This is a genomic window from Variovorax sp. CCNWLW186 (genome assembly GCF_037203865.1).
Lineage (GTDB): Bacteria > Pseudomonadota > Gammaproteobacteria > Burkholderiales > Burkholderiaceae_C > Variovorax.
In genome coordinates this window covers 1-57,671 of record NZ_JBBCBO010000003.1, presented here as the reverse complement: position 1 = coordinate 57,671, position 57,671 = coordinate 1, and the positions used below count along the sequence as shown (strand labels likewise).

The window sequence follows — 57,671 nt, the reverse complement described above, 5'->3', positions numbered from 1 at the left end:
GAAGCGCGGTGTCGATCTCGAACAGGTCGCCCTCGCGCGTCTTCACCGTGAGCCAGTTGATCAGCTTGCGCACATAGGCCGCATACACCTCGCCGGCGCGCTCGTCGTCATCGTCGTAGACGAAAACGATGTCCAGGTCGCTCCCGTAGCCCAACTCTTTGCCGCCCAGCTTGCCGTAGCCGATGATGGCGAACTGCGGCGCTTCGCGGTGGCGGTTGCGCACATGCGGCCAGCACCAGCGGGCGGTCACGCGCAGCGTGGTGTCGGCCAGCGCGCTCAGGTCGTCGGCCACCTGCTCCACGGTAATGCGGCCGTCCACGTCGCGCGCCAGCGTGCGGAACACCTCGGCGTGGTGGGCATGGCGCAGCAGGTTCAGCAGACGCTCTTCGTCCGCTTCGCCGGTGCGGCTGAGCGAGGCGTGGCGTGCTTCCAGTTCGCGTTCGAACTCGGCCGCCACGAAGCGGCCCGAGAGCATTTCGTCGCTCGCGAGTTCGTCGATCACGCCCGGGTGCTGCATCAGGTAGCGCGCCGGCCACTTCGCGGCGCCCAGCAGCCGCAGCAGCCGCTCCTGCACCGCGGGGCGCTCGACCAGCAGCGCCAGGTAGCTCTCGCGCCGAAGCAGCGGCTCGATCCAGTCGGCCCAGCGCAATGCGGCGTCCGCATGGCGCGGCGTCTGCCCCGGGCCGTCGCCGTCGGGCTCTTTCAGCCACTGTCCGGTGCGCTGCACCAGCTGGCGCAGCCGGGCCCGGGTCTCTTCGCGCAGGGCAAGCACGCGGGGCTGTTCGCACCAGTTGCGAATGCGATCCGCAAACGCCGGCGGCAGGTCGTCGAGCAGATCGGCCAGGTCGGCGGGCGCGGCGGCCTTCTTGCCGCTGCACTTGCCGTTGCAGGGCTTCTCGCCGCCGAGCAGCTTGTCGAACTCCTGCGCCACCAGTTCGCGGTGCGTATCGAGCTGCTCGAGAAAGGGGCAGCAGTTGGCGTAGCCCATGGTCTGGGCAATCCAGCGCAGGTCGTCATCGCCCACCGGCAGCATGTGGGTCTGCTGGTCGTCCAGGTACTGGATGCGGTGCTCCACGCGGCGCAAAAACTCGTAGGCCGAGGCCAGCGCATCGGCGGTTTCCTGCGGCATCAGGCCGGCGCGCGCCAGGCGCTGCAGCGCGTCGAGCGTGGGCCGGGTGCGCAGCTCGGGGAACTGACCGCCACGCACCACCTGCAGCAGTTGCACGGTGAATTCGATCTCGCGGATGCCCCCGCGCGACAGCTTGACGTCGTTCGCGCGCTCGGGTCGGCCCGCGCTGCGGCGTGCCGACTGCTCGCGAATCTGCCGGTGCAGCGTACGCAGCGAATCGAACACGCTGTAGTCCAGATAGCGGCGGAACACGAAGGGCAGCACCGTGGCGCGCAGGCCTTGCGCATGGCCTTCGGACACGATGTCGCGCGGCGCCACCACCCGACTCTTCATCCAGGCAAAGCGCTCCCACTCGCGGCCCTGCACCTGGAAATATTCTTCCAGCGCGTCGAGCGAGACCACGCTCGGCCCCGAATTGCCATTGGGCCGCAGCGCCAGGTCGACGCGAAACACGAAGCCGTGCTCGGTGGTGTCGCCCACCAGCGCGTAGATGCGCTTCACCGCGCGCGAAAAATACTCCTGGTTCGACAACCGGCCGCGGCCGTCGGCATCGCCGCGGGTTTCGCCGTCCAGGTCGTACAGGTAGATCAGGTCGATGTCGCTCGACACGTTGAGCTCGCGCGCGCCGAGCTTGCCCATGCCCACCACCCAGAGCTGCGCGCGCTGGCCTTCGGGACCGAGCGGCGCGCCATGCAGCGCGTCGAGCTCCTGGCAGGCGTCGCGGCACGCGATGTCGAGCGCGAACTCCGCGAGCTCGGTCACGGCGGTGGTTACCACGGCGAGCGGTGCCTGGGCATCGCAATCGAGCGTTACAAGCCGTTCCATCACGAGCTGCCGCACAATGCGCAGCGCATCGCCGACGCTGTCGCCGCGCCCGCGCAAAGCCTCGTAGGCCTTGGATATCGACTCGCGCAGCGGCGCGCCGGGAGGAAGCAATGCAAGTTCGGCCGCATACCTGCGGCGCAGGCGCTGCACGAAGCGCGAATAGGAAGAAAACGCGAGCTCGATCGCGATAGGTGGCGTGGGCGTGGTTGGCAACTGGTTCACACTGATATTGGTTTCCGTGGAACCCCTCTGATGGCTGGCGGTCATAATTCCCGACACAGCGCGATCCTCAATGAACGACACGGCGTCTCCCCCTTCACGTCTGCTCAAGATCACCGCTGCGACGGCGCGCTGGCTGCTGGGTTTACTGATCGCTGCATGGCTTCTGCTTGCACTGTCAGTGGTTGTCCTACACGCGTGGATTGTGCCGCGAATCGGCGATTACCGTGGTGCCCTGGAGGCACAAGCCAGCAAGGCCATCGGGGTACCTGTGCGCATCGGGTCGATCACCGCCCGTTCGGATAGTCTGTTTCCTGCCTTCGAGCTGCGCGACGTGGTGCTGCATGATGCCAGCCAACGCGAAGCCCTGCGCCTTGTGCGGGTGGTGGCGAGCGTGTCGCCGCGCTCCTTGTGGCGCCTCAATTTCGAGCAGCTCTACATCGAGGGGCCGCAGGTCGACGTGCGCCGCGACGTGCTGGGCAAGCTGCACGTGGCCGGCCTGCACATGTCCAACGACACCACCGGAGAGACCCGCGCCGCCGACTGGTTTTTCGCCCAGCGCGAACTGGTGGTCGAAGGCGGCACCGTCCGCTGGACCGACGAGCAGCGCCAGGCCGAGCCCCTGTTGCTGACCGATGTGCGTTTTGTGGCCCGCAACGGTGGCCGCCGCCACGGGCTGCGGCTCGACGCCACTCCGCCGGCCGGCTGGGGCGAGCGCTTCACCCTGCGCGGCCAGTTCCGCCAGCCTCTGCTCTCAGTGCGCTCGGGCCGCTGGCAGACGTGGGACGGCCAGCTTTACGCCGACCTGCCCTACATGGACGTGACCCGCCTCGGCCGCTACGTCTCCATCGACGCGCGCATCCGCGAAGGCAGCGGCGCGCTGCGCGTCTGGGCCGACGTGAAGGACGGGCAGATCGTGGGCGGCGCCGCCGACCTGGGGCTCAACCGCGTCGATGCCTCGCTGGGACGGGGATTGCAGCCGCTGGTGCTGCGCTCGGTCACCGGCCGGCTTGCCGGCCAACTCAATGAAGAGAACTTCGAATTCTCGACCGCCGCGCTGCAGTTCGACACCGCCGACGGCATGCGCTGGCCCGGCGGCAACCTGTGGATGCAGCACTCGCCCGCGCGCGGCCGCACGCCGGAGCACGGCGCCTTGCGCGCCGACCGGCTCGACCTGGCCGCGCTGGCCCTCATTGCCGACCGCCTGCCGCTGGGCGAGGCCACGCACCGTGTGCTCGATGCCTATGCGCCGCGTGGGCTGGTCGAGCGCATCGACCTGAACTGGCAGGGTTCTTTGGGTGCGCCCGAGCGCTACCAGGCCAAGGGGCGCGTCAGCGGCCTGCGGGTCGCGTCGCAACCCGCCCCGCCCGTGGTTTCCGCAGCTCCCAAGGCCGGCGCCCCGGCCCCCCCCCACGCGCACGCCGGCTCGCCCGGCTTGAGCGGCGCCACCATCGATTTCGACGCCACCCACAACGGCGGCACCGCCGCGCTGTCCATGGCGCAGGGCACGCTCGAGTTTCCGGGCGTTTTCGAGGAGCCCGTCATTCCCATCGACCGGCTGGCGGCCCAGCTCCAGTGGAAGCTCGACAAGGGCCATGCGCAGTTGCAGGTATCCAAGCTGCGCTTCGCCAACGCCGATGCCGAGGGCGAGGCCGAAGCCAGCTGGCGCACCAGCGATCCCGCCATTTCCGCCGGCCAGTCGCTCTACCCCGGTGTGCTCGACCTGCAGGGCAAGCTGACCCGCGCCGACGGCACGCGCGTGTTCCGCTACCTGCCGCTCGACATTCCCCAGCACACGCGCGACTACGTGCGCCAGGCGGTCACCAAGGGCACGGCCAGCAGCGTCGACTTCCGCGTGCGCGGCGACCTGCACGACATGCCCTTCATGGACCCGAAGCAGGGCGAGTTCCGCATCGTGGCCAAGGTGGCCGATGTCAACTACGCCTACGTGCCGCCGGCTTCCGCCACCGCGGCGTCCACCGCCTCCAGGGCCGCTGCTTCGGCCCGGCCCGGTACGCCCGCGGCGGTCTGGCCCGCCCTGACCGGCGTCTCGGGCGAGCTGGTGTTCGAGCGCGCGGGCATGCTGGTGCGCAACGCGCGCGGCCGGCTGGCGGGGGCCACCGGCATCGAGGTCACCAAGGCCGAGGCGCAGATTGCCGACATGTCGCACCATGCCTCGCTGCTGCGCGTCGATGCCCAGGCCAAGGGGCCGCTCGGCGAACTGCTGCGCGTGGGCGCGCCGCTGGCCGGCGAAACCGGCGAGGTGCTGTCGCGTGCGCGCGCCACCGGCACGGCCGACTACCGGCTGCACCTCGAACTGCCACTCGAGGACATGGACGCGGCCAAGGTCCAGGCCAGCATTGCGCTGTCGGACAACGAGCTGCAGCTGGCGCCCGAGGCGCCGTCGTTCACGCACGCGAAGGGCGTCGTCGGCTTTACCGAAACCAACTTTTCGCTGGCCGGCCTCAACGCCAGGCTGCTGGGCGGCGACGTCCGCATCGAGGGCCGCGGCCGCTTTGCCGGCGCCAACCGCGAAGTAACACTCAAAGCGCAGGGCACCGCAACCGCCGAAGGCCTTCGCAGTGCGCGCGAGGCCGAGTGGCTGACCCGCATCGCGGCCAAGGCTACGGGCAGCACGCCTTACGCGGTCACTTTCTCGATGCGAGACGGCGCGCCGGAGTTCCTGCTCACCAGCACCCTGCAGGGCCTGGCGCTGCAATTGCCCGCCCCGCTCGTGAAGACGGCGGACGAGCAGATGCCGCTGCGCATCGAAAAGAAAGTGCTTCAGCGCGAAACCCGCGCGGGCGCCGGCATTGCGGTGCAAGACCAGCTTTCGTTGGAGCTCGGCCGCATCGGCAGCGCCCAATATGTGCGCGACATCTCGGGCGCCGACGCGCGCGTGCTGCGCGGAAGCATCGGCATTGGCCTGGCGCCTGGCGAAACGGCCAGCGTGCCCGACAGGGGCGTGCTGGCCAACGTGAACGTCGCCAAGCTCGACATGCCTGCGTGGAAAGCCCTGGTCGGCGACACCGCAACCAATGCGGCTGAAGCGGGTGGCGCCGAGCGACCCGAAGACGCGGCCATGGGCTACCTTCCCACGCGCATTGCCGTGCGCGCGCAGGAGCTCGGCATTGCGGGCCGCACGCTGCACAACGTGGTGCTGGGCGGCACGCGCGACGGCTCGCTCTGGCGCGCCAACATCGACGCCACCGAGCTCAGCGGCTATGCCGAGTACAGCCACTCGCAGGCCGGGCGGCTCCATGCGCGGCTCGCGCGGCTCAAGATCGCGCCAACCGAGGCGACGCAGGTCGAGACGCTGCTCGACGAACAGCCCGGCACGTTGCCCGCGCTCGACATCGTCATCGACGACTTCGAGTTGCTCGGCAAGCGGCTCGGCCGCGCCGAGATCGATGCGGTCAACCGCGGCGGCGCCGGCCGCGAATGGCTGCTCAACAAGCTGAGCTTCACCATGCCCGAGGCGAGCTTCGCGGCCAAGGGCACCTGGGCTGCCGTGCCGGGCGGCAGGGCCGGACGCGTCGAGCAGCGCCGCACCGCCATGACCTTCAGGCTCGACATTGCAGATGCCGGCGACCTGCTTGCGCGCTTCGGCATGCCCGGCGTGCTGCGGCGCGGCAGCGGGCGGCTCGAGGGCGACGTCAACTGGCGCGGTTCGCCGTTCTCGCTCGACTACCCCAGCCTGGGCGGGCAGCTGCAGGTCAACGTGGGATCGGGCCAGTTCCTCAAGGCCGACCCCGGCCTTGCCAAGCTGCTTGGCGTGCTGAGCCTGCAGGCGTTGCCGCGCCGGCTCACGCTCGACTTCCGCGATGTGTTCAGCCAGGGCTTCGCCTTCGACTTCATCCGCGGCGACGCGAAGATCACGAACGGCATTGCGAGCACCAACAACCTGCAGATGAAGGGCGTCAACGCCGCCGCGCTCATGGACGGCTCGGCGGACATCGTGCGCGAAACCCAGGACCTGCGCGTGGTGGTGGTGCCCGAAATCAATGCCGGCACGGCCGCGCTGGTGGCCACCGCCATCAACCCCGCCATCGGGCTGGGCACCTTCCTGGCCCAATGGGTGCTGAGCAAGCCGCTCGCAGCCGCCGCCACGCAGGAGTTTCACATCGAAGGCACCTGGGCCGACCCCAAGATAGCCAAGGTGCCGCGGTCCATCCTGCCCAATCCCCTGAATCTTCCCGCGCCGGCGCCCGCCGCCGAAGGCCGGAAAACGGAGACCACGCAATGAAAGTCGCAGCCATCCAGATGGTGTCGGCCATCGCCCGCGAAGCGAACCTCGCACGCGCCCACGACCTGCTCGCGCAAGCCGCGGCGGACGGCGCCGAGCTGGCGGTGCTGCCCGAGTATTTCTGCATGATGGGCGCGCGAGACACCGACAAGCTGGGCCTGCGCGAAACCGCCGGCGCCGGCACGGTGCAGGGCTTTCTTGCCGATGCGGCGCGCGAGTTCGGCCTGTGGATCGTCGGCGGCACGCTGCCCATCGAAAGCAACGATGCGGAGCACGTGTTCAACAGCTCGCTGTGCTACTCGCCTGATGGCCAGTGCGTGGCGCGCTACGACAAGATCCACCTGTTCTACTTCGACAACGGCACCGAGCGCTACGACGAGCGCCGCGTCATCGCACCGGGCGCCAAGCCCGTGGTGTTCGACCTGCCCTCGCGTGACGGCCACCGCTGGCGCGTGGGCATGAGCGTTTGCTACGACCTGCGCTTTCCGGAGCTGTACCGCGCGCTTGCCAAGCAGGGCGCCGACCTGCTGCTGGTGCCCAGCGCCTTCACCCGCACCACCGGTGCCGCGCATTGGGAGGTGCTGCTGCGCGCGCGCGCCATCGAAAACCTGGCCTGGGTGGTCGCGCCTGCGCAGGGCGGCACGCACGAGAACGGCCGCCATACGTGGGGCCAATCGATGGTGGTCGACCCGTGGGGCACCGTGGTTGCGCAGCAGGCCCTCGAAGAAGGCGTGGTGCTGGTCGACATCGATGCCGGGCAGACCGGGCGCATGCGCGCGCAGCTGCCGGTGCTCTCGCACTGCGTGCTCTAGATGCAGGATGTGCTGACCGCCGCGTCGCCACGGTGGGCGCTGTTGGCGTTCGCGCGCCTGCGCTCGCTGTGGAAGCGCTGGTTTCTTTGGCTCATTCTGGCCGTGCTGGTGTCCGCACTGCTCGTTACCGTGGTGTGGCTCGCGGGGCGGCATGAAGTGGAGCAGGTGCAGGCGGCGCTCGACCGCGACACGGCCGATGCGGTGTCCGACCTTCGCATCGGCTTGCAGCGCAATGCGCAGAGCCTGCGCGCCACGCAGGCTTCGGGCCTGGACCGCACGCATTGGCCCGAGGCCGCGGCCACCTTGCTGAGGGAGCATCGCGAGTGGCTTCGCCTCGAGTGGCGCGACGCCGCGCTGCGTCCGCTGGAGTCGGCCAACACGCCCTACCGCATGCGCCTTATCGACGAGGAAAGCCGCGGTGCCGACCAGACCGACGTGGCGCTGGCCTGCACCGCCGCGCGCAAGCTCGGTGCGCCCGCCTATTCGCCGAGCCACTTCGTGCCGGTGCTCGGCGGAGGCGGCGTCGAGGTGATGGAGCTCTGCGTGCCCATCGACGCGGGCGGTTTCCTGGTCGCGAGCTACTCGCTGCGCGACACGCTCATCGAACTGGTCGGCCCCACGCTCACGCGCGGGCAAGAGGTGGCTTTTACCGAAACCGACGGCACGCGGCTGGTGGCGCTCGGCACCTCGCGCCGCACGGGAACGCGCGTTTTCACCTCGCAGCAACTCATCGACTTGCCCGGTGCCGCGCTGATGCTGCGCGTCGACGGCTGGCGCGCGGCGCCCGATCTTTTTCCGAACGTGCTGACGGCGCTGGTCACCGGCATTTCGATCGCGCTGGTGTCGGTGCTGGTGCTGCTGGCGCGCGACACGCGCCGGCGCCTGCGCGCCGAACGCGACCTGGCCGATGCGCTCGCCTTTCGCAAGGCGATGGAAGATTCCGTCATTACCGGGCTGCGCGCACGCGACCTGCAGGGGCGCATTACCTACGTCAATCCCGCGTTCTGCGAGATGGTCGGCTTCAGCCCCGAAGAGCTGATGGCCGGCAGCGGCGAATCGTCCGAGGTGCCCTACTGGCCCACCGAGCTGGCGCACGAATACCAGCAGCGGCAAGCCAGGCGCCTGGCCGGCGGCATGCCGCCGCGCGAGGGCTTCGAGTCGGTCTTCATGCGCAAGGACGGCACGCGCTTTCCGGTGCTCATCTTCGAGGCCCCGCTCATCAACGCGCAGCGCGTGCAGACCGGCTGGATGAGCGCGTTCATCGACATCAGCGAGCAGCGCCGCATCGAAGAACTCTCGCGTGCCAGCCAGGAGCGCCTGCAGGCCAGCGCACGGCTTGCCACGGTGGGCGAAATGGCATCGCTGTTGAGCCATGAGCTCACGCAGCCGCTGGCCGCGATTGCCAGCTATGCCACCGGCTCGCTCAACATGCTCGGCCCCCATGCCAAGGGCGAGCAGGCCGAAGTGGCCATGGCTGTGCGGCGCATTGCCGAGCAGGCCGACCGCGCCGGCCAGGTGATTCGCAGCGTGCACGACTTCGTGCGCCGGCGCGACCGCACGCGCGAGGCCGTGGCGCCCCAGGCACTTGTCGATGCGGTGCTGCCGCTGGTGCGGCTGCAGGCGCGCAAGCTCGGCGTGATCATCGAGGTGCTGCTCGAAGACCGCCTGCCGCAGGCCATGTGCGACCGCACACTGGTCGAGCAGGTGCTGCTCAACCTGGCGCGCAACGCCATGCAGGCCATGGACACGCCGGACAATGCCGGAGAACGGGTGCTGCGGCTGCGCGTGGCGCGCGCCGTGGCGGTAGGCGGCACGGGCGTGGAAGACGCGCGGCGCTGGCTCGAGTTCTCGGTGGCCGACCTCGGCAGCGGCATCAGCGAAGAGGTGGCGAGCCGCCTGTTCACGCCCTTCTTCACCACGCGCGCCGACGGCATGGGGCTTGGCCTCAGCCTGTGCCGCACCGTGGTGGAGCAGCACGGCGGCGTGCTGATGTTCGAGCCCAACCAGCCCCGAGGCACGGTGTTCCGCTTTACCCTGCCGGCGGCATGACCCTTGCAGGTTTGCCGCGGCCACATTTTTGAAACGACTGATATGCAACCGCTGATCGACGGCCTCATCTTCATCGTGGACGACGACGCCAGCGTGCGCGAGGCATTGGCCTGGCTGCTGCGCTCGCGCCGACTGGAGAGCGAGCACTTTGCAAGCGCCGAGGCCTTCGAGCAGCGCCTGGCCGAAGGGCCGCTGCCTCAGCAGCCGTTGTGCCTGCTGCTGGATGTGCGCATGCCTGGCACCAGCGGGCTGGTGCTGTTCGACCGGCTTGCGGAGCGAGGCCTGCTTGATGCCATGCCCGTGATCTTTCTGACCGGCCACGCCGATGTGCCGACCGCGGTGGACGCAGTGAAGCGCGGTGCCTTCGATTTTTGCGAGAAACCGTTCTCGGACAACGCGCTGGTCGACCGCATCGAGCAGGCGCTGGGTGCTTCGCTTCGGGCGCTCGAGGTGCAGCGCGTGCGGCGCAGCCTGGCCGGCCGCATTGCCGAACTCACCGAGCGCGAGCGCGACGTGATGCGGCTCGTGGTCGAAGGCCTGCCGAACAAGCTGATTGCCGACCAGCTCGCGATCAGCGTGCGCACGGTGGAGGTCCACCGCGCGCGCGTGTTCGAAAAGATGGAAGTGAAGTCAGCGGTTGAGCTGGCCAACCGCTTGAGAGATCTCTAAGAGATCAGCTTTTTTCCGCGACGAAGATTTCGACGCGGCGATTCTGCGCACGGCCGGTGGCGGTGCCGTTGTCGGCCAGGGGCTCGCGCGAGCCGCGGCCATCGGTGGTGATGGCGGTGGTCGAAACGCCGCGCGCCACCAAGTGGTTGCGCACGCTGTCGGCGCGGCTCACGGAGAGGCGCTCGTTGCCTTCTTCGCTGCCGGTGTTGTCGGTGTGGCCCACCACGCGCACGCTGGCTGCGGTGGCGCTGCGCAGGCCTTCGGCGACCTTGTCGAGCACCTGGGCGAGGTTGCGCTTCACGTTGGAGCGGCCCACGTCGAACGAAAGCTCGTTGGGAACCACAAGGTGCAGCTGGTTGTCCGCGGTCTGCTCGATCGCCACGCCCGTGCCCTTGGTGGAATTTTCCAGCTCGGTCTTGAGCGACGCCAGGCGCGCGGTCCAGCTGTTGGACGGCGCGGCCGACTGGGCATCCGGTGCGGTTGCAGCACCCGGCGCAGGCGATTGCGAAGCGCAGCCCGCAATGAACAATGCGGCCGCAGCCGCACCCGAAACAACAAACTTCCTCATGAGTTTTCCCTCTGGATTGACATTGAAACGATAACGATGGGCGCCGGCCGCTCCCGCCCGGCCGGCTTTTTTCTTCTTGTCTGGCTTACTTACTTATTTTTCTATCTACTGGCGAGTTCAGCCTCGCGGTGCGCGCTCGCCCACAAAGATTTCGACGCGGCGGTTCTGGGCCCGGCCGGCATCGCTGTTGTTGTCGGCAATCGGCTCACGCGAGCCGTGGCCTTCGATGCGGAAGGCCGCGGCACTCACGCCGCGTGCCACCAGGTAGTCGCGCGTGCTGGCGGCACGGTCGACCGACAGCGGGTTGTTGATGGCGTCCGAGCCGGTGTTGTCGGTGTGGCCGATGATGCGCACCTCGGCGTTCGGGTTGTTGCGCAGGCCGCTTGCGAACTGGTCGAGCACGGGCGCGAAGTTCGACTTGATGTTGGAGCGGCCCACGTCGAACGACACATCGCTCGGAATCTGGAGCTTGAGCTCGTTGTTCGGGGTTTGCGTGACCGCAATGCCGGTGCCTTGTGTGGCGGCTTCCATCTGGCGCTTCTGGTTTTCCATGCGCTGCGACCACAGGTAGCCGCCGAGCGCGCCGGCTGCGGCACCCACAACGGCACCGGTGCCGATGGCACCGCGGTTGCCGCCGGTGGCGGAGCCGATGGCCGCACCGCCCAAGGCGCCGATGCCGGCACCGATGCCGGTGTTGCGTTGGGTGTCGGTCATGCCGCCGGCACAGCCGGACAGGACGAGGGCGGCGGCGGAGGTGGCGAGAACGAATTTTTTCATGGCTTTCCCTTTCAAGGATGAATCAGGCGGGCCACAGCTTAGCTTCGGCAAGCATGCGATGGTACGGCCTTAGCGATCCGCCGAAAACAGGAAAACCTTTCGCCGCGTCCGATGAATGCTAGGATGATTGCTACTAAAGTAATAGCTAATGGGTTCTTCTCCGACATTTCCCTGCGACTTGCGGCTACGCAAGAAATTCACGCTTCTGGGGGGCGGCCCTGCTTGGAGGACTCGTTGTCATCGGCGGTCTCATCTTCTTCGTGCAGCTCACCCTTCTTTCGACCGGAAAACATGGTCCACCAGACGATCAATATGAGCACGAGCCCTGCCCCGAGGGCTTCAAGCAAAATCAATCCCATGAGAAATGGACTCCAGTGGCTGGTAGGGCTCGCGATCGTAGCAACGATGGCGGGCTGCTCGCTCAGCCCGCGCGCACCGGAAACCCCGGCGCGCCCCACCGTAACGCCCCCGCGCGACCTCGGCCCCCTGACCGGCTCGCTGGCGCATCCCAAGAGCCGATGGGTGCCCGTCGGCTGGTCGGAGCTTCCGGGTTTCAGCGACGATCCGCTGCACGAAGCCTGGATTGCGTTGCTTGCCAACTGCGCGCGCCCCAATGCCGCCTTTGCACCGCTGTGCCGCGACGTGCGCCAGCTGGCCATTGCGACGCCCGAAGAGCAGCGCCAGTGGATGACCGACCGGCTGCAGCCCTACCGGGTCGAGTCGCTCGCGGGCTCCAGCGAAGGCAAGCTCACGAGCTACTACGAGCCGGTGTACGACGCCTCGCGCGTGCCCACCGCCACCTTCAACGTTCCGATCTACCAGGCGCCGGAAGGCCTGGTGCCGCGCCGCCCCTGGTACACCCGGCAAGAGATCGAAACCCTGCCCGAGGCTCAGGCGGCGCTGCGCGGCCGCGAGATCGCGTGGATGGCCGACCCCATCGATGCGCTCATGCTGCACATCCAGGGCTCGGGGCGCCTTCGCATCACCGAAGCCAACGGCGTGCAGCGCACCGTGCGCGTGGCGTTTGCGGCCACCAACGAGCAGCCTTACAAGAGCGTGCAGCAATGGCTGATGTCGCAAGGCGTGTCGAAGGTCGGCAAATGGCCTGACGACACCAAGGCATGGGCCGCGCAGAACCCGCAGCGCGTGTCGCAATTGCTGTGGAGCAATCCGCGCTATGTGTTCTTCCGCGAAGAGACGATGAGCGAGCTGGACGCTTCGTTCGGCCCCCGCGGCGCGCAGGGCGTGCCGCTCACGGCGGGGCGCTCGATCGCGGTCGACCGCGAAAGCATTCCGTACGGCACGCCGGTGTGGCTCGCCTCGAGCGGCCCCGCCGCACAGCTGCAGAAGCTCGTGGTCGCGCAGGACACCGGCAGCGCCATCGTCGGCGCCGTGCGCGCGGACTACTTTGCCGGCACCGGTGCCGATGCCGGCCGGCTGGCTGCGAGCATGAACCAGCCGCTGCGCTTGTGGGCGCTGTGGCCCAAGCAGTAAGACATAGGACGTAAGCGAGCTGTCATTTCGGATTCACGGCGATGTCACGGGGGCTTCCTAGCATGGGGTGTTTTTTTCCACCACCCCACGAATTCCTCCAATGTCAGACCGCATCGACTTCAACGACGAAGACTCCAATCGTTCCGCCAACCCCACCTTCGACAGCGTACTGGCCAACCGGCTCAACCGCCGTGGCCTGCTGCTGGGCGGCGTTAGCGCTGCCGTACTGACCGCCTGCGGCGGCGGTAGCGGGGGCGGTGGCGTGGGGTTTCCGATTCTTCCTCCGGCACCCGCACCGGCCCCGGCACCCGCGCCAGCTCCCGGCCCGGCCCCTGGCCCGGTCGAAAAGCTGCTGGGCTTCGGCGCCGTGGCGAAGAGCCTGGCCGACAACGTCGTCATTCCCGTCGGCTACAGCGCCAGCGTCATCTACGCCCTCGGCGATCCGTTGTCCGGCACCACGCCGGCCTATGCGAACGACGGCACCGATACCGACTTTGAAAACCGCGGCGGCGACCACCACGACGGCATGGAGTGGTTTGGCCTGGGCGCCGACGGCAAGCGCTCCGACTCGAGCATCGACCGCGGCCTGCTCGGGGTGAACCATGAGGCGACGACCGACGAAACGCTGGCCTCGTTCTTCCTGCACGCCAACGGAGGCACCACCACGCTGCCCCGCCCGGCCGCGGAAGTGGACAAGGAAGTCGCCGTCCACGGCATCGCAGTGCTCGAGGTGCGCAAGGACGGCGCCGGCAAGTGGAGCTACGTCCAGGATTCGGCATTCAACCACCGCGTGACGCCGCTGACCGAGATCGACATCGCAGGCCCCGCCAAGGGCGACGCGCTGATGAAGACGAAGTACTCGCCCACCGGCGTCAAGACGCGCGGCACGCTCAACAACTGCGGCACCGGCAAGACGCCGTGGGGCACCTTCCTCACCGGCGAAGAAAACTGGGTGAACTACTTCACCCGCGCAGCGGGCGATGACACCGCACGCGGCAACGACAAGAGCGTGACCTCGCTCAAGCGCTATGGCCGCACCGCAGGCACCGCGAGCCGCCACGGCTGGGAATCCGCCGGCGCGGACGACAAGTACCAGCGCTGGAACATCAGCAAGACCGGCGCTTCCACCGACGGTACCGACGACTACCGCAACGAGATGAACGGCATGGGCTTCGTCGTCGAGTTCGACCCGTACAACAAGTCGAAGCTCGGCGTGAAGCGCACCGCCCTGGGCCGCTACGCACACGAGAGCATTGCGTTCAGCAAGCCGGTCGTGGGCCAGAAGGTGGCCTGCTACATGGGCGACGACGCGCGCAACGAATACTTCTACAAGTTCGTTTCCGATGCGGTCTGGTCAGAGGCCGATGCCAACCCGGTCGATCCGCTCGCCACCGGTGCCAAGTACCTCGACCAGGGCACGCTCTACGTGGCGCGCTTCGATGCCGACGGTGCGGGCACCTGGCAGGAGCTGTCGCTCTCGAACCCCGCGGTGGCAGGCTTTGCCGGCTATTCGTTTGCCAACCTGGCCGATGTGGTGGTCAACGCGCGCCTTGCGGCCGATGCCGTCGGCGCCACCAAGATGGACCGCCCCGAGTGGTGCGCCACCAACCCGGCCAACGGCGAGGTGTACCTCACGCTGACCAACAACAGCAACCGCCGCATCGAGCCGGCCTCGTCTTCGCAGCTGGCTCCCGATCCGGCCAACCCGCGCGTCTACACCGACATGAAGGGCGCGACCGCGCAGTCCGGCAACCCGAACGGCCACATCCTGCGCATGGCCGATGCCGGCGGCAATCCGGCGAGCACCAGCTTCCGTTGGGACGTGTACGCCTTCGGTGCCGAGTCGGGCGCCAATGCCGATACGGTGAACCTCTCGAAGCTCACCGGCGACCAGGACTTCTCCAGCCCCGACGGCCTGGTGTTCAGCCGTTCGACCGGTATCTGCTGGATCCAGACCGATGACGGCGCCTACACCGACGTGACCAACTGCATGATGTTGGCCGCCCTGCCGGGCCAGGTCGGCGACGGCGCCAAGAAGACCCTGACCTACCAGCGCGCGGACAGCACGCAGTACACGGTCGACACCATGATCGGCAAGCAACCGACGGCGGACACGCTCAAGCGCTTCCTGGTCGGCCCTTCGGGCTGCGAGCTCACCGGCCTGTGCGAAACGCCGGACGGCAAGGCGATCTTCGTCAACATCCAGCACCCCGGCGAAAGCACCAAGCAAGCCAACCTGGCGGACCCGTCGAAGTACACCAGCCAGTGGCCTTCCAACGCAGGCTACGGTGCAGGCAAGCGCCCGCGTTCGGCAACCATCGTCATCACCAAGGACGACGGCGGACGCGTCGGCAGCTGAGGACGGCCGGCCGTGAGCCAGCCACCCATGCGGGTGGGTGGCTTACCCTTTGAACTTAAGCGGCGCTACCGGCAACGGCAGCGCCGTTTTGTATCTGACCTGCTTGAGCGCAAAGCTCGAGCGGATCTTCTCGATGCCCGGAATCGGCGTGAGCTGTTCCAGGATGAATTTCTCCAGCGCCGCCATGTCCGCCACTGCGATGCGGATCAGGTAGTCGCTGTCGCCCGTCATCAGGTAGCACTCCATCACTTCGTCGTGCTCCGCAATGCGCTGCTCGAAGTCGGCGAGCGACTGCTTGCTTTGCGTGGTGAGGCTGATCGAGATGAACACATTGAGCCCGAGGCCCAGCGCCTTCGCATTCGCGAGCGCCACATAACGGTCGATCACGCCGCCGGCTTCCAGCGCCTTCACGCGCGCGAGGCAAGGCGAGGGCGACAGCTGAACGCGGCGCGCGAGCTCCACGTTCGACAAGCCGCCGTCGCGTTGCAGCTCGTCGAGGATGCGCAGGTCAATGGTGTCGAGTTGCACGAAATGCGGCGTTCGGTTGGTTTTCAGGAATTTTATGCTGCGCTGGTGCCATGGGTATGCCCAGGCCGGTAGCTAATTCTTGCCGTTGCGGCCTAAAGTGCCGGCATGAATGCCCCGATTTCATCCGACCAGATGCGCGAGCTGCTGCTCGACACGCCGCTTTCGCACGACCCCGACCCTGCCGAGACCGCCGAATGGCGCGACGCGTTCCTGGCGCTGGCGCAAACGCATGGCCCGCAGCGCGCACGGCAGTTGCTGGTGGAGCTTGCCCGGCTTGCGCGGCAGCAACGCATCGGATGGCAGCCCGAACTCGCAACGCCCTACGTCAACACCATTGCGGTGGAAGACCAGCCGCCGTTTCCGGGCGACCTGGCCGTCGAGGAGCGCTTGGCGTCGCTCATGCGTTGGAACGCGCTTGCAATGGTGGCGAAGGCCAACCAGGCGTACGGCGAACTGGGAGGCCACATTGCCAGCTATGCCAGTGCGGCCGATTTGTTCGAGACCGGCTTCAATCACTTCTTTCATGCGCGCGATGAAAAGCATCGAGGCGACCTGGTGTTCTTCCAGCCGCACAGCGCACCCGGCGTCTACGCACGCGCGTACCTCGAAGGCCGCCTCAGCGAAGAAGACCTGAAGCACTATCGCCAGGAACTGACTGCGCCCGCTTTCACCCAAGGCAGCGGCGCACGCGGCTTGAGCAGCTACCCGCATCCCTATCTGATGCCGGATTTCTGGCAGTTTCCGACTGGCTCGATGGGCATCGGCCCGATCAGCTCGATCTATCACGCGCGCTTCATGCGCTACCTCACGCACCGCAACCTGCTCGACTGCGAGGGCCGCAAAGTGTGGGGCGTGTTCGGCGACGGCGAAATGGACGAGCCCGAATCGATGAGCGCGCTGACGCTCGCCGCGCGCGAGAAGCTCGACAACCTCGTGTGGGTCGTCAACTGCAACCTGCAGCGCCTCGACGGCCCGGTGCGCGGCAACGGCCGCATCATCGACGAGCTTGAAAAGCTCTTTGCCGGCGCGGGCTGGAACGTCATCAAGCTCGTGTGGGGCAGCGACTGGGACGGCCTCTTCGCGCAGGACGTGAGCGGCGCGCTCGCGCGCGTGTTCGCCCACACCGTTGACGGCCAGATGCAGACCTTTGCGGCCAAGGACGGCCGCTTCAACCGCGACAACTTCTTCGGCCAGAACCCCGAACTCGCGCGCCTGGCCGAAGGCATGACCGACGAGCAGATCGACCGCCTGAAGCGCGGCGGCCATGACTTGGTGAAGATCTACGCCGCCTATGCCGCCGCGGCCGCGCACAAGGGCCAGCCCACCGTGATCCTCGCCCACACCAAGAAGGGCTACGGCATGGGCAGCGCCGCGCAGGGCAAGATGACCACGCACTCGCACAAGAAGATGGGCGACGTCGACCTGCTCGAATTCCGCGACCGCTTCAACCTGCCGCTGACCGATGCGCAGGCCATTGCGATGGACTTCTATCGCCCGCCCGAAGACAGCGCCGAGATGCAGTACCTGCGCAGCCACCGCGCCGCGCTCGGCGGCGCCATGCCCCGCCGAGAGACCGCATGCGACGTGGTGCCAAAGCCCGACATCGCAAGCTATGCGCAGTTTGCGACAGCAGCAGCAGGCAAGGAAATGAGCACCACCATGGCCTTCGTGCGCATGCTGGGCAACCTCATGAAGGACAAGGCGCTCGGCCCGCGCATCGTGCCCATCGTGGCCGACGAGGCGCGCACCTTCGGCATGGCCAACCTGTTCAAGCAGGTCGGCATCTATTCGAGCGTGGGCCAGCGCTATGCGCCTGAAGACATCGGCTCGGTGCTGAGCTATCGCGAAGCCACCGACGGCCAGATCCTGGAAGAAGGCATCAGCGAAGCCGGTGCCATTGCCAGCTGGACGGCAGCCGCCACCAGCTACAGCGTGCACGGCCTGGCGATGTTGCCCTTCTACATCTACTACTCGATGTTCGGCTTCCAGCGCGTGGGCGACGCCATCTGGGCCGCGGCCGACCAGCGTGCGCGCGGCTTTTTGCTGGGTGCTACCTCGGGCCGCACCACCCTCGGCGGCGAAGGGCTTCAGCACCAGGACGGCAGCAGCCACCTCGTGGCCGCGACCATTCCCAACTGCAAGGCCTATGACCCCGCCTACGCCGGCGAGATGGCGGTCATCGTCGACGCGGGCATCCGCGAAATGATGGTCGAGCAGAAGGACGTGTTCTATTACGTCACGCTCATGAACGAGAACTACGCGCAGCCTGATGTGCCGGAGGGCGCAGAGGCGGGCATCCTGCGCGGCTGCTATCGCTTCGGCGTGTATGCGCCGGCTTCAGGCAAGGCGAAAACGAAGAAGGTCGTCACGCTCATGGGGTCGGGCGCCATCCTCACCGAGGTTATCAAGGCTGCGCAGCTGCTGGCCGATGAAGGCATCGAGGCCGAAGTGTTCAGCGTGACGAGCTGGAGCGAGCTTGCGCGCGATGGCCTGGCTTGCGAGCAGCGCGCGATTGCGGGCGAGAAAGAAGCCGGCGTGCCGTTCGTCGCGCAGAAGCTTGGCGCCGGAAAGGGCCCGATCATCGCCGCCACCGACTACGTGCGTGCCGTGCCCGAGAGCGTGCGCGCCTATTTGCCCGAAGGCCGCCGCTATCTCACCCTGGGAACGGATGGGTTCGGCCGCAGCGATACGCGTGCGGCGCTGCGGGAGTTCTTTGGGGTGGATGCGGGGAGCATTGCGCGGGCGGCGCGGTATGCGTTGGGGTGAGCGGATCGACTGCTGCTATTCCTGCTTGGGAAAGTCGTTGTTCATCACCCGCCCGACGGTGGCGAACAGCTCCTGGCGCACGCCCTCGTAGGCTGCCTTGTTTTCCTTGAGCAAGGTGTCATACGCAAAGTAGGTGGGACCGCCTCGGTTTGACATGACGGAGTTCCACGTGATGGGCTGCAGCTTGTCGTCGCGCAGTGCGTACTCCACCGAGATGATCGGCCGGAAGTCCGCGGTCAAGCTGGGCGCTCCGTAGCCGGCGGTGATGCGCAGCAGCATCACCTCATAGCCAGGCGTAGCCGTCAGACCCGCGAGTTCCATTTTTCGCGCAGCGCCCGTGGCGCGATCACTTGGTGTGAGCTTGACCTCGCGACCTGTCGCGCGCATGGCTTCGGCCAGGCGTTCGGCGTATTCCCGATGAAGCGTCAACTCGCCCTGGCTTTCTTCTATCGCCTGCTGAAAGCGTTTGCTTCGGCTCGCGACCTGGTCCATCGAGTTGCTGCGGCTGGCAACGTCAGCGCCAATCGCCACCAGCACTCCCACAGGCCCGAGCAAACCACCGAGCCCGACTGTCGGCGTCGCGCCGGTATCCAGAACAGCTAGTTCGGACTTGGCGTTGTAGACGATCTCGACCCGGGGGTGTGACAGTGGCTCGGGCTCTTCATTGGTCGCTTGCTTGGACCGACCGGCGCAAGCGACAAGCATGACTGCGATGGTGCAGACGGTGATGATGCGTTTCATGGCGCTCCCTCTCATTTGAAATTTTGGAATTTTTAAGGCGGACTCAGTTGATCTCAGGCTGCTGCTCGGCGCGCGGCGGTTCAACGTCTGTCAAAAACTTGCGTTGAGGTTGAACCCGAAGGTGGTCCTGGCCGTGCGATACCCCTCGGGCTTGCGGATCGGCGCGCCCATGAAGAAGTCATAGCTCAACTTGCTCCACTGCCCCCGCACGCCAATGACCGCACCCGCGAGGCTGCGACCCAGCAGGTCGACCGTCGAGCGCCCGCCCACATGCCCGTAGTCGGCGCCGACATACAGCTCCGCCCCGCTCTGACCCATGGCCCACCCAACATCATTGCGAATCAGCCAGCCCCGCTCGCCCATCAAGCTCGTCTCGCCATCGAAGCCGCGCACCGTGTAACGCCCGCCAATCGAGAACCGGTCCTGCGGCGTCAGCGGCGTGCGGTTCCACTGCGCGCGGATCAATCCCGAATAGCGCAGCTTCTGCTCGCCCAGCTTGAAGGGCGCATTCAGGCTCACCTCGGCCGTGTACAGCTTCATGCGCGAAGTGCCTTCGCCGAACTCTTCTTCCGGCGCCGCAATGGAACCGAAGCCGCCCGTGCCGTGTTTGAACGCCAGCGTGCCCTCCAGCGTGGCCTCGCCGATGAACTCCTTGTGATTGAGGCCGAGCTCCCAGCCACCCACCACCCGGTGCTGCACATCGACCTCGGTGTCGTCCACGAAGTTGCGCGACTCACGCCGGAAGCCCTTGAGCGCCAGCGTCGTCTTGCGGCTCTGGTCGCGGTACAGCAGGCGCGAGAGCTTGACCTCGGCGTTGTTGGTCTTGCCCGCATACACATAGTCCTGGTTCAGCCCGGCCACGCTCTGGTGGTACTGGCTGTTGGAGGCGGTGAACCCCAGCATCCAGTAGCCGTACGGCAGCGAGTAGTGCACCGTCTGGCCCTCGGTGCCGTAGCTCGGCTCCGAGAGAAAGTGGTTGTTGATGCTGTGGTTGGCGCTCAGGTAGAACAGGTCGTTCAGCCCGAAGGGGTTGTCCATCGACACCGTGGCGCCGGCCTGGTAGCGGCCGGTGGCCTCGGTGCCGCTGTCGTCCAGGCTCAGGGCCACCCGCCACTTCCTGGCCTGCACGTACTTGACCACCAGGTCGCTGTCGCCCGGCTTGGCATCGGGCGCGGTCGAGGGCTCGATCTGGATGTCGGCCTCGGCCGTGGGCGCGCGCTTGAGGTTCTCCAGCCCCTGCTCGATGTCGCGCAGGTTCAGCAGATCGCCCGACCGGGCCGGAATGGCCGACTCCAGCAAGGCGCCGCTGTCCAGCAGCGTCGCGGAAGAATCGGGCGTCAGGCGGATGGCCGCGATGCGCCCGGCCACCAGCGAAAGGGTCAGGGTGCCGGTGGACAGGTCCTGCGGCGCAGCGAGTACCCGGGTGGTGACGAAGCCGCGGGCGATGGCCGCCTGCTGGGCGCGGGCGAGCACGACGTTCACGCCTGCCGTGCCGAGACACCGGCCAACCGGGGAATCGTTGCCGTCCGGCCCAGACAGATCAGAGACCGCCCACTGGAAGGCCTCGGCCTGCTCGCCTACCAGCAGCACGCGGTCGATCCGAAAGCACGGGGCTTCGGTCTCGGGAATGCGTGCCACCGGTGCGGGCGGTGCCGCCTGCGGGCGCTGATCGACGGTGCGCTCGTTCTGCTCGCGCAGGGCGCGTTCGCGTTCCTGTTGGCGCTGTTGCTCGATGAAGGGCTGGGGGGTGGTGGGCGTTTGCTGGGCCTGCGCCCACAGCGGCGCCGTCGCCATCACGGCGAGCAGCAGATTGCGATTCAAGTCGATCTCCCTAGTTTTTAGCTTCAGCGCTATACATCAGCCGCCTCTTATTGCGTTCGGGGCAAGGCAATTAACCGATCTACTCACCATTGCAGAAGTTCGAACTGTCCAGTTCTCGCTCACTAGATAGTTTCATGCGCACCGGGTGCACGAGGCGAACGCTGGTCATGAGTTGTCCTATCCGCGATTGAATCAGCGGATGTCAAGTTGCCGTCATCTGACCGGTGCCTCTCATTCAAAGCACTACAGGCAATTCAAACTCCGGGGCCGTTGTACAGCGGCGCAAGCCTTCTTTCGCTTTGACGCCGATTTCTGCATTTGAACTGCTTAACGGCAAGCGCAGCACTTCAGGGCCGTCATTTGATATTCCCTTATAGCCATCCAATGAGCTGTGATGGTTTGGATAAAAGACTAATGCTTGATTATTCAATCCCACGGAGCAGGCGATCATTCGCTGGTATAACGCTCTTTTATCCTTATATCCATAAGTTTTCATCTCCGATGCAATTCGCTCTTCGACTTTTTTCTTAACAATGGGCAGCACCCCTTTCAGCTCATTCGGCGGAATCTTTTTGGAAGCCAGTAGGGCTTGTCGTACGCCTTCGCCCAATATTTCCGAATCCACGCCGAATTCATAGTACCGAACCGGCTCCTCCGGATCGGCAAAATGAAGCCCACTATTCGACATGGAAACTACACAGTAAAAGTCTCCATTGAAAAAAATTGTTGCCGCAGGCGACTCGTTTGCGAATTTGATCATGATTTAATTAGAGTTACCAATATTACCACGCCTTTGCTGCTAGCATAATTAATGGAAGATTGGATTTGCCTCAACAATGCCGGAGATGTGTTAGACGGAATTCCCAATTCCATTACCCTTTTATTTATATCCCCAGAACGCAACTCGAAGCCCGGCACACCGTCGCGGGTAAAGTTAGCCATTTGATCGACATACTCGTTGATCCTTTTCGTGGTTTGAGTGGGACTGCCAAGATAGCTTGAGCCAAATGAATCAAGGGTTTTGGTGCTTACAGCGGTGCCACTCGATGGAACAAAATGATCAAACGTCGAAAAATTTGTTTTGAAAATATTTAGGTCAATCGCATCGGAAGGCAATTTCCCTTGAATGTAATTTTCAAATGGAATCCCTTGACTTGCGTTTCCACGTCCAAATACAACCCCCGTATCAGCAGCTTCGCCCAGTAAATTGGATGGAGAAATATACTTTTTTGCCGTGGTTAATGCCGTACCTTGTGCTGCTACCTCATCTATAGCCCGCGTCACTACCCTGGCTTCCGTCGCAACCTTGCCAACAGCCAACACCCCAATTCCACCAATCCCTGCCCCTCCAGTCGCTTCTGCCGTCAGAACATCTGCAGCAGCAACGCCAATCGTATTAACGCACAATGGGACATTGGCCAAACAGGTCGTCGCCGCACCGGCGATACTTCCACCCATTGCCGTAGCAACCTCGATAGCAGCAGGTCCCGCAACAGCGCCTGCAACCAAGCCTAACGCCGCCAACTGTCCTTTGCCTTGCGCTATAGAAAGTGCTTGATTGCACTGGCTTTGGCTGATCCCCTGGCAATTCTTCGCGCGCCAGCTAGCAATCTCCTGTGCCAATCGCTCATCCGTGACTGCACTTCCTGCGATGGAGCCGCTCCTGATCACGTTATCTTGGTTCGCTCCAATACTGTTCAATACAGCGATTTCCCCGGGAGACAGATCCGCATATGCTGGAACACTTTGAAAAAGCGCAAGAATGGAACTCCCGGAATCCGTTGTTTGGCCTTCAAGGTTCTTGATATTCTCCGACGAACCTACCTGGATGCTTGCCTTGACAGCGTCAATGTTTTCGTCGGAATAGCCTTTGATTTCTTGAATAATTCGACGCAGATCGCTGACCGAGCAACTCCCATTCGAATTGCAAGCCGCAATCTTGTCTTTCAGTGCGTCGTATTGAGTGTGCGTCAAGAAGTTGTTAAAAACTTCGTTGGCTGCCGCTGCTGCGCCGGCAGCTCCTCCTAGTGCGCCGCCGATCGCGGTGTTCAAACCCGCCACTACTGCATCGTGCGCCGGCCCGGTGAGTCCCAGATCCGTGATGACCTGACTCACATCCGTAGCCAAGTACGAGCCAACGCCTGCGCCGAGAGCGCCGCCCACACCGCCGGTCAGGCCACCGATGACGCTGTGTCCTGCAGCGCGACATAGCCCGTCAGAGCCCCAGCAGGCCGCACCTTCCGCATCTCTATTTTTGACCGCTGCATCACGCTGCGCGTCAGCATAAGCGCTCCAGGCGACGGCTGCCTTTGGTTGAAAATCTTGTGTGAGTTGCGCCTGCGCCTGAGCATTCCTGATGATGGCTTGGGTGTTCCAATCCCGAATCAGGGTGCCGGCGCTGGTGTTGTCACCGGTTCGCACGGTCTGATCGCCCGCGATGCCGCTGATGCCTGATCGGGTCGTGCTGGTCTGGCTGCTGCTGACGGAACCGAATCCAATGCCGTTGGGCCTAACGTAGGGCTGCGATTGCTGATTCCGCGCGGACTGTTGCTGCTGAGTGGCGTTGGGATCCGGGGTCTGCCCCACACTCGCCGCTGCGCCGGCCGAATAGCTGCGCCCGCTCGACTGGCTCACGTTCTGCAGGTCCGTCATTGTCAACTGCCCACCCGTGTGGAAGCTGTTCTTCCCCGCATCGATCGCAGCTTGCGTGCTCTCGATCACGGCGCCCGTGAGATTCGTGTTGCCCTTGACGTTCACATCGAAACCACCGTCCCCCGCCTTGATGCCCGATTGCACGGCCGGACTGATGAAGACGCCGTCAGCTTTGGCGCCCGCCACGTTGGCGCTCGCGGTGGCTACGGCGCCATAGCAGATTGGCGGGATGCACAGGCTCACTCCGAAGCCGCTGCTGGATTGGCGGCTCTGGCCCACGCTCACATCCTGCAAGCTGGCGATGTTCAGGTCGCCGCCCACATCCGCCGTCACGCGGTTGCCTTCGATCGTCGCTCCATTGAGCGTGAGATTGCGGCCACTGGAAATGTTCACGGCGCTGCCGCCGGAGACCTGGGAGGCGGTGTAGCTAATGCCGTTCTGGTTGTCACGACCCTGGCCGTTTTGCACGCCCAACTGGATGCTGAAACCGTTCTGCGCCCCTGCGCCGAAGGTCACCCCTACGCTGGTGCCATGGCTTGAGTTCTGGCCCACCGTCATACTCGTATTCTTGCTGGCCTCTAGAGTGATGTCGTTGTCCGCCGCCATGCTGACGGTGTTGCCCGCCGCGATGGTGGAGCCGACGGCGTGGATGTTTGAATTCTGTCCCGCGCCGGTGGCGACGATGTTGACGTTGTTGGCCCCCGTGACGCTGGAGCCCACGGCCGTGGTGCTAGTGCTGAAACTGGTGCCTTGGCTAGTGTTGCGGCTCGCGGTCACGCTAACGCCGTAGCTCAGGGTGCCCAAGTTGCTCATGTCGGTCAGGCTGGGGCCGCTGCCGCTCAGGGCGCCGGCGAGCGTGCTGCCCGCGTCGTACGCCTGCTTGCCCGCCATGGCCAGGTTCAGCGCACCCAACACCTGCATGCGGCCGTCGCCGCGAGTATCTTCCATCGCCTGCACGGTGCTTTGAGCATTACGGATCATGTCGGTGCTCACTCCCATGAAGCTGGCGCTGCCGCCCAGCTTGCTGCTGGAACTGCGCTGCACGGTCATGCTCTGCTCTGTGTTGTAAGCCTCGTTGATGGTGACGTTCTTCGCAAGGATACTGACGTCGCCACCCACCAGGGGACCAGCCTGCCCTGCGGCCATGACGCTACTGGCAGTCTGGCGATATTCATTGCCGGCCATCAGGGTGATGTCGCCTGTCAAGCTGGCCACCTGACTCGCTTGCTGGGTGGTGCGGCTGGTCGTCTGGGCTCCGAAGTCCTTGATATGGCCCAATCCCGGTGCCGACCAGGAGCCGATGAAGCCGCTCTTGGCGTTGGCCGAGGAATTGCTGCTGAGTTCGGTGTTCTGGGCGCTCTCGATGGTGAGGTTGCGCCCGGCCATCATCGTGATGTTCCCGTCGGCCACGACGGTCGCCGCCTGCAAGGTTGTGTCGCGTCCACTGGAGGTCTGCAGACTGCCGGCCGAGATGGTTGTGCCGACGGCCTGTGTCTTGATGTCGACACTGGTGCTGTTGCCCGAATTCTTGCGATTGCCGTAGCCGCCGACCGGTCCGCCGGCATCGGAGGCAAGTGCCCAGGCTCTGGACAAACCTGTGCTGCTGGTGCGCTGCTGGCTGGCATGCAGTTCGGTGCTGCTGCTGGTTGCGGTCGTGAGATTAATATCGCGGCCCGCAGAAAGGCTCATAGCCTCGTCTGAGCGCAGTTGTGCGGCCTGAAGGTTGATGTCGTTGCCAGCCACGACGGTCACTGTCTTGCCGCTCAGGCTACTGGAGAGTACGTCCGTGGTGGTCGTGCTATCGAAGGTGCTGGAACTGCTCTTCTTGAACAGGCCGTTGGAAGACTTCTGCGTGGCCGTGGTGACACTGGTGGTAGCCTGGCCCGCGGTCAGGTTGATGTCGTTCTTCGCGGTGGCGACCAAGGCGCCGTCGAGACTGGCCACCGCGCCGGCGCGGATGTTCAGGTCATTGCCGGCCGCGAGGCGCACGTTGTCCTGGCCTTGGATGACCGAGCCCACCTCGCGGCTCCCGGACGAAATCCCCGCCCAACCATTGCCCGTCCCCGCGATGGTGTAGCCCTCGGTGACGGTGCCAAGATTGATGTTGCGCCCCGCCGCGACCGACACGCTGCCGTCGCTGACCAGCGCAGCGCCGATGAGATTGGTATCCCGCCCTGCTGAGGCAATCAGCACGCCGCCCGGGTTGGTCACATACACGCCGGCAACACGGTCGATGGCGGTATTGCCGCTCGCACTCTGCGTCGTCGTTTCGATGTTGATGTCGCGGCCGGCGGTCAGCACCGCAGCATCCCGCGCCGTGATGCTGCCGCCGATGTTGTTCAGATCGTTACGGGCGTTGACACCGATGTTGCCCCCGGCAATCCGACCGCCGAGGTTGTTCACGTTCTCGGCATCGATCTTGACCAGGGTCCGACCGGCGATGGTGCCCGTGTTGGTGACATCGCCCGAACTCTTGATGACCGTGGCGTCCGCGCTCAGCAACGCCCCCGAGCCGTCGATGTCGCCGGGCCGCACGCGCACATACACCTGCGGCACCAGCACGCGCTGCGTCGTGCCATCCGGCAAGCTCACCGTCTGCTCGACGAGCCAGACGATGTCGCTGGTCAGCTGTGCCATTTGCGCCGCGCTCAGCGCCACGCCCGGGCGCAACCCGTACTGCTTCGCAAAAGTCACACCGGCGTCCATCAGCGCCATGTACTGGTCTTCGTCGCTGTTGAAGCCATCCAGGTAGCGGTAGCCCGTGAGTTGCGCCACCTGTTCTCGAATCAGCTTCTGCTCGTAGAAGCCATCGCCCAGTCGCTTGAGGGTGTTGGTCGGGTCTTGACCAAGGCTGTTCAGCAGGTAATCGCTGCTGAGCCAGTTGTGGTAGTTGGCAAAGCGCGGGTCGGTCTCGATCAGGTAGCTGCCCGGGCCGGCACGGAGGTTGAACAGACTGGCATTCGGAATACGCACGTTGGGCATGCTGGTGCGCACGACCATCGGGACGGTCCGACTCGCGCCGGCCTGGGCCGACGAAGCCGTGCCGGTCGCAGCGCCGCTGCCACCCACGTCCGTGGCACCCGTGCCCGACTGCGTTGCCGTGGTGCCATCGGGCCCGGTCGCCCCTGTGGCATTGCCAGCGTTCTGGCCATCGACCTTGACCGTGTCGCCCACGTTCGCCGGCACTTCGACAATGGTGGCCGGACCTTGGCCGCCGCCCACCGCGCCCTTGCCGGTCGCACCGCCTGCACCGCTGCCGACCGGGGCGACGCCCGCGTTGTAGCCGGCGGCCGCATTGATGTTTTCCTGGTACTTGTAGGCGCCCAGGGAAATGGTTTGCGGCGGAAGGATGAGCGGCACGTTCGGTGCCTGCACCTGGTTCTTGTTGTCGATCACGATGGCGGAGCCCGTGACCGTGCGCGTACCCGTCAGCTGGTAGGACTGGTAGTCGGTGGCCGTGATCGTCCCGCCGGCCAGCACTTGGCTGTTCTCGTTGTACAGGCGCCCGTTGACGTTCATGCTGCCGCCCGCCACCAGGTGGGCGGGGTCGATGTTGATCGCCGTGTCTTCGGTCGTCGTGATGGAGTTGTGCCAGACGGCGTAGCCCCCAATGCCGACGAGCTCGCCGGTGGCCTTGAGATAGACGAAACCGTTGACGGCATCGACATTGACTTCGTCCATCGGATAAGTGGTGGTTCTGCCGGCACCGCTGCCCACGAGCGTGTTGGGTGCGACGCCGGTCAGGGTGCTCGGCGTCACCGTGGGCGTGCCCTTCTGGATGTGGACATCGCGGTTGTTGACCTGCGCCATCGAGAGGGACATGTCGCCCAGGGATTCGATGTCGGCGCTCAGATTGTTGAGCACCGCGCCCTGGCCGATCGCCTTGCGATTGGCATCGAGCGCCCCGCCGATGTTCATCGAGCCTACGCCCAGGCCGCCGCTGAAGATCAGCGAATGCTCGCGGTTATTGATCGTGCCCGCGCCGATGTTCAGCGTGTTGCGCGCCGCAATGGTTGCCGCCTTGGTCGCGCCATTGGCGGTTTCGGCATCGTTCTCGAGCGTGCCGGCGCCGATGGAAATATCGTTGCCGTAGATGCGCCCGGTGCCGATGTTCTTCAGCGTGCTTGCATTGATCTGCGTGGCACCGCGGCTGTCGATCAGCCCGCGGTTGGTCAGCGTACCGCCGGCGTTAACGATGGTGTTCGTCCCCGACATCTCCGCATTCGCCGTGTTGTCCACGTTGTTGCCGCCCACCGTGAGCGTCTGGCCCGCCAGCAGCTTGCCGTTGTTCGTGAAGTTGCCGGTGGTGGTGTAGGTCAGGTTGCCGTTGGCAGCCACCTCGCCGTTGTTCACGATGTCCTGCTGGAGCGCAATGCTCAGGTTCTGGCCCGAGACGGCCCGGCCGTCGCCGCTGAAGGTCGCGACATCGATCTTCAGGCTCTTGTCGGCCACCAGCGTGCCGCCGGTATTGACCAGGTTGAGCGTCTTGGCGCCGGGGTTGGCTGCATTGGGATCGACGATGGCGAGCGTGTCACCGGCCGAGATCAACCCGTTCGTGTTGTTGACGGTGCCGCCGCTGGTGATGGTGGCGTTGACGTCGGCACGGATGGCGCCCGAGCTGTTGTCGAGATTGCCGGCGCCAATGGCCACATTCAGGCCTTCGATGCCCTGTTCGGTGCCAAGCGTGCCCGTGTTGACGATGCTGCCGGCGTTCAGCGTCGTCGTCGCCGCCGAGCGGATCAGGCCGCTGGTGTTGGTCAGCGTCCCGGCGTTCACGGCCAGGTCGCCCGCGGCCAGGGTTCGGCCGCCGGTGTTGTCGTAGCCTGCCCCGTTGGTGTTGATGGCGACGGTGGACTGCCCGAGCACCAAGCCTCCGCCCATGTTGGAGAAGCCCTGGGTGCTGGCCGTCACGGCGTTCTTCGCGCCGATGAAGCCGGCGTTGTTGTTGACCGCTCCGGTGGTCAGGTTCAGCGTGCCGCCGCTGCTGATGCCTCCCTGGCTATTGATGTACCCGGCCGCATTCGTGTTCGTGAGCAGCTGGCCATTCGTGTCGATGGTCATCGCCCCGCCCGACTGGATCAGGCCGGCAGCGTTGATCAGCGCGCCGGAGTTCACGGCCACCGTGCTGGTGGCCGCCAGCGTGCCTTGCGTGTTGTTCAGCGCATTGTTCTGCCCGTTCGCGCGTGTGTTCACCGCCAGGCTGTTGCCGAAGACCTTGCCCCCGACATTGTTCAGCCCGCTATTGAGCAGCGTGGTCGCGGCGCCGGCCTGCAAGGTGCCGCCGTTGTTCGTCGTCGCGCCCGTCGTCGTGACGTTCAGGTTGCCATTGACCGCCGCTGCGGTTCCGCTGCTGTTGTCGAGCGTTCCGGCCGCAAGCGTGGTGTTGCCGTTCGCGGCCAGTGTGCCGCCCACGTTGGTCGCGGCCCCGCCGGCGGTAACGGTCAGGTCTTCGGCAGCGGTCACGCTGCCCGCGTTGTTGTTCAGGCTGCCGGCCGCGATGGTGGTGGTGCCGCCCGCACCGATCACGCCCTTGCTGCTGTTGTCGAGCAGGCCGCCCACGGTCAAGCCGAGGTCGGAGGTCTCGGCGGCACGGAGGATGCCGCCCTGGTTGGTCAGGCTACCGACCGCGACAGTCGTGTTGCCATTGCTGGCCAGCGTGCCGCCGCTGTTGTCCATGGCGCCTACGATGGTGATGCGTGTGGCATCGGCGCCGGTTTGCACGATCTGGGCACCAGTGCGGTTGCCGAGCGACCCGGCGTCGATGGTGATCTGCTTGGCACTGATCGCGGCCTTTGCGCCGTCCTGGTTGAAGGCGCCCGACATGGCGACCGTCAGCGCACCATTGGCCGTGACCTGGCCGTTGGTGCCGGTGTAGCTGCCGCCAGCGATGGCGAGCGTGCCGACACCGGCATGCTCGATCTTGCCGCCGGCGTTGGTGATGTTTGCGCCACCCAGGCTCAGGTCCTGCCCATTGCTGGCGATGCGTCCGCCGTTGTTGTTCAGGGTTCCGGTGGTCGCAATGGTGGTCGCGCCCGTGCCCGTCTGCACGATCTCGCCGCCGTTCGTGTTGGCGAGGTTCGAAAGCTTCAGGTCAAGCTGTTTCGCGTTGAGTTGGCCTGCGTCGTTGACAAGGGTCTGCGGCGCCTTGCTGTTGGCGGTGACGCTCAGGGTTCCCGGCGTGACGACTGTGGCTTTGCTGGTGATCACGTCGCCCTGCGTGGCCGTGATCGCGATGTTCGCGGCGCTGGTCTGACCGGCCGAGACATCGACACTGGCGCCTTGCAGCGCGGCATTGCCGGCTGCCAGGTTGGTGCCGTGTGTGGCGAGCGCCCCGGAGGCCGTCACACTCAACTCGCCCGCCGTACCGAGCTTGCCATCGCTCTGGACGCCTGCACCGAGCACGCCGGTGCTGCCGCCTTGCAGGCTGCCGGTGGTGATGGTGGTGTTTCGTCCGGCCGTGATGCTGCCATCGTTGGCCAGCAGGCCCCCCACTGCCACGGTGGTGTCGTTCGTCCCGCGCAGGGTGCCGCCCGCGGCGTTGCCCAGACTGCCGGCACGCAGGCCGAGGTCGGTGGCTGCGCCTATGTAGCCCTGGCCGTTGGTCAAGGCCCCGGTCACGTTCACCTGGGTCGCGGCCTGGGCCGACTGGATCGAGCCCTTGTCGTTGGAGAGCGAGCCGGCGCTGAGTGTCAGAGCCTGATTGGCCGCCAGCGTGCCGCCCGTGTTGTCGGCGGCGCTCTGGACGTTCATCGCCAGGCGGTTCAGCCCGGAAACGGTGCCGCCGCTGTTGTCCAGACTGCCGGCATTCAATGCGGTGCTGCCATTGGCGGCGATGGTGCCGCCGCGGTTGCTGGTGGCGCCGCTCGTGGTGCTTGCGACATCGCCCGTGGCCGTGACGCGCCCGGCATCGTTGGCAAGGCTGCCGGCTTGCAGGGTCGTGTTGCCGCCCGCGCTGATCTCACCCTGGCTGTTGTCCAGCAGACCCGTCACATTGACGCTCAGATCGGATGCCTGGGCGGCCTGCAGCGTGCCGCCCCGGTTGTTCAGGCTGGCTGCGGTAAAGGTGAGGCTGCCGTTGCTGGCCAGCGTGGCGCCGCTGTTGTCGATGGCGCCCGACGTCGTGATGGTGGTTGCGGCCGTGCCGGTCTGCACGATCTCGCCGCCGTTCGTGTTGGCAAGATTGGAAACACGCAGGTCCAGCTGATTGGCGCTGAGCTTGCCGCCCTGGTTGACCAGCGTCTGGCCAGGCTGTGCGTTGGCGGTGACGGTCAAGGTGCCCGGCGTTGTGACCGTGGCCTTATCTGTGGTCACGTTGCCCTGCATGGCCGTGACCGTGATGTTCGCCGCGCTGGTCTGGCTGGCCGAGAGATCGACGCTCGCGCCCTGCAGCGTGGCATTGCCTGCCGCAAGGTTGGTGCCGTTGGCGACCAGGGCGCCGGCCGTGGTCACGACCAGGTCGCCCGCCGCACCAAGCTGGCCGTCGCTCTGGATGCCGGCACCCAGCACGCCGGAGGTGCCGCTTTGCAGGCTGCCGGCGGCCACCGTCGTGTGCCGTCCGGCCGTGATGTTGCCGTCGTTGGCGAGTGCGCTGCCGACCGCGACGCTGACATCGTTCGCACCGCGCAAGCTGGCGCCATTGGCGTTGACGAGTGAACCCGCCTGCACCTTCAGGTCGGTGGCCGCGCCGATCGTGCCGCCGCTGCCGTTGGTCAACTGGTTGATCACCGCCAACTGCACCCCGGCCTGCGCCGACTGGATGCTGCCCTGGGTGTTGTCCAGGCTGCCCGCGCCGAGCGCGACGCCCTGGTTCGCCACCAGCGTGCCGCCGGTGTTGTTCACCGCGCCCGCCACATTGGCCGTTAGCGCGCCCGTGGCCGAGATCGTTCCGCGCGTGTTGTCGGCGCTTCCACCGACTGTCAGGGTGGCGTCGGTCGCACTGGTCAGCTTGCCATCGACGTTGACCAGGTCGCCGGTCGTGGCGATGTTCAGGCTGCCCGCATTGAGCGTGCCGCCAGTGTTGTCGAAGCGATCGACATTCGCGCTGAAGCCGTTGCTGACATTCAGCGTGCCGCCGTGGTTGTCGAAGGTCGGCTGGCTCACGGCCATGCTGGCGACGCTCAGCGTGCCGCCGTTGTTGTTGGTGTTCGCGCTTTGCAGGCTGATGGGCCCGCCGGCGTAGATCTTGCCGCCGTCGTTGCGGACCGTGCCGGTGACGGTGATCGCACCCGGCGACGGTGGCACGTACGGGGCGGGCGTGATGGTGCCGCCGGAGCCGGTCTCCGTGCCGGTGCCTGCTGTGGGCGTGGTCGGGCTGGTGGTGTCGCCCGTGCCAGTCCCTGTGCCGCCCGTGCCGCCGCCCGTTCCGGTGTCGGGCGTGGACGGCGCTGGCGCCACGGGCTCCAGCCCGATGACGCCGCCGGTGGTGTTGCTCAAGGCCGGCGCGCTCAGCGCGAGGCCGGCGCTGCTGGTCTGGCGGATCGTGCCGCCGCGGTTGTCGAGGTCGCCCGCCGTGCTGGCCAGTTCCAGCCGCGCGCCTTCGAGCGTGCCGCCGGTGCCGTTCAATGCATTGGCCAGGTCGCCCTGGGTCGTGACCTTGAGGTTGCCGCCGCTGACCACGCGGCCGCTGTTGGCCAGGCCCGAGGCCGAGAGGTTCGCGTCGGCGGTGGCCTGGATGGTTCCGATGTTCTCCAGGCGCCCGGCGCTGGTGACGACCAGTTGGCCCGCGCCCATCAGCGCGGTGGCACCCGGCGCGGCCTGGATCGTGCCGGCGTTGCGCACGCCCAGGCCGGCCTCGGTGCCGATGAGCGTGATCTTGCCGGCGTACATGCCGCCGAGCGCGGCCACGTCCAGCGCAAAGGTGGGCGCCGTGCCGGTGCCGCTGGTGGGCGTGACCTGGCTGTGGTCGGCGCTCACGGTGTTCGCACCCGTCACCACCTTCAGCTCGCTGGCCCAGATGCCCGCGTTGGCCTCGACCGCACGCGCGAGGATCGCGGCGTAGTCCGTCTTGCTGGCGTCCAGGCCCGCACCGTCGATGGTGATGGTGCCGCCGCGCACCAGAAAGCTGTCCAGGCCGCCCACGGCATTGAACTGCGGCGTGCCCGTGGTCAGCGTGGCGCGTGAGGCATTGATGAAGCCGCCGCCGTTGACGCTGATACCGGCCGGGTTGGCGATGATCACTTCGGCGCGCTGCCCCGCGACTTCGATGTACCCGCGCAGTTGGCTCGGGCTGCCGCCGTTCACTTCATTGAGGATGATGCGCGCGGGGCCGGTCGCGAGATACGGATTGCCTTGGACGAACCCACCGAGCTGGCTCTGCACGTTGGTGCGGCTGTTGTTCAGGATGGCGCCGTTGGGCGCCACGTTGAACTGCTGGTACACGTTGCGCGAGACGCCCGCGGCGCTGGGCGTCTGGATATTGATGAGCGGCACGCCGTTGGGCGCGACCATCACGGTGGGGCGCAGGTTGGCGGGAACGTTGGGCGCGCCGACGATCTGGGCTTGGGCGGGTGAGGCCGAGAGCATGCCCGCGAGCGCTGCGCCCACGAGCATGGGCGCCAGGGCTGCCGCACCTGCGGCAATTGCGCCGCCGGCGGTGGCCTTGGACGTGCCTTTGCCCGTGCTCTTGGCCGTTTCTTGAACGACCATGCGCAGCCCGCGCTTCGCATTGAACACAATGCGGTGCAAATTTTTATTCATTCCCTGATCTCTCCGCGTGACAGCAATGCACGCCGCTTTGGAAGGCGTGCGACCCGTCGGCACCGATGCCGACGAATGGGATTTTCTCGTTACAAAGAGTTAACGAATGTCAAAATCAATGGAAGAGCGCAGATAGGCAGAGGAATCGTCAGATTTTTCACACGTGCAAAGAGCATCAGAACAACACTCGTCAATCGTGTGTAACCCGTAAGTTCTAGGAGTCCGGCGCAAGGGCCTGCGTTAGAGTCGCAGCCCACCGCCCCACGCGTTCATGACCGCACGATTTCAATCCGTCGCTCCCACAGTCCGCCTCGCCGACCAGGTGGCCGATGCGTTGGCGGCCGAGGTGCGCAGCGGGCGGCTGTCGGCAGGCGACCGTCTGCCGACCGAGGCCGCGCTGGCCGAGCAGTTCGGCGTGAGCCGCACGGTGGTGCGCGAGGCGGTTTCGCGGCTCAAGTCGCTGGGGCTGCTCGATTCGCGCCAGGGCAGCGGTGTGTATGTGCGCGCGGCCGGCGTGGAGCCGCTGCGCTTCGAGATGCCGCATGTGGCCTCGCGCGAAGCGGTGATCCAGATGGTCGAACTGCGCCGTGCGCTCGAGGCCGAAGTGGCCGCGCTCGCCGCCGAACGGCGCACGCCTGAAGACGTGGAGCGCATCCGTGAAGCCATCGAGGCGCTGCATGCCGCGGTGGCGGCGGGGCGCAACGGCGCCGACGAAGACGTGCGGTTTCATCGCGCCATTGCCGAGGCGGCGCGCAACCCCTTCTTGATCGGCACGCTGCAGTACCTGCGGCAGTTTCTTCATGGCGCCACGCGTGTCACGCGCGCCAACGAGGCGCGCCGGGCCGACTTTGCGCGCGAGGTGGCGCAGGAGCATGCGCGGATCGTCGAGGCCATCGAGGCGGGGGACCCGCTGCGCGCGCGAGAAGCCGCCAAGTCCCACATGGACAACGCCATTCGCCGCATCGAGCAGGCCGACCCTGCCTTCTGGCAGCAGGAGGGCGCGCAACTCGCCCGGCCGCTGGTCGAAGGCTGGCCGGCGGGCAAATAGAGAAGAGAAAGAAGAAAAGGAAACGAGGTGTAGCTTGCGGGTTTACCCGAAGCAGATCGCCTGTTTCAGATTTGTATGATGACCTGACAAATAAGGGCGGCGCGCCGCATGCACCGCCCAAGCGAGACCCGGTTCATCATCCAAACGACTTCCTCCAATGACTTCAACACTCCACGCGCCGCTGGCTGCCACTGCGGACACGCCGGCCGATGTCGCGCTCGAGAAGCGTGCCTACACCAAGGTGTTCTGGCGCCTCATTCCCTTTCTGATGCTCTGCTATGTGGTCGCGTATCTCGACCGCGTGAACGTGGGCTTTGCCAAGCTGCAGATGGGACAAGACCTGGGCTTCAGCGAAACGGTGTTCGGCCTGGGCGCCGGCATCTTCTTTCTGGGCTACTTCCTGTTCGAGGTGCCGAGCAACCTGCTGCTCAACCGGGTGGGCGCGCGAATCTGGATTGCGCGAATCATGATCACCTGGGGCGTGCTTTCGGCGTGCTTCGTGTTTGTGGAAACGCCGACCAGCTTCTACATCCTGCGTTTTCTGCTCGGCGTGGCTGAGGCGGGCTTCTACCCCGGCGTGATCTTGTATCTCACCCATTGGTACCCGGCGCATCGGCGCGCGCGCATCATCGCGGTCTTCATGTCGGCCATTCCGGTGGCGGGCATCTTCGGCAATCCGCTCTCGGGCTGGATCATGGATGCGTTCCACGGCGTGTCGTCGATGGAGGGCTGGCAGTGGATGTTCATCATCGAAGCGATTCCGGCCGTGATCGTCGGCGTGATGGTGCTGGTCTACCTGGACAACGGCATCCAGCAGGCGCGCTGGCTCGACCCCGAAGAAAAGCGTCTGCTGCAGCGCGAGGTCGAACGCGACCAGGCGCACGGCGCCAAAGGGCCGCACTCGGTGGGCGCCATGTTCCGCGATGCGCGCGTATGGTGGATGGCGCTGATCTACTTCGCCTTCGTCATGGGCCAATACGCGCTGACCTTCTGGCTGCCGACGCTGGTCAAGGCGACGGGCGTGAAGGGCAACCTGCACATCGGCTTGTTGAGCGCCATTCCGTTCATTTGCGCCATCGTCGCGATGAACCTTTTCGGCCGCAGCGCCGACCGCCGGCAGGAGCGCCGCTGGCACCTGATCGTGCCCGCGCTGATGGGCGCCATCGGCTTCACGGTCGCGGCCTCGTACACGCAGAATACGGTCGTGTCGCTCGCATTCCTCTCGCTTGCCGCAGCCGGTGTGCTCACCTGCGCGCCGCTGTTCTGGTCGCTGCCCACCGCCTTTCTTTCGGGCACGGCGGCGGCCGCGGGCATTGCGGTCATCAACTCGGTGGGCAACCTCGCGGGCTTCGTCAGTCCCTATCTCATCGGCTACCTGAAAGACCTCACCGGCAGCACGCAGATCGGCATGTACGTGCTGGCCGGCGCGCTGGTGCTCGGGGCCATCGGCGTGTGGCTCACGCCCAAGCAACTTGTGAATCGCTGATCGAAAGAACCCCTGATGACTTCAAACACCAACAACACACCGGTCGTCGGCCTCGTGGGCCTTGGCGCCATGGGCAGCGGCATGGCGCAATCGCTGCGCCGCGCGGGCTACGAGCCGCACGTTTTCGACGTGCGCCTGGACGTGGCCCACGCCTTTGCGCGCGACGGCGGCGTGGCCTGCGACACGCTGGCCGCGCTCGGTGCGCAGTGCGACATCGTGGTTTCCGTGGTGGTCAATGCGGCGCAGACCGAGTCGGTGCTGTTCGGCGACGGCACCACGCCCGGCTGCGCGGCGTCGATGAAGCCCGGGAGCCTGTTCGTGATGTGCTCCACGGTCGATCCGAACTGGTCGGTCGCGCTCGAGGCGCGCCTGGCCGCGCAGGGCATCCTTTACCTCGACGCGCCGATTTCCGGCGGCGCCGCCAAGGCCGCGAGCGGACAGATGACCATGATGACCGCCGGCACGCCCGCGGCCTATGAAAAGGCCGGCGCCGTGCTCGACGCCATGGCGGCCAAGGTTTATCGTCTTGGAGACCGCGCAGGGGCGGGCAGCAAGGTCAAGGTCATCAACCAGTTGCTGGCCGGCGTGCACATTGCCGCGGCGGCCGAGGCCATGGCGCTGGGCCTGCGCGAAGGCGTGGACCCGGCCGCGCTGTACGAGGTGATCACGCACAGCGCGGGCAACAGCTGGATGTTCGAGAACCGCATGGCGCACGTGCTGGCGGGCGACTACACGCCGCTGTCGGCCGTCGACATCTTCGTGAAGGACCTGGGCCTGGTGCTCGACGTGGCGCGTGCCAGCAAGTTTCCGCTGCCGCTCTCGTCCACTGCGCACCAGATGTTCATGCAGGCGTCTACCGCGGGTTTTGCGCGCGAGGACGACAGCGCGGTCATCAAGATATTTCCCGGCATCGAACTGCCGGCTGCCGACAAGAAAGCCTGAACAAGGAAGACAAGCATCATGAATATTCTCATCACCGGAGGTTGCGGTTTTGTGGGTGCGCGGCTCGCGCGCACGTTGCTCGCGGGCGGCCCGCTGGCACTGGCCGGCGGCGTGGTCCAGCCCGTCGCGCGCATCACGCTGGCCGACCGCGTGCCGCCGCCCGCAGACCTGCAAGCCGATGGCCGCGTGCACTTTGTGCAAGGCGACCTGTACGAGCAGGCCGTGAGCGGCGTGCTGCCGCTGGCCGACACGCATGCCGTGTTCCACCTTGCCGCCGCAGTGAGCGGCGAATGCGAGGCCGACTTCGACCTGGGCATGCGCAGCAACCTGGACACCACGCGCGCGCTGCTCGAAGCCTGTCGCCGCGCGGGCCATGCGCCGGTGTTCGTGTTCTCCAGCTCGGTCGCGGTCTTCGGCGATTCGCCCGAGCAGCGCCTGCCCGAGGTGATCGAGGACACCACGCTGCCGACACCGCAGAACAGCTACGGCATCCAGAAGTTCATCGGCGAGCAGCTCGTGGCCGACTTCACGCGCAAGGGCTTCGTGCAGGGCCGCAACGTGCGGCTCATGACGGTGTCGGTGCGGCCGGGCCGACCCAACGGCGCGGCCTCCAGCTTCCTGAGCGGCATGCTGCGCGAGCCGCTGGCCGGCGAACGCGCGCGCTGCCCGGTGGCGCCCGAGACCGCAGTCGCTCTCGCATCGCCCGGCAACACCGTCGCTGGCATCATCCGCGCGGCCACGGCCAGCGCCGCTGAGTGGGGTGCGCGCACCGCGATCAACCTGCCCGCGTTGACGACCACCGTGCGCGAAATGGCGGAAGCGCTCGAGCGCATCGCCGGCAAAGAAGCAACGTCGCTGATCGACTGGGAGCCCGATGCGAACATCGCCAAGATCGTGACCAGCTGGCCCAGCCGCATTCACGCAGCGCGCGCCGAGGCGCTGGGCCTGAAGGCGGATGCGAGTTTTGACGCCATCTTGCGTGACTATGTGCGCGAGAACCCGCAGGCCGTGAAGTTGCCGGTAGCAAAGGACTGAGTCATGGCCAAGCTGCTGCTCGGCTGCATTGCCGACGATTTCACAGGCGCGACCGACCTTGCCAACAACCTCGTGCGCGCCGGCATGCGCGTGGTGCAGGCCATCGGCGTCCCCACGGCGCCGCTCGATGCACAGGTCGATGCCGTGGTGGTCGCGCTGAAGTCGCGCACCATTGCACCGGCCGAAGCCATCGCAGAGTCGCTCGACGCGCTGCGCTGGCTGCAGGCGCAGGGTGCGCACCAGATCTACTTCAAGTACTGCTCCACCTTCGACAGCACGCCGCAGGGCAACATCGGCCCGGTGACCGAAGCGCTCATGGAGGCGCTGCAATGCGACTTCACCATTGCCACGCCAGCCTTCCCCGACAACAAGCGAACCGTGTTCAAGGGCTACCTGTTCGCGGGCGACGTGCTGCTCAACGAGAGCGGCATGCAGAACCATCCGCTCACGCCCATGACAGACCCGAACCTCGTGCGCGTGCTGCAGGCGCAGTGCAAGCGCAAGGTAGGCCTCATCGACCATGCGGTGGTCGCGCGCGGCGCAGCGGCCATTGCAGAGCGCATCGAACAGCTGAAAGGCGAGGGCGTGTCGATCGCGATCGTCGACGCGGTCTCGAACGACGACCTGATGCGGCTCGGCCCGGCCATCGCCAAGATGCCGCTGGTCACCGCCGGTTCAGGCGTCGCTATCGGCTTGCCCGCCAACTTCGGCCTCGCACCGTCGTCGCAAGCCAGCGCGCTGCCAGCCGCGGCCGGCTTGCGCGCCGTGGTGTCAGGCAGCTGCTCATTGGCCACCAACCGCCAGGTGCTCGACTTCATCCAGCGCGGCGGTGCGGCACTGGCCATTGATCCGCTGCGTATTGCCGCGGGCGTCGATGTGGCGGCCGAAACCCTGGCGTGGGCGACACCTCTCGTCGATAAGCAACCAGTGCTCGTCTACTCCACAGCCGAGGCGGGCGCCGTCAAGTCGGTGCAGGGCCGCCTAGGCGTCGAAGAGGCCGGTGCCATGGTCGAGCGCACCATTGCCACCATCGCGCGCAGCCTCGTCGAACGCGGTGTTCGCCAACTGGTGGTGGCGGGCGGAGAAACTTCGGGCGCATGCGTGCAGGCGTTGGGCATTGCGCAAATGCAGATCGGTCCGCAGATTGACCCCGGCGTGCCGTGGTGCCATGCGCGCACTGATCTTGCGGAAGGCGCGTCGGTGCACATTGCGCTCAAGTCTGGCAACTTTGGGGGGGATGATTTTTTCACCAAGGCATTTACAGTGCTGGGATGAATTGCATGCCGGGTACTTGTTCAGGGCGCGCTCCCGCACGTTCAGGGCGCGCACCCGCCGACGGGGTACCTTTCTCCGCGAATGTCCCCCGGCCTGCGGCCTCCTCCTTTATTTCGCTGCGCAAGGCACCCCATCGACGTGTGCGTCTTAAGCGGCGGTCGTTGATCGGCGTTGCACGAGCAGCGTGCCCAAGTGCACAGGGCATCGGGTGCTCCGCGCAGCGAAATAAAGGAGGAGCCGAAGGCGGGGGACATTCGCGGAGGGGAGTACCCGGTGGCCTGTGCACGCGCCCCGAACAGCAGCGCCAACAAAACCTCCCAGGAGGTTAGGCAAAAGTGGCCCTCCAGCACATCCCACCCATCCAGTGCCTCCTGACCTTCGAAGCCGTGGCCAGGCTGCGAAATGCCGGACGAGCTGCAGACGAACTGTGCGTCACGCCCAGCGCCGTGAGCCACCGCATCCGGCAACTCGAATCGCACGTCGGCTTCAAGCTCTTCGGGCGCAGCGACTTCAGCCTCACGGCCGATGGCGCCGCCTACCTTGCCAACGTGCGCACAGGCCTTGCGGCGCTGCAAGCCATGCCCACCGGCAACGCGGCGCAGCAGCGCGCCACACGCCTGCGCATTGCCGTCACGCCCACCTTCAGCCGCCAGTTCCTCATGCCGCGGCTCGAACTGTTCCGCAACATCTATCCGGACATCGAACTCGTGCTGCAGGTGTCCATTCCGCTGCTCGACGTGACCGCCGAGCAGGCCGATCTCGAAGTGCGCTACGGCACCGGTGCGTACGCCGATTGCGAACACCGCCTGCTGCTCGAAGAAGAGGTGGTGCCCGCCTGCAGCCCGAGCTTCCTCAACGAGTTCGGCCCGTTCGACGGCTTTCGCACCGCGGCCGAAATTGCCAGTGCGCGGCTGATCCGCAGCCCGCTCGAACCCTGGGGCACCTGGTTCGCGAGCTGCGGCATCGACCAGCCCGAGCCGCACGTCGGCTCCCAGTTCAACGACCTGGGCCTGGTCTACGACGCAGCCGCCAGCGGCTTTGGCGTGGCGCTGGTGCGGCTGAAGATGGGCGCCGCATGGTTCGAATCGGGCCGGCTGGTGCCGCTTTCAGACCGGCCCGTGCCGTCGCCGCACCGCCACACCATCTGCTGGCAGCCCGGCACGCTCGATCGCTGGGAATGCGCAGCCTTTGTCGATTGGCTGGCGCAGAGCCTGCGCTGAAGAAGAAAAAGAAAAGGCGGCCAGCGGCAAAGTTCTCTCAAGCGCCGCGCAAAAAAGCTTCAACCCGGCGCCGCCGCATTTGCGTAGAGTGCGCCACACCACGAGACACTTTGCCCGACTAAAGAGGCTTGCCGCATGAACGCGCCGCTTACCCCTGCCCAGCACGATTCGCTGCAGAAATTCGAACGCCAGTCGCAGGTCGTGCGCGCCCTGCAGGCCCACCTGCCTGCGCATGCGCTCATCTGGCACGCCGAGGACACCACGCCCTACGAATGCGACGGCCTCACCGCCTACCGCCAGCGCCCGCTGGTGGTGGCACTGCCCGAAACCGAGGCCCAGGCGGCGGCCGTGCTCAAGACCTGCCACCAGCTCGGCGTGCCCGTGGTGGCACGCGGTGCCGGCACCGGACTCTCGGGCGGCGCCATGCCGCATGCGCTCGGGGTCACGCTCTCGCTCGCCAAGTTCAACCGCATCCTGAAGATCGACCCGGTGAGCCGAACGGCCGTGGTGCAGTGCGGCGTGCGCAATCTCGCCATCAGCGAGGCGGCCGCGCCTTTCAACCTTTACTACGCGCCCGATCCGTCGAGCCAGATCGCCTGCACCATCGGCGGCAACGTGGCCGAGAACTCGGGCGGCGTGCACTGCCTGAAATACGGCCTCACGCTGCACAACGTGCTGCGCGTGCGCGGCTTCACGGCCGAGGGCGAGGCCGTCGAGTTCGGCGGCGAGGCGCTCGATGCACCGGGGCTCGACCTGCTTGCATTGATCATCGGCAGCGAAGGCATGCTGGCCGTGACCACCGAGGTCACCGTCAAGCTCGTGCCCAAGCCGCAGCTCGCGCGCTGCATCATGGCCAGCTTCGACGATGTTCGCAAAGCCGGCGATGCGGTGGCGGCGGTGATTGCCGCCGGCATCATTCCCGCGGGGCTCGAAATGATGGACAAGCCCATGACCGCCGCGGTCGAGGACTTTGTGCGCGCGGGCTACGACCTGGACGCGGCGGCCATTCTGCTGTGCGAATCCGACGGCACGCCTGAGGAGGTGGAAGAAGAAATCGGACGCATGACCGCCGTGCTGCGTGACTGCGGCGCCACCGCCATCGCGGTGAGCAACAGCGAAGACGAGCGCATGAAATTCTGGAGCGGCCGCAAGAACGCCTTTCCGGCATCGGGCCGCATCAGCCCCGACTACATGTGCCTCGATTCAACCATTCCGCGCAAGCGGCTCGCGGACATCCTGCTTGCCATTCAGCAGATGGAGCAGAAGTACAACCTGCGCTGCTGCAACGTGTTCCACGCGGGCGACGGCAACCTGCATCCGCTGGTGCTGTTCGATGCCAACGACCCCGACGAGCTGCATCGCTGCGAGCTTTTCGGCGCCGACATTCTCGAGACCAGCGTGGCCATGGGCGGCACCGTGTCGGGCGAGCATGGCGTGGGCGTGGAAAAGCTCAACAGCATGTGCGTGCAGTTCACAGCGGCCGAGAACGAACAGATGTTCGGCGTGAAGCGCGCCTTCGATCCGGCGGGGCTGCTGAACCCCGGCAAGGTGATTCCGACGCTGCAGCGCTGCGCCGAATACGGCAAGCAGGTGGTGCGTGGCGGGCAACTGCCGCATCCCGACCTGCCGCGCTTCTGAAAAAACAAAAGAGACCATGGATCAAGCCCTCAGCCAGATCGTCGAGCGCATCCGCGCCGCTGCCACCGACGCCACGCCGCTTCGCATTCGGGGCGGCGGCTCCAAGGACTTTCACGGTGAGTTGCTGCAAGGAGAAATCCTCGGCACCAGCGCCCTCGCAGGCATCACCAGCTACGAACCCAGCGAGCTGGTGGTTACCGTGCGCGCCGGCACGCCGCTCGCCGAACTCGAAGCCGCATTGGCCGAAAAAGGGCAGTGCCTGCCTTTCGAGCCGCCGCACTTCGCAGGCGGCGGCACGGTGGGCGGCATGGTCGCCGCCGGACTCAGCGGCCCTGCACGCGCGAGCGTGGGCGCGGTGCGCGACTACGTGCTCGGCGCCACGCTGGTCAACGGCCGCGCCGAGGTGCTGAGTTTCGGCGGGCAGGTCATGAAGAACGTGGCCGGCTACGACGTGTCGCGCGTGCTGGCGGGCTCGCTCGGTACGCTGGGCGTGATTGCAGAGGTGAGCCTCAAGGTGCTGCCCGTCGCGCCTGCCGAAGCGACGCTCGCATTTGCCTGCAGCCAGGCGGATGCGCTGCGCCTGCTCAACGAGTGGGGCGGCCGTCCGCTGCCGCTGAATGCGAGCTGCTGGGTCGAGCAAGCCGGTGCGGGCACCTTGTACCTGCGCCTGCGCGGCGCGGTTGCGGCAGTGGAGGCCGCTTGCGCGCACCTGGGCGGCGAGCGCAAGGAGAACGCCCACGCTGCCGTTGAATGGCGATCGCTGCGCGACCAACAGCACCCTTGGTTCGCCGCCGATGACGGCACCACGGCGCTCTGGCGCCTGTCGGTGCCGCAGACCGCACCGGTACTCGCCATGAAGGGCACTGCGCCCCTCGTCGAGTGGCACGGCGCACAGCGCTGGTACAAGGCGGCGCCGGAAGATGCTGCGCGCATTCGTGGCATTGCGCATGCGGCGGGAGGCCACGCCACGCTGTTCAGGATGCCCGAGTCGCATGCGACAGGCGGAGCGATCCCCCGCTTCGACGCCATGAGCGCCCCGGCCGCCCGCATCCATCGCGCGTTGATGCAGGAGTTCGATCCGCAGCGCATCTTCAACCGTGGCCGGCTCCTCGCAGCCGAATAAAAAAAAACAAACGACGATCCACCCGCGATGCAAACCGAACTCGCCCCCGAATTCCGCGGCACCGACGAAGGCCGCGAGGCCGAAGCCATTCTGCGCAAGTGCGTGCACTGCGGCTTCTGCACCGCCACCTGCCCCACCTATCAGCTGCTGGGCGACGAGCTCGATGGTCCGCGCGGCCGCATCTACCTGATCAAGCAGGTGCTCGAAGGCAAGGAACCCACGCGCAGCACGCAGCTGCACCTGGACCGTTGCCTGACCTGCCGCAACTGCGAAAGCACCTGCCCGAGCGGCGTGCAGTACGGCCACCTGGTCGACATCGGCCGCAAGATCGTCGACGAAAAAGTGCCGCGACCGGCGATGGAGTCGGCCACGCGCTGGCTGCTGAAAGAAGGCCTGCCGTCGCCGCTTTTCGCGCCCGCGATGAAGCTCGGCCAGGCGGTGCGCGGGCTCTTGCCCGATGCGCTCAAGGCCAAGGTTCCAGCCAGGCAGGAAGCGGGCGCCTGGCCCACCGCCACGCACGCACGCAAGGTGCTCATGCTTGCGGGCTGCGTGCAACCGTCGATGATGCCCAACATCAACACCGCGACTGCGCGCGTGCTCGATGCGGCGGGCATCCAGGCCGTTATCGCGAAAGAGGCGGGCTGCTGCGGCGCCGTGAAGTTCCACCTCAACGACCAGGAAGGCGGCAAGGCGCAGATGCGCGCCAACATCGACGCCTGGTGGCCGCAGGTTGAACGCAACGAGATCGAAGCCATCGTGATGAATGCTTCGGGCTGCGGCGTCACCGTGCGCGAGTACGGCCACATCCTGCAGCACGACCCGGCCTATGCGGCCAGGGCGGCACGCATCAGCCAGCTGACGCGCGACCTGAGCGAACTGCTGCCCGACCTGGTGTCGGCGCTGAAGGCGCGCGTGCGTGCCCCCGAGGGCGTGGTGGCCTACCACCCGCCCTGCACGCTGCAGCATGGGCAGAAGCTGCGCGGCGGGGTCGAGACGCATCTGCGCGCGCTGGGCTTCGACGTGCGCGTGGCCATGAACGAATCGCACCTGTGCTGCGGCTCGGCGGGCACGTATTCGGTGCTGCAGCCTGAACTGGCGTATCCGCTGCGCGACCGCAAGCTCGGCCATCTGCGGCAACTGCAGCCGAGCGTCATCGCCTCGGCCAACATCGGCTGCATCACGCACCTGCAAAGCGGCAGCCAGCAAACGCCCGTGCGCCACTGGGTGGAACTGCTGGACGCCGCGCTGGCGGCGGCCTGAGATCGCACACCGAAGAGCGCTCTGGTCCGACTCGCCCGCAAGTCGCTTGCGCCGCATCATGGCGGCACCGATTCTTTCAAGGAGCAAGCCCCATGTCTTCCGTTCAAGCTTTCATCGTCCAGGCGAACTTGCGGCGTGCCATGCTGGCCCTTGCCTGCGCAGTGGGTGCCGTTGGCGCGCAGGCCCAGTCGGCCATGCCGCAGTGGAAGGGGGAGGGCGCGGTGCGCTACGTGTGCGGTGGCATCGGCTCGGACGAATCGAACGCCATGCGCGCGGCCATGAAGGAGCATCCGCTGGCTCTGCTTTTTGCGCGTTCCGACGGCGCTTACCTCGCGGATGTGCAGGTCGACATCAAGGGTAGCGGCGGCGCGCCTTCGCTGGCATTGCGCGCCAGCGGCCCGGTCTGCCTGGTCGATTTGCCGGCGGGCCGCTACACGGTCGATGTCGCCACGGCCGGCGGCAGCGTCCAGAGCCAGTCGGTGACGGTGGGCGGCAGCCCCAAGACCGCCAGCTTCCGGTTCTGACCGGGGTTCTTGCTGGGGCTCAGCCCGCCGCCAGCGCCGCCTCGATGTCCGGCGCGAGCGAAGCGGGCGTGTCCAGCGGCGCATAGCGCTTTTGCACCTTGCCGTCGCGCCCCACCAAAAACTTGGTGAAGTTCCACTTGATGGCCGTGCTGCCCAGGAGGCCCGGCTTCTCCTTGGTGAGCCACTGGTAGAGCGCCGCGGCGTTGCTGCCGTTGACGTCGATCTTCTCCATCATCGGAAAACTCACGCCGTAGTTGGTGGTGCAGAAGGCGCCGATTTCCTCGTTGCTGCCCGGGTCTTGCGAGCCGAACTGGTTCGACGGAAAACCAAGCACCACCAGCCCCTGGGTCGCATACTTTTCGTGCAGCGCCTCGAGGCCCGCGAACTGAGGCGTGAAGCCGCACTTGCTGGCCGTGTTCACGATCAGCAGCACCTTGCCCCGGAAGTCGGAGAGCTTCACGCTCTTGCCGTCGATCTGCCTGGCTTCGAAGTCGTAGATGCCGGTCATGCGCGTACCTCAGGTGGTGGAAGACGAAAGGCGATCATCGCCCTGTGCCGGCGTTCGCGCAAACGCCGACCACACGGCCGCCAGCACGATCAGCGCGCCGCCGGCCAGGATGCGCGGGCTCATGTCGGCGGCGCCCAGCGCCACCGACGAAACGCTGGCGAACAGCACCTCCGACAGCATGATCACCGCGGTGGCGCTGGCCGCCAGCCGGGCCGCGCCGTACTGCAGGCAGAAGTTGGCCGCCACGAAGCCCACGCCCAGCAATGCGGCCCAGCCGATCCAGCCCGGCTGCACGGCGAGGGGAGACGCAAACGCACCAAGCAGGGTGCCCGCGGCCGCGGCAATGCCGGACACCAGCGCGCAGCCGCAGAACATGGCCAGTGCGCGCGATTCACCGGGCGCGCCGTGCAGGTGGCGCAGCAGGATGTTGGTCACTGCAAAGCTGAAGCCGGCCGCCACGCCCAGCCAGTCCGGCAGGCTGGAAGGCACGGGCCAGTCGACGCCCGGCGCCTTGAGCACCACCACCACGCCGATGAGCGCCAGCGCCACGCGTGCAAGCGCACCCGCCGTGGGCCGCTCGCCCAGCACGGCCCAGCCCAGCAGCACGCTCCACAGCGGCATCAGGTAGAAAAGCAGCACCACCCGCACCACGTCGCCCTGCGTGACGGCCCAGTTGAAGCCCAGGTTGGTAAAGCCAGCCGCTAGGCCCAGCGCCACCAGCATGGGGAACGCCGCAAAGCCGCGCCAGGCGTGGCGCCGAAAGAAGGCCATCGCGAGCGAGATCGCCACGTAGATGAGGCAGGTGGTCCACACCGGGTGCAGCCCATGGCTTTCGATGTGCCGGAACGGAAACCACGAAACGCCCCATACAAAGGCGTTGAAGATGAGTGCAAGCGCTGGCATAGGGCGGAGTTATTCGTGGAACACCGTGGAACCGGCTTCGCCGGGCCACCGGTGTTGCCCCCGGTGAGGGGGTGGGCGAAGCGACACGAAGTGCGCGCAGCCTGGGGGAGGTCAATGATGCTTGTCGCTACGGGCGATGGCGAGCAGGTGCTCGACTTCTTCTGGGTATTTGCGCAGGTTGTGATGATGCCAGCGCTGGATGATCCACATGCAGCCCGCCACCACCCCGCCGAAGGCGCCGATGGCCGCATAGGCCGACAGGCCCAGCCCGGTGCAGGCGCTGTAGAAGCCGCCGAGCAGCAGGATGCAGGCCTGCTCGTTGAAGTTCTGCACCGCAATGGAACGGCCCGCGCCCATCAGGTTGTGGCCGCGGTGCTGCAGCAGTGCGTTCATCGGCACCACCAGAAAGCCGCCCAGCCCGCCCAGCAGAATGAGGAACGGCACGGCGATCCACACGTTGCCGATCAGGTTCATGCTGATCACCAGCAGGCCCATGGCAATGCCCATCGGGATCACGCGGGTGGCCATGTCCAGGCGCATGCGCATCGACGCGACGATGGCGCCCACCGCCATGCCGATGGTCACCACGCCGGTGAGCGCCGTGGCTTGCGTGGTGTTGTAGTTGAGCGCGAGCGAGGCCCAGGCCAGCACGATGTACTTGAGGTTGGCTCCGGCGCCCCAGAAGAGCGTGGTGGTGGCCAGCGAGATTTGCCCCAGCTTGTCGCGCCACAGGCGTGCGTTGCAGTGCCAGAAGTCAGGCAGCAGCGCCAGCATGTTGCGCGCGAGGCCGTGCTCCGGAATGGCGCGCAGCGGCCGCATTTCGACGCCGGTGTGCGGAATGCGCGTGTTGAACCAGGCCGCCAGTGCGTAGACGAAGATCAGCACCGCAATGGCCGCTTCGGCCGGCGAATCGATGCCGGTGTCGATGAGCGGCATGTCGAAGGACAGCAGCTGGGTGGACACCGCGTGCCCCACCAGAGAGCCGCCGAGCACGATGCCCAGCAGGATCGAGGCGATCGTGAGGCCTTCGATCCAACCGTTGGCTTTTACCAACTGCGAGGCCGGCAGCAGCTCGGTCAGGATGCCGTACTTGGCCGGCGAATACGCTGCGGCGCCGAGCCCCACGATCGAATAGGAGAGCAGCGGGTGCGAGCCGAACAGCATCATCAGGCAGCCGACCACCTTGATCGCGTTGCTGATGAACATCACCCGCCCTTTGGGCAAGGCGTCGGCAAAGGCGCCCACCAGCGGCGCCAGCACCACATAGAAGACGGCGAAGATCGGCACCAGCGCCGCTCTCTGCCATTCGGCCGCTCCCGAGCTGCGCATGAGCTCGACCGCCACGACAAAGATCGCGTTGTCGGCCAGCGACGAAAAGAACTGGGCCGACATGATCGTGTAGAAACCGCGCTTCATCGATGGGCTGGCTGGCCAGTGGGGTGCTGGCAGTAGTGAGAAAGTGTCGCGTCTTTTTGGCGAATGGGCGGTTATAGCATGGGGGTACGACCGGGAAATCAGCGTTGCCACCCTGGACGTTTCTTCCCGGGAAGATGCTAAAACCCATCTATTACCAATCGACGTCCCCCATGCCGCGTCCCATCCTTGCCACCGTTCACACCGCCGCACTTCGCCACAACCTCGACCGCGTGCGCCGCGCCGCGGTCGATGCCCGCGTCTGGGCTGTGGTCAAAGCCAACGCCTATGGCCACGGCATCGAGCGGGTGTATGAAGGCCTTCGCGGCGCCGACGGCTTTGCGCTGCTCGACCTGGCCGAAGCCGAACGCGTGCGCGCACTCGGCTGGCGCGGCCCCGTGCTGCTGCTCGAAGGCGTGTTCGACGCACGCGACCTGGAGCTGTGCTCGCGCCTCGACCTCTGGCACACGGTGCACTGCGACGAGCAGATCGACATGCTCGCGGCCCACAAGACGCTCAAGCCGCAGCGCGTGTTTCTCAAGATGAATTCCGGCATGAACCGCCTGGGCTTCGCGCCCGAGCGCTTCGGCTCGGCCTGGACGCGCCTCAACGCGCTGCCGCAGGTCGACGAGATTTCGCTGATGACGCATTTCAGCGACGCCGACGGTCCGCGCGGCGTTGCGCACCAGCTCGAAGCGTTCGAGCGCGTCACGCGCGACCTGCCGGGGGAGCGCTCCATAGCGAACAGCGCCGCCACCTTGCGCCATGCCTCGCAGACCCGCGGCGACTGGGTGCGCCCCGGCATCGTGCTGTATGGCAGCGCACCCGACTTTCCGCAGCACGACACCGCGCATTGGCAGCTGCAGCCCACCATGACGCTCGCGACCAAGCTCATCGGCGTGCAGCAGCTGAAGGCGGGCGACACCATCGGCTACGGCTCCAACTTCACGGCCGACGGGCCGCTCACCATCGGTGTGGCGGCTGTCGGCTATGCCGACGGCTATCCGCGCCACTGCAACACCGGCACGCCGGTGCTGGTGAACGGCGTGCGCACGCGCATGGTGGGCCGCGTGAGCATGGACATGATCACCGTCGACCTCACGCCCGTGCCCGACGCGAAGTTTGGCGCCGAGGTCACGCTGTGGGGCCGTTCGGCCGCAACCGGCGCCGTGCTGCCCATCGACGAGGTCGCTCAGGCGGCCGGCACCGTCGGCTACGAACTCATGTGCGCGGTGGCGCCGCGCGTGCCGTTCGCTCCCGCCGACGAATGAAGGTTCTCTCCGACTGGCGCTCTGTGCGCCTGTGGGAAACGCAGCTCGAGCGCGATCTTCATCGCAACTACAGCCTGCGCACGCACGGCATCCTGATCGGCACCTTCACGCTGCTGCTGATGTGGGGTGTGTCGGCGGTGCAGATGCACGTGCTGGATGTGCAGTCTCTGGCCGTGCGCTATTTCCTCACGCTGGGCGTGGGATATCTCGGCTACCTGCTGGTGCTGCGCTGGTGGGCCAGGCGATTGGTCGAGGGACGCCGCGCCGACTTCGACGTCGATGCGCCCGACGTCGACCTTGGCGGCGGCTCCAACAATCATCCATCCGCAACCGGCACCGCCGAGGACGGCGGCGCGCTCTCCGATGCCGCCAGCGGCGCGCTCGAGGTCGCGGGCGGGGCCGACGAAGGCGCCATCATCGTGGTGCCCGTGGTCGCCATCTTCCTGATCTGCGTGGCCGTCGTGCTCGGCGCCGGCTCTCTGGTGCTGCTTTACTTCAGCTGGGATGCGCTGCTGGCCGTGGCGATCGAACTGGCGTTCTCGTACGTATCGGCCCGCGCCGCGGTGCGTGTGGCGCGCGAAGGCTGGCTGATGGCCGCCGTGCGGCTGACCTGGAAGCCGCTGCTCGGTGCGTTGTTGTGCGCGGTGATCCTGGGCGCGGCGCTCGACCGCTTCATGCCCGAGGTCGATTCGCTGCCCGAAGCAGTACGGGTGCTGCTGAAGAAAAAGAACTGAGGCGGCCGCTCAATACAGCCCGAGCTGCCGCATCCGGAGCCGCGCCAATCCCAGCAGCGCGTCGGTGAACGGCGTGGCCACCGCGGTCAGTTCGCCCAATTCCCGCACCACGGTCACCAGCGCATCGAGTTCCACCGATCGCCCGGCCTCCACGTCCTGCAGCATCGAGGTCTTGAACGCGCCGAGCTTCATCGTCACCGCATGCCGGTCTTCGGGGCTCTGCGTGATCTCGATGCCGATGCGGCGGCCGATTTCTTTCGCTTCGAGCATCACGGCCGAGATGAAGCCGCGCACGTAGTCGTCGCCCATGATCAGGTCGGTGGTGGTGCCCGTCAGCGCGCTGATGGGGTTTACCGTCATGTTGCCCCAGAGCTTGAACCACACGTCCTTCTGGATTTGCGGCGACAGCGTGGCGTCGAAGCCGCCGTTCTTGAGCAGCTCGACCAGCTTCTTCACGCGCGGCGTGGCTTCGCCCGAAGGTTCGCCCACGATCAGCCCATTGCCGAAGTGATGCCGCACCACTCCCGGCGCATCGAGCGAGCAGCTCGCGTGCACCACGCAGCCGATCACGTTGCGCGCGGGAATGGCCTTTGCAATCGCACCGTCCGGATCGACGGCTGCGAGGCGGTGGCCGGTGATGGCCCCGCCGAATCCGCCTTCGAGAAACCACCAGGGCACGCCGTTCATCGCGACCAGCACGATGGTGTCGGGCCCGATCAGCGGGCCGATGCGCTCGGCCACGCCGGCCAGCGCGGGCGCCTTCACGGCAATGACCACCAGGTCTTGCGTGCCGAGCGATTCCGGGTCGGCCACCGCGTTGACCGGCACGCGCGTGCGCACGTCGCCGCGCATCAATGAGAGGCCGCCCTGCTGCAGCGCCTCGAGCGTGGCGCCGCGCGCCACCACATTGAGCCGCTCGCCGGCCTGCGCGAGGCCGGCGCCGATCCATCCGCCGATTGCGCCGGCGCCGTAGATGCAAATCTTCATGAAAAAGGCCGCCTCAGTTCTTGTAGCTCGGGTCGATGCGGTCGACCTGGCGCACCAGCGCATCGAACACGTCTTGCCCCGCGCCATGCTCGGGACTGAACTGCAGCGCATCGCGCGTGCAGCGCTCGGCGATTTCCTCGCTCACGGGAATGGCGGCGCCCATCGAGAAGGTCGCCATCTGGACTTCGCAGGCGCGCTGCAGGGTCCACAGGATGGCGAAGGTCTGAGGCAGCGTTTGTCCCCAGGCCAGCAGGCCATGGTTGCGCAGGATCACCGCGTTGCGGTTGCCGATGCTCTTCAGCAGGCGCGGGCCTTCGTCGGCATGGATGGTGATGCCCTCGAAGTCGTGGTACGCCACCATGCCGTGCAACTGGGCGGTATAGAAATTGGTCTGCTGCAGGCCGCCCTGCAGGCAGGCCACGGCCACCCCGGCCGTGGTGTGGGTGTGCATCACGCAGTGCGCGCCGGGCAGGCCGTCGTGAATGGCGGCATGCACCGTGAAGCCGGCCGGGTTGACCGGGTAGGTGGAACCATCGAGCACCTTGCCCTGCAGGTCGATCTTCACCAGGTTGCTGGCCGTGACCTCGCTGTAGTGCAGCCCGAAGGGGTTGATGAGGAACTGCTTCTCTCCGCCCGTCACGCTGTCGGGCAGCCGCAGCGTGATGTGGTTGTAGATCATCTCGGTCCAGCCCAGCATCGCAAACACGCGATAGCAGGCCGCAAGCTGTTCGCGCGCGGCGCGCTCGTCCGGATGGATCGAGGGATGGACCAGCGCCGATGGCGCCGCGGGAGTGGAGAGTGTGTTCATTGCAGTTCCTTCATACGGTTAGCCCTCTGCGGTGAAGCCGACTTCCTTGACGATCGGCGCCCACTTCGCGGTGTCTTTCTTGAGCAGGTCGGTCAGCTCGCCGGGCGTGGAAGACATGGCTTCCAGCCCGAAGTTGCCGAGCCCTTCGATCACGTCCTTGTGCGCGAGCGCGGTCTTCATGGATGCGTTCAGCCGCGCGACCACGTCCGGCGAGGCCTTGGCGGGCAGGAAGAAGGCGAACCACTCGCTGTGCGCCATGTCCTGGATGCCCTGCTCGCCGAAGGTGGGCACGTCGGGCGCGAAGCGGCTGCGCTTGGAACCCGAAACGCCGAGGATGCGCACCTTGCCTGAGGCCAGGTGCTGCGTGATGTCGCCGATGGGTCCCGACACGGCCGAGATGTTGCCGCCCAGCAGGTCGAGCATGGCCGGCTGCGTGCCGCGGTAGGCGGCATGCTTGAGCTCGACGCCGCCCTTCTTGCCCAGCAGCGCGCCGATGAAGTGCGGCGTGGAGCCCGCGGCGGGCGAGCCGAAATTGGCGCCGGTCGGGTTGGCCTTGGCCCAGGCCAGGAACTCGGGCACCGTCTTCACGTTGGCCGGCACCGAGGGGCCGACTGCAAAGCCGAAGTCGAAGATGCACGCGATGCTGACCGGCGTGAGGTCGACCATCGGGTCGTACGGCAGCTTCTTGTAGATGTGCGGGTAGATCGTGAGGATCGAGGTCGGCGTCTGCAGGATGGTGGCGCCGTCGGCGGGCCGGCCCTTCACGTAGCTCACGGCGATCTGGCCGCCCGCGCCGGTGCGGTTTTCGACCACGGCTGACTTGGCGTAGTCGGGGCTGAGCTTCTGCGCAATGCGCCGGCAGGTGGTGTCCGAGGTGCCGCCGGCCGCAAAGCCGGTGACGATGGTGGCGGTTTCGAGCGAAGCTTGCGCGAAGGCGTGCTGGCCCAGGCTGGCGAGCAGCGCCGAGGCGCCGGTGGTCTGCAGCAACTGGCGGCGGGTGAATGTCATGGTCTGTCTCCGGGTGTTGGTGGTTGGTTGCGGTTTACGACTCGTCGCGCAGCCAGGTGACTGCGCCCGAATGGGTCACTGCGCCCTGATGGGCAGGACGCACCGTGAGCGCGTATTTTTCCAGCAAGCCGCGGTGCGGGACCCCCGCGTTTACCTCACGTTCGGAGAGCCGAAGCGCAATTTCTTCCGCCGTGAGTTCCACCGAAATGCTGCGCGCCTCGGCGCGCGCGTCGATGGCCACCACGTCGCCGTCCTTCAGCGCCGCAATCGGTCCGCCGTCGGCTGCTTCCGGGCCCGCATAGCCGATGCACAGGCCGCGTGTGGCACCCGAGAAGCGCCCGTCGGTCAGCAGTGCCACCTTGTCGCCCATGCCCTGGCCGTAGAGCAGGGCGGTAATGCCCAGCATTTCGCGCATACCGGGGCTGCCCTTGGGGCCTTCGTTGCGGATCACGATCACGTCGCCGGGCTGGTAGCGGCGGTTCTGCACCGCCGCCTGGGCTTCTTCCTCGGAGTTGAAGACCCGCGCCGGGCCGCGGTGCACCAGCGTTTGCAAGCCCGCGGTCTTGAGCAGCGCGCCGTCGGGGCACAGGTTGCCCTTGAGCACCGCCAGCCCGCCGTCGCGGGTGATCGGGTTGCCGGCTGCGCGCACCACGCGGCCGTCGGGCACGGCGGCATCGGCCAGCTCTTCGGCCATGGTGCGGCCGGTGAAGGTGAGTGCGTCGCCGTGCAGAAAGCCTTGCTCCATGAGCGTGCGAAGAATGACGCCCGCACCGCCGATGTAGAACACGTCTCGCGCCAAGTATTGGCCGCCCGGGCGCAGGTCGGCAATGAGCGGCGTGCGCGCGAAGATCTCGGCCACGTCGTCCAGGTGGAACTTGATGCCGGCTTCGTGCGCAATTGCCGGCAGGTGCAGCGCGGCATTGGTCGAGCCTCCCGTGGCCGAAACCACGGCGCAGGCGTTTTCGAGCGCCTTGCGCGTGACGATGTCGCGCGGCAGCGGGCTGTCCCCCATCACCGCCTTCATGAGGTTCTTTGCGGCGCGGCGCATCAGCGGCGCCCGCTCGCTGAACACCGCCGGCACCATGCTCGAGCCGATGGGCGCCAAACCCAGCGCCTCGGACACCATGCCCATGGTGTTGGCCGTGAACTGGCCTGCGCAGGCGCCGGCCGTGGGCAGGCAGGCGCGGCTCATGGCGTCGAGTTCGCCGTGCGTCGCGGTGCCGGCCAGTACCTTGCCGATGGTCTCGTAGGTGTCGACCACGTTGAGATCGCGGCCATCGGGCCCGGGCATCTGCCCCGGCAGCGCCGAGCCGCCATGCACGAACACGCTCGGCACATTGCAGCGCACCATGCCCATCATCAGGCCCGGAAGGTTCTTGTCGCAGGCACCGATGGCGAAGATGCCGTCCCACTGGTGGCCGCGCGTGGAGGCCTCGACGCTGTCGGCAATCAGCTCGCGCGAGATCAGCGAGAAGCGCATGCCCGAGTGCGCCATGGTGAGCCCGTCGCTCACCGACACCACCGGGCATTCGTGCGGCGTGCCGCCGCCGGCGTAGATGCCGGTCTTGGCGTGCTGCGCCTGCTCGCGCAGGTTGAGGTTGCACGGGCTCATCTCGCCGCCGGTGTGGAACACGCCGATGTGCGGGCGTTCGATGTCCTCGTCGTCCTGGCCCAGCGCATGCAGAAAGCTGCGCGTGGTCGCGCGGATCGTGCCTTCGCGGATGGTAGCGGAGCGGAAGCGCTTGGGCTTGGGGTCGGTCGGGGAAGTCATGGCACGGGCAAGCGAAGGGTTTCAGTAGCCGTTGGGCGTGGCGGCGCCCGCGGCGTTCTTGTCGGTTTTGTCGTTCTTGTCGTTCTTGTATTTGGCCGCCAGCTGCTTCGCCGCCGCCGTGAGCAAGATGGTGTCCACACCCACGGCCACGAATTGCGCGCCGGCCGCCAGCCACTTGCGCGCCTGCTCCTCGGTCGTCGAGAGAATGCCCGGTGCCTTGCCGGCCTTGCGGATGCGCGCAATGGCGTCGGCGATCACGGCCTGCACCTCGGGGTGGTTCGGCTGGCCGACGAAGCCCATCGATGCCGACAGATCGGCCGGCCCGATGAACACGCCGTCCACGCCCGGCGTGGCCGCAATGGCGTCGAGGTTCTTCATGGCTTCGACCGTCTCGGCCTGCACCAGCAGGCAGGTCTGCGCGTTGGCTTCATGCAGGTAGCCGGGGTAGGCCTGCCAGCGCGAGGCGCGCGCCAGGGCGCTGCCCATGCCGCGAATGCCCTCGGGCGGGTAGCGCATGCCCCGCACCATGCGTGCGGCCTGTTCGGCGGTGTCGACCATGGGCACCAGGATGGTTTGCGCGCCGATGTCTAGGTATTGCTTGAGCAGCGTGGTGTCGCCCACCGGAACGCGCACCACGGGGTGCGAGCGCTCCGACTCGGGCTGCGCCGACCACGTACTGGAGATGCCCTGCAGCTGCGCGAGCACCGAACGCACGTCGTTGGGCGCATGCTCGCCGTCGACCAGCAGCCAGTCGAAGCCGGTGCCGGCCAGGATCTCGGCCACGTAGCCATCGGCCAGGCCGACCCAGAGGCCGATTTTCTGTTCGCCGGCCTGCATGGCTTGCTTGAAGGTGTTGAGCGGTGTTTGCATGGAAGTCTTTCAAGCGAAACGAAAGGCGATGCTGCCGAGCGGGCCGTAGTCGGCGTGGAAGGTGTCGCCCGGCAGGGCGGTGGTCGGCCGGGTGAACGAGCCGCCGAGCACCACTTCGCCGGCTTCGAGGTATTCGTCCCACGGCGCGAGCTTGTTGGCCAGCCAGGCCACGCCCGTGGCCGGATGGTTGAGCACGGCCGCGGCCACGCCCGATTCCTCGATCACGCCGTTCTTGTAGAGCAGCGCGCTCACCCAGCGCAGATCGACCGCATCGGGCTTGACCGGACGTCCACCGAGCACGATGCCCGCATTGGCCGCGTTGTCGGCGATGGTGTCGAACACCTTGCGCGGCGCCTTGGTGTGGCGGTCGAACTGCTCGATGCGCGCGTCGATGATCTCGATGGCGGGCACCACGTAGTCGGTGGCAGCCAGCACATCGAAGATGGTCACGTTCGGACCCTGCAGCTTCTTGCCGAGAATGAAGGCCAGCTCCACCTCGATGCGCGGCGCGATGAAGCGCTTGAAGGGAATGTCGCCGCCCTGCTCGAAAAACATGTCGTCGAGCAGTGTGCCGTAGTCAGGCTCGTCGATCTGGCTGGACAGCTGCATGGCGCGCGAGGTAAGGCCGATCTTGTGGCCCTTCACGGTGCGGCCTTCGGCAATCTTGGCCTTGACCCATTCGCGCGAGATGGCATAGCCGTCTTCCACCGTCATCTCGGGAAAGCGCTTGGAGAAGTGCTCGACCTGCACGCGCGACTTCTCGCTCTCGTGCAACTCGGCCGCGAGCCTGGCGATGGTGTCGGAAGTGAGCATGACGTTATTTGTTGAAGAGGGGATGCAGGTTGCTGTGCTTGCCGTCATACACCTGGCCCGGGCTTTCGTCGATCTGCAGCGTGATGCCGATGTGGCGCTTGTTGAAGATGGGCTCGAAATGCGCGCGAACGTCGGCCAACAGCTCGTCGCCGGCTTTTTTCTTCACGGCTTCGGAGCGCCCGCTCGCCATGCGGATGTTGAGGTACACGAAGGCGTAGTCGGCCTTGCCGTCGGCCACCGCATAGTGCGCCGCCGGGTACGCCAGCACGCGCGTTCCGCCAATGGGAAACACCGGCTTGCCGGCCTCGTCCTGCTGCTTCAGCATGGTGTCGGCCAGCGTGCGGCAAAGCACTGACATATCGGTTTCGGCTTCGATGTTGGGTGTGTACAGAATGACGAGGTGCGGCATGCCGGTGTTCCCTCAACTTATTCAATGGACATCGTCGCGGCGGTGCATGTCACCGCGAAGATGGGTATGGCCTTCATGTGCAGGATTTCGCCCTTGCCGCGCGCGGCGGCTGCCACGCTCAGGAAGGTGCGGATCTCGAAGCCGCCCTGGCCTGCTTCGCGGTAGGTGGCTTCGTCGTTGTAGTCGGCCTGCGAGAGCAATGCGTCGCGGTCATTGGCGCACCAGCGGCGCATGAACTCGGCGTCCCACTCGGCATTCACCTTGCCCGAATCGGGCGTGGCGGGCCAGTGCGAAATGCCGCCGGTGCCCACCAGCGCAATGCGTTCGGGCGCCTTGTCGCAGGCGCGGCGCAAGGCTTCTCCAAAAGCCCAGGCGCGGTGCAGCGGCGTGAGCGGCGGGCCCTGGCAGTTGATGTTCACGGGGATGACCTTGGTGTCGAACTTGGGCGTGAGAAAGTGCAGCGGCACCATGATGCCGTGGTCGAACTTCCATTCTTCCGCATAGGCCACATCCACCGTCTGCATCACTTCGCGGATCAGGCGTTGCGAAAGTGCGGCATCGCCCGGCACTTTCGTTTTTTCAATGCCGAGCCACTTCGGGTCTTCGATCGGCCCTTCATAGCTGTCGGCCATGCCGATGGCGTAGGCCGGCATGTTGTTCATGAAGAAGTTCGCGAAATGCTCGGCCGCCACGACGATCACGGCGTCGGGTTTGGTTGCGCGCATTGCTTCGCCGAAGCGGTTGAACTGCGCGTGAAACTCGTCCTTCACCGCCGGATCGGCCAGGTGGGCGCGTCCGGTGATGCCGGGGGCGTGGCTGCAAACGCCTGCAAATACAAGACTCATACGCCTGCCACCTTTTCGTCTGTGCCCGTTGTCATCGCGTAGATGCCTGCGCGCACGGGACCGTATTTGCGTACGCCTTCGCGCATGGCTTCGAGGTAGTCGGCCCATGCAATGCCCAAGAGCGGCGCGAAGTGCATGAGCAGTTGTCCGTTGCAGCCGAGCACGTAGAGCTTTCCGATGTCGCCTTTGTCTATGGCTTCACGCTCTTCTTCGTTGAAATCATAGGCTGCCAGCAAGGCTTTGCGCGTTTCGCCGGCTTCTGCGTAGCGGCGCTGCACGTCGGTGTCGCGGTTGAGGGCGAACAGGAATTTCTGCATGGCGTAGAGGCTCATTGCGATTGCTCTGCGTTGTGGTTCAGGGCTTGTGCAAAGGCCACCGGGTACTCCCCTCCGCGAATGTCCCCCGGGGCTGCGCCCCTCCTCCTTTATT

Annotated in this window: 40 protein-coding genes (1 of these 40 running past the window's edge); 19 read left to right on the top strand and 21 right to left on the bottom strand. The window is 66.3% G+C overall.

Annotated elements, in window-relative coordinates:
• A protein-coding gene (glnE, locus tag V9K97_RS04480) for a bifunctional [glutamate--ammonia ligase]-adenylyl-L-tyrosine phosphorylase/[glutamate--ammonia-ligase] adenylyltransferase (protein WP_337316554.1) crosses the window boundary here: on the bottom strand, positions 1–2,221 show its 5' portion. Its footprint begins 578 nt before the window's first position; 2,221 of the gene's 2,799 nt are visible here — the first part of the coding sequence; the start codon lies at positions 2,219–2,221; the stop codon falls past the left edge of the window.
• Positions 2,222–2,246: 25 nt separating this feature from the next.
• On the opposite strand from glnE, the gene V9K97_RS04475 reads away from it, so the two are divergent.
• From V9K97_RS04475 to V9K97_RS04460, 4 genes are read left to right on the top strand one after another with little or no spacing between them, the layout of a single operon-like run.
• The gene (locus V9K97_RS04475; protein ID WP_337316552.1) at positions 2,247–6,419 is read left to right on the top strand and encodes a YhdP family protein; all 4,173 of its coding nucleotides are present in this window, start codon (positions 2,247–2,249) and stop codon (positions 6,417–6,419) included.
• A complete protein-coding gene (locus V9K97_RS04470; protein ID WP_337297228.1) occupies positions 6,416–7,231 on the top strand; it encodes a carbon-nitrogen hydrolase family protein in 816 nt (271 codons plus the stop codon). Before V9K97_RS04475 ends, V9K97_RS04470 begins: the two co-directional genes overlap by 4 nt.
• Positions 7,232–9,280, top strand: a complete 2,049-nt coding sequence (locus V9K97_RS04465) for a two-component system sensor histidine kinase NtrB (protein ID WP_337316550.1) — start codon at positions 7,232–7,234, stop codon at positions 9,278–9,280.
• A 42-nt stretch (positions 9,281–9,322) separates the two neighbouring features.
• Positions 9,323–9,949 carry a response regulator transcription factor gene (locus V9K97_RS04460; protein ID WP_157616401.1) on the top strand — a complete coding sequence of 209 codons (627 nt, stop codon included), beginning with the start codon at positions 9,323–9,325 and terminating at the stop codon, positions 9,947–9,949.
• Between the two features lie 4 nt (positions 9,950–9,953).
• On the opposite strand, the gene V9K97_RS04455 is transcribed toward V9K97_RS04460, so the two are convergent.
• The 3 genes from V9K97_RS04455 to V9K97_RS04445 form a co-directional block, all read right to left on the bottom strand.
• Positions 9,954–10,517: an OmpA family protein gene (locus tag V9K97_RS04455; RefSeq protein WP_337316548.1), complete on the bottom strand. Its 564-nt coding sequence runs from the start codon at positions 10,515–10,517 to the stop codon at positions 9,954–9,956.
• A gap of 117 nt (positions 10,518–10,634) precedes the next feature.
• Positions 10,635–11,294 (bottom strand): OmpA family protein, encoded by a 660-nt coding sequence (locus tag V9K97_RS04450; RefSeq protein ID WP_337297226.1) that lies wholly within the window; start codon positions 11,292–11,294, stop codon positions 10,635–10,637.
• Positions 11,295–11,491: 197 nt separating this feature from the next.
• Positions 11,492–11,653 carry a hypothetical protein gene (locus V9K97_RS04445; RefSeq protein ID WP_337316546.1) on the bottom strand — a complete coding sequence of 54 codons (162 nt, stop codon included), beginning with the start codon at positions 11,651–11,653 and terminating at the stop codon, positions 11,492–11,494.
• Between V9K97_RS04445 and mltA the strand changes: the two genes are divergently transcribed.
• Together mltA and V9K97_RS04435 are read left to right on the top strand one after the other, a co-directional pair.
• Positions 11,652–12,788: a murein transglycosylase A gene (gene mltA / locus V9K97_RS04440; protein ID WP_337316544.1), complete on the top strand. Its 1,137-nt coding sequence runs from the start codon at positions 11,652–11,654 to the stop codon at positions 12,786–12,788. The genes V9K97_RS04445 and mltA overlap by 2 nt on opposite strands.
• Positions 12,789–12,888: 100 nt before the next feature.
• Positions 12,889–15,147: a PhoX family protein gene (locus V9K97_RS04435; RefSeq protein ID WP_337316542.1), complete on the top strand. Its 2,259-nt coding sequence runs from the start codon at positions 12,889–12,891 to the stop codon at positions 15,145–15,147.
• A gap of 42 nt (positions 15,148–15,189) precedes the next feature.
• On the opposite strand, the gene V9K97_RS04430 is transcribed toward V9K97_RS04435, so the two are convergent.
• Positions 15,190–15,675, bottom strand: coding sequence for an Lrp/AsnC family transcriptional regulator (locus V9K97_RS04430; RefSeq protein WP_337316540.1), 486 nt, complete (start codon positions 15,673–15,675; stop codon positions 15,190–15,192).
• A 105-nt stretch (positions 15,676–15,780) separates the two neighbouring features.
• Between V9K97_RS04430 and mdeB the strand changes: the two genes are divergently transcribed.
• The gene (gene mdeB, locus V9K97_RS04425; RefSeq protein ID WP_337316538.1) at positions 15,781–18,441 is read left to right on the top strand and encodes an alpha-ketoglutarate dehydrogenase; all 2,661 of its coding nucleotides are present in this window, start codon (positions 15,781–15,783) and stop codon (positions 18,439–18,441) included.
• A gap of 15 nt (positions 18,442–18,456) precedes the next feature.
• Here mdeB and V9K97_RS04420 read toward each other — a convergent pair whose 3' ends face one another.
• From V9K97_RS04420 to V9K97_RS04405, 4 genes are all read right to left on the bottom strand, one after another.
• Positions 18,457–19,182, bottom strand: a complete 726-nt coding sequence (locus V9K97_RS04420; protein ID WP_337316536.1) for a hypothetical protein — start codon at positions 19,180–19,182, stop codon at positions 18,457–18,459.
• 90 nt (positions 19,183–19,272) lie between these two features.
• Positions 19,273–20,976, bottom strand: coding sequence for a ShlB/FhaC/HecB family hemolysin secretion/activation protein (locus tag V9K97_RS04415; protein ID WP_337316961.1), 1,704 nt, complete (start codon positions 20,974–20,976; stop codon positions 19,273–19,275).
• Positions 20,977–21,238: 262 nt separating this feature from the next.
• Entirely contained in the window at positions 21,239–21,763 is a 525-nt protein-coding gene (locus V9K97_RS04410; protein ID WP_337316534.1) for a contact-dependent growth inhibition system immunity protein, read from the bottom strand.
• On the bottom strand, positions 21,760–33,351 hold the full coding sequence (locus tag V9K97_RS04405) for a two-partner secretion domain-containing protein (RefSeq protein ID WP_337316532.1): 11,592 nt from the start codon (positions 33,349–33,351) through the stop codon (positions 21,760–21,762). The genes V9K97_RS04410 and V9K97_RS04405 overlap by 4 nt, the downstream gene beginning before the upstream one ends.
• Before the next feature lie 271 nt (positions 33,352–33,622).
• On the opposite strand from V9K97_RS04405, the gene V9K97_RS04400 reads away from it, so the two are divergent.
• The 10 genes from V9K97_RS04400 to V9K97_RS04355 all read left to right on the top strand — a co-directional run bounded on the left by V9K97_RS04400 (position 33,623) and on the right by V9K97_RS04355 (position 44,902).
• Positions 33,623–34,399, top strand: a complete 777-nt coding sequence (locus V9K97_RS04400; RefSeq protein ID WP_337316530.1) for a FadR/GntR family transcriptional regulator — start codon at positions 33,623–33,625, stop codon at positions 34,397–34,399.
• 157 nt (positions 34,400–34,556) lie between these two features.
• Positions 34,557–35,885, top strand: a complete 1,329-nt coding sequence (locus tag V9K97_RS04395; RefSeq protein WP_337316528.1) for an MFS transporter — start codon at positions 34,557–34,559, stop codon at positions 35,883–35,885.
• 15 nt (positions 35,886–35,900) lie between these two features.
• Complete coding sequence (ltnD, locus tag V9K97_RS04390; RefSeq protein ID WP_337316526.1) at positions 35,901–36,827, top strand: L-threonate dehydrogenase; 927 nt, start codon at positions 35,901–35,903, stop codon at positions 36,825–36,827.
• A gap of 18 nt (positions 36,828–36,845) precedes the next feature.
• Positions 36,846–37,862, top strand: a complete 1,017-nt coding sequence (denD, locus tag V9K97_RS04385; RefSeq protein WP_337316524.1) for a D-erythronate dehydrogenase — start codon at positions 36,846–36,848, stop codon at positions 37,860–37,862.
• A 3-nt stretch (positions 37,863–37,865) separates the two neighbouring features.
• On the top strand, positions 37,866–39,137 hold the full coding sequence (gene otnK / locus V9K97_RS04380) for a 3-oxo-tetronate kinase (RefSeq protein ID WP_337316522.1): 1,272 nt from the start codon (positions 37,866–37,868) through the stop codon (positions 39,135–39,137).
• 335 nt (positions 39,138–39,472) lie between these two features.
• Positions 39,473–40,357: a LysR substrate-binding domain-containing protein gene (locus V9K97_RS04375; protein WP_337316520.1), complete on the top strand. Its 885-nt coding sequence runs from the start codon at positions 39,473–39,475 to the stop codon at positions 40,355–40,357.
• A gap of 135 nt (positions 40,358–40,492) precedes the next feature.
• Entirely contained in the window at positions 40,493–41,995 is a 1,503-nt protein-coding gene (locus V9K97_RS04370; RefSeq protein WP_337316517.1) for an FAD-linked oxidase C-terminal domain-containing protein, read from the top strand.
• Positions 41,996–42,011: 16 nt separating this feature from the next.
• Positions 42,012–43,118, top strand: a complete 1,107-nt coding sequence (gene glcE, locus V9K97_RS04365; RefSeq protein WP_337316515.1) for a glycolate oxidase subunit GlcE — start codon at positions 42,012–42,014, stop codon at positions 43,116–43,118.
• 27 nt (positions 43,119–43,145) lie between these two features.
• Positions 43,146–44,378, top strand: coding sequence for a glycolate oxidase subunit GlcF (gene glcF, locus V9K97_RS04360; RefSeq protein ID WP_337316513.1), 1,233 nt, complete (start codon positions 43,146–43,148; stop codon positions 44,376–44,378).
• A gap of 92 nt (positions 44,379–44,470) precedes the next feature.
• Positions 44,471–44,902 carry a carboxypeptidase regulatory-like domain-containing protein gene (locus V9K97_RS04355; RefSeq protein ID WP_337316512.1) on the top strand — a complete coding sequence of 144 codons (432 nt, stop codon included), beginning with the start codon at positions 44,471–44,473 and terminating at the stop codon, positions 44,900–44,902.
• Positions 44,903–44,921: 19 nt separating this feature from the next.
• Here V9K97_RS04355 and V9K97_RS04350 read toward each other — a convergent pair whose 3' ends face one another.
• The 3 genes from V9K97_RS04350 to lplT form a co-directional block, all read right to left on the bottom strand.
• Positions 44,922–45,410 carry a glutathione peroxidase gene (locus V9K97_RS04350; RefSeq protein ID WP_337316510.1) on the bottom strand — a complete coding sequence of 163 codons (489 nt, stop codon included), beginning with the start codon at positions 45,408–45,410 and terminating at the stop codon, positions 44,922–44,924.
• A gap of 9 nt (positions 45,411–45,419) precedes the next feature.
• Positions 45,420–46,313 carry a DMT family transporter gene (locus tag V9K97_RS04345; protein WP_337316509.1) on the bottom strand — a complete coding sequence of 298 codons (894 nt, stop codon included), beginning with the start codon at positions 46,311–46,313 and terminating at the stop codon, positions 45,420–45,422.
• A 111-nt stretch (positions 46,314–46,424) separates the two neighbouring features.
• Entirely contained in the window at positions 46,425–47,729 is a 1,305-nt protein-coding gene (gene lplT / locus V9K97_RS04340) for a lysophospholipid transporter LplT (protein ID WP_258503423.1), read from the bottom strand.
• Between the two features lie 170 nt (positions 47,730–47,899).
• On the opposite strand from lplT, the gene alr reads away from it, so the two are divergent.
• Both alr and V9K97_RS04330 read left to right on the top strand, forming a co-directional pair.
• Positions 47,900–48,997 (top strand): alanine racemase, encoded by a 1,098-nt coding sequence (gene alr, locus V9K97_RS04335; protein WP_337316507.1) that lies wholly within the window; start codon positions 47,900–47,902, stop codon positions 48,995–48,997.
• A complete protein-coding gene (locus V9K97_RS04330; RefSeq protein WP_337316504.1) occupies positions 48,994–49,731 on the top strand; it encodes a hypothetical protein in 738 nt (245 codons plus the stop codon). Before alr ends, V9K97_RS04330 begins: the two co-directional genes overlap by 4 nt.
• 9 nt (positions 49,732–49,740) lie before the next feature.
• Here the strand turns inward: V9K97_RS04330 and V9K97_RS04325 are convergent, their stop codons facing one another.
• Genes V9K97_RS04325 through V9K97_RS04285 form a run of 9 tightly spaced genes read right to left on the bottom strand, consistent with a single transcriptional unit; the run spans position 49,741 to position 57,574 of the window.
• On the bottom strand, positions 49,741–50,718 hold the full coding sequence (locus V9K97_RS04325; RefSeq protein WP_258503428.1) for a 2-dehydropantoate 2-reductase: 978 nt from the start codon (positions 50,716–50,718) through the stop codon (positions 49,741–49,743).
• A 13-nt stretch (positions 50,719–50,731) separates the two neighbouring features.
• Positions 50,732–51,526 carry a class II aldolase/adducin family protein gene (locus V9K97_RS04320; protein WP_157611385.1) on the bottom strand — a complete coding sequence of 265 codons (795 nt, stop codon included), beginning with the start codon at positions 51,524–51,526 and terminating at the stop codon, positions 50,732–50,734.
• A gap of 18 nt (positions 51,527–51,544) precedes the next feature.
• Entirely contained in the window at positions 51,545–52,534 is a 990-nt protein-coding gene (locus V9K97_RS04315; RefSeq protein ID WP_126747880.1) for a Bug family tripartite tricarboxylate transporter substrate binding protein, read from the bottom strand.
• A 34-nt stretch (positions 52,535–52,568) separates the two neighbouring features.
• On the bottom strand, positions 52,569–54,305 hold the full coding sequence (ilvD, locus tag V9K97_RS04310) for a dihydroxy-acid dehydratase (RefSeq protein ID WP_337316501.1): 1,737 nt from the start codon (positions 54,303–54,305) through the stop codon (positions 52,569–52,571).
• A gap of 21 nt (positions 54,306–54,326) precedes the next feature.
• Entirely contained in the window at positions 54,327–55,175 is an 849-nt protein-coding gene (hpaI, locus tag V9K97_RS04305) for a 4-hydroxy-2-oxoheptanedioate aldolase (protein WP_337316499.1), read from the bottom strand.
• A 9-nt stretch (positions 55,176–55,184) separates the two neighbouring features.
• The gene (gene hpaH, locus V9K97_RS04300; RefSeq protein WP_337316497.1) at positions 55,185–55,988 is read right to left on the bottom strand and encodes a 2-oxo-hept-4-ene-1,7-dioate hydratase; all 804 of its coding nucleotides are present in this window, start codon (positions 55,986–55,988) and stop codon (positions 55,185–55,187) included.
• Between the two features lie 4 nt (positions 55,989–55,992).
• On the bottom strand, positions 55,993–56,397 hold the full coding sequence (locus V9K97_RS04295; RefSeq protein WP_337316496.1) for a 5-carboxymethyl-2-hydroxymuconate Delta-isomerase: 405 nt from the start codon (positions 56,395–56,397) through the stop codon (positions 55,993–55,995).
• 17 nt (positions 56,398–56,414) lie between these two features.
• A complete protein-coding gene (locus V9K97_RS04290; RefSeq protein WP_337316494.1) occupies positions 56,415–57,242 on the bottom strand; it encodes an extradiol ring-cleavage dioxygenase in 828 nt (275 codons plus the stop codon).
• A complete protein-coding gene (locus V9K97_RS04285; RefSeq protein WP_337296624.1) occupies positions 57,239–57,574 on the bottom strand; it encodes an aromatic ring-opening dioxygenase subunit LigA in 336 nt (111 codons plus the stop codon). The genes V9K97_RS04290 and V9K97_RS04285 overlap by 4 nt, the downstream gene beginning before the upstream one ends.
• Positions 57,575–57,671: the final 97 nt, after the last annotated feature.

Bases quoted from the DNA above. Each gene is read 5' to 3' on its own strand.
- V9K97_RS04475 (WP_337316552.1), top strand. From the start codon at position 2,247: ATGAACGACACGGCGTCTCCCCCTTCACGTCTGCTCAAGATCACCGCT.
- V9K97_RS04470 (WP_337297228.1), top strand. From the start codon at position 6,416: ATGAAAGTCGCAGCCATCCAGATGGTGTCGGCCATCGCCCGCGAAGCG.
- V9K97_RS04465 (WP_337316550.1), top strand. From the start codon at position 7,232: ATGCAGGATGTGCTGACCGCCGCGTCGCCACGGTGGGCGCTGTTGGCG.
- V9K97_RS04460 (WP_157616401.1), top strand. From the start codon at position 9,323: ATGCAACCGCTGATCGACGGCCTCATCTTCATCGTGGACGACGACGCC.
- V9K97_RS04455 (WP_337316548.1), bottom strand. From the start codon at position 10,517: ATGAGGAAGTTTGTTGTTTCGGGTGCGGCTGCGGCCGCATTGTTCATT.
- V9K97_RS04450 (WP_337297226.1), bottom strand. From the start codon at position 11,294: ATGAAAAAATTCGTTCTCGCCACCTCCGCCGCCGCCCTCGTCCTGTCC.
- mltA (WP_337316544.1), top strand. From the start codon at position 11,652: ATGAGAAATGGACTCCAGTGGCTGGTAGGGCTCGCGATCGTAGCAACG.
- V9K97_RS04445 (WP_337316546.1), bottom strand. From the start codon at position 11,653: ATGGGATTGATTTTGCTTGAAGCCCTCGGGGCAGGGCTCGTGCTCATA.
- V9K97_RS04435 (WP_337316542.1), top strand. From the start codon at position 12,889: ATGTCAGACCGCATCGACTTCAACGACGAAGACTCCAATCGTTCCGCC.
- mdeB (WP_337316538.1), top strand. From the start codon at position 15,781: ATGAATGCCCCGATTTCATCCGACCAGATGCGCGAGCTGCTGCTCGAC.
- V9K97_RS04420 (WP_337316536.1), bottom strand. From the start codon at position 19,182: ATGAAACGCATCATCACCGTCTGCACCATCGCAGTCATGCTTGTCGCT.
- V9K97_RS04415 (WP_337316961.1), bottom strand. From the start codon at position 20,976: ATGGCGACGGCGCCGCTGTGGGCGCAGGCCCAGCAAACGCCCACCACC.
- V9K97_RS04410 (WP_337316534.1), bottom strand. From the start codon at position 21,763: ATGATCAAATTCGCAAACGAGTCGCCTGCGGCAACAATTTTTTTCAAT.
- V9K97_RS04405 (WP_337316532.1), bottom strand. From the start codon at position 33,351: ATGAATAAAAATTTGCACCGCATTGTGTTCAATGCGAAGCGCGGGCTG.
- V9K97_RS04400 (WP_337316530.1), top strand. From the start codon at position 33,623: ATGACCGCACGATTTCAATCCGTCGCTCCCACAGTCCGCCTCGCCGAC.
- V9K97_RS04395 (WP_337316528.1), top strand. From the start codon at position 34,557: ATGACTTCAACACTCCACGCGCCGCTGGCTGCCACTGCGGACACGCCG.
- ltnD (WP_337316526.1), top strand. From the start codon at position 35,901: ATGACTTCAAACACCAACAACACACCGGTCGTCGGCCTCGTGGGCCTT.
- denD (WP_337316524.1), top strand. From the start codon at position 36,846: ATGAATATTCTCATCACCGGAGGTTGCGGTTTTGTGGGTGCGCGGCTC.
- otnK (WP_337316522.1), top strand. From the start codon at position 37,866: ATGGCCAAGCTGCTGCTCGGCTGCATTGCCGACGATTTCACAGGCGCG.
- V9K97_RS04370 (WP_337316517.1), top strand. From the start codon at position 40,493: ATGAACGCGCCGCTTACCCCTGCCCAGCACGATTCGCTGCAGAAATTC.
- glcE (WP_337316515.1), top strand. From the start codon at position 42,012: ATGGATCAAGCCCTCAGCCAGATCGTCGAGCGCATCCGCGCCGCTGCC.
- glcF (WP_337316513.1), top strand. From the start codon at position 43,146: ATGCAAACCGAACTCGCCCCCGAATTCCGCGGCACCGACGAAGGCCGC.
- V9K97_RS04355 (WP_337316512.1), top strand. From the start codon at position 44,471: ATGTCTTCCGTTCAAGCTTTCATCGTCCAGGCGAACTTGCGGCGTGCC.
- V9K97_RS04350 (WP_337316510.1), bottom strand. From the start codon at position 45,410: ATGACCGGCATCTACGACTTCGAAGCCAGGCAGATCGACGGCAAGAGC.
- V9K97_RS04345 (WP_337316509.1), bottom strand. From the start codon at position 46,313: ATGCCAGCGCTTGCACTCATCTTCAACGCCTTTGTATGGGGCGTTTCG.
- lplT (WP_258503423.1), bottom strand. From the start codon at position 47,729: ATGAAGCGCGGTTTCTACACGATCATGTCGGCCCAGTTCTTTTCGTCG.
- alr (WP_337316507.1), top strand. From the start codon at position 47,900: ATGCCGCGTCCCATCCTTGCCACCGTTCACACCGCCGCACTTCGCCAC.
- V9K97_RS04330 (WP_337316504.1), top strand. From the start codon at position 48,994: ATGAAGGTTCTCTCCGACTGGCGCTCTGTGCGCCTGTGGGAAACGCAG.
- V9K97_RS04325 (WP_258503428.1), bottom strand. From the start codon at position 50,718: ATGAAGATTTGCATCTACGGCGCCGGCGCAATCGGCGGATGGATCGGC.
- V9K97_RS04320 (WP_157611385.1), bottom strand. From the start codon at position 51,526: ATGAACACACTCTCCACTCCCGCGGCGCCATCGGCGCTGGTCCATCCC.
- V9K97_RS04315 (WP_126747880.1), bottom strand. From the start codon at position 52,534: ATGACATTCACCCGCCGCCAGTTGCTGCAGACCACCGGCGCCTCGGCG.
- ilvD (WP_337316501.1), bottom strand. From the start codon at position 54,305: ATGACTTCCCCGACCGACCCCAAGCCCAAGCGCTTCCGCTCCGCTACC.
- hpaI (WP_337316499.1), bottom strand. From the start codon at position 55,175: ATGCAAACACCGCTCAACACCTTCAAGCAAGCCATGCAGGCCGGCGAA.
- hpaH (WP_337316497.1), bottom strand. From the start codon at position 55,988: ATGCTCACTTCCGACACCATCGCCAGGCTCGCGGCCGAGTTGCACGAG.
- V9K97_RS04295 (WP_337316496.1), bottom strand. From the start codon at position 56,397: ATGCCGCACCTCGTCATTCTGTACACACCCAACATCGAAGCCGAAACC.
- V9K97_RS04290 (WP_337316494.1), bottom strand. From the start codon at position 57,242: ATGAGTCTTGTATTTGCAGGCGTTTGCAGCCACGCCCCCGGCATCACC.
- V9K97_RS04285 (WP_337296624.1), bottom strand. From the start codon at position 57,574: ATGAGCCTCTACGCCATGCAGAAATTCCTGTTCGCCCTCAACCGCGAC.